Origin of the sequence: Sphaerimonospora thailandensis (assembly GCF_016863115.1) — a bacterium.
GTDB lineage: Bacteria > Actinomycetota > Actinomycetes > Streptosporangiales > Streptosporangiaceae > Sphaerimonospora > Sphaerimonospora cavernae.
This window is the reverse complement of record NZ_BOOG01000025.1, coordinates 1-56,313: the sequence shown is the minus strand read 5'-3', so window position 1 is coordinate 56,313 and position 56,313 is coordinate 1. Positions and strand designations below refer to the sequence as shown.

General features: G+C 70.5%; 52 protein-coding genes, 1 tRNA gene and 1 pseudogene (1 of these 54 only partly in view). 20 read left to right on the top strand and 34 right to left on the bottom strand.

Annotation, left to right across the window (positions count from 1 at the left end; all coding sequences use genetic code 11):
* The 8 genes from Mth01_RS15035 to pgsA all read right to left on the bottom strand — a co-directional run.
* Positions 1–2: a 2-nt sliver of a YebC/PmpR family DNA-binding transcriptional regulator gene (locus tag Mth01_RS15035; RefSeq protein WP_204016470.1), read on the bottom strand. The gene continues 751 nt to the left of window position 1, outside the view; just 2 of its 753 coding nucleotides fall inside the window; the start codon is cut by the window's left edge — 2 of its three bases fall inside, at positions 1–2; its stop codon lies beyond the left edge, outside the window.
* Positions 3–5: 3 nt separating this feature from the next.
* On the bottom strand, positions 6–566 hold the full coding sequence (gene pdxT, locus Mth01_RS15030) for a pyridoxal 5'-phosphate synthase glutaminase subunit PdxT (RefSeq protein WP_275408949.1): 561 nt from the start codon (positions 564–566) through the stop codon (positions 6–8).
* Positions 567–574: 8 nt separating this feature from the next.
* Positions 575–1,507, bottom strand: coding sequence for a pyridoxal 5'-phosphate synthase lyase subunit PdxS (gene pdxS, locus Mth01_RS15025; protein WP_204016469.1), 933 nt, complete (start codon positions 1,505–1,507; stop codon positions 575–577).
* A 157-nt stretch (positions 1,508–1,664) separates the two neighbouring features.
* The gene (locus Mth01_RS15020) at positions 1,665–2,666 is read right to left on the bottom strand and encodes a DUF3048 domain-containing protein (protein ID WP_239089674.1); all 1,002 of its coding nucleotides are present in this window, start codon (positions 2,664–2,666) and stop codon (positions 1,665–1,667) included.
* A 110-nt stretch (positions 2,667–2,776) separates the two neighbouring features.
* A complete protein-coding gene (locus Mth01_RS15015) occupies positions 2,777–3,310 on the bottom strand; it encodes a hypothetical protein (RefSeq protein WP_204016468.1) in 534 nt (177 codons plus the stop codon).
* Positions 3,307–4,437 (bottom strand): glycosyltransferase family 4 protein, encoded by a 1,131-nt coding sequence (locus tag Mth01_RS15010; protein WP_204016467.1) that lies wholly within the window; start codon positions 4,435–4,437, stop codon positions 3,307–3,309. The genes Mth01_RS15015 and Mth01_RS15010 overlap by 4 nt, the downstream gene beginning before the upstream one ends.
* Entirely contained in the window at positions 4,434–5,411 is a 978-nt protein-coding gene (locus Mth01_RS15005) for a phosphatidylinositol mannoside acyltransferase (RefSeq protein ID WP_204016466.1), read from the bottom strand. The genes Mth01_RS15010 and Mth01_RS15005 overlap by 4 nt, the downstream gene beginning before the upstream one ends.
* The gene (gene pgsA, locus Mth01_RS15000) at positions 5,408–6,013 is read right to left on the bottom strand and encodes a phosphatidylinositol phosphate synthase (protein WP_204016465.1); all 606 of its coding nucleotides are present in this window, start codon (positions 6,011–6,013) and stop codon (positions 5,408–5,410) included. Before pgsA ends, Mth01_RS15005 begins: the two co-directional genes overlap by 4 nt.
* A 175-nt stretch (positions 6,014–6,188) precedes the next feature.
* On the opposite strand from pgsA, the gene Mth01_RS14995 reads away from it, so the two are divergent.
* The 3 genes from Mth01_RS14995 (at position 6,189) to Mth01_RS14985 (ending at position 12,401) form a co-directional block, all read left to right on the top strand.
* Positions 6,189–8,342 (top strand): elongation factor G-like protein EF-G2, encoded by a 2,154-nt coding sequence (locus Mth01_RS14995; protein WP_204016464.1) that lies wholly within the window; start codon positions 6,189–6,191, stop codon positions 8,340–8,342.
* 186 nt (positions 8,343–8,528) lie between these two features.
* A complete protein-coding gene (locus Mth01_RS14990; RefSeq protein ID WP_204016463.1) occupies positions 8,529–10,136 on the top strand; it encodes a glycoside hydrolase family 10 protein in 1,608 nt (535 codons plus the stop codon).
* 150 nt (positions 10,137–10,286) lie between these two features.
* Positions 10,287–12,401 carry a hypothetical protein gene (locus tag Mth01_RS14985; protein ID WP_204016462.1) on the top strand — a complete coding sequence of 705 codons (2,115 nt, stop codon included), beginning with the start codon at positions 10,287–10,289 and terminating at the stop codon, positions 12,399–12,401.
* A 26-nt stretch (positions 12,402–12,427) separates the two neighbouring features.
* On the opposite strand, the gene Mth01_RS14980 is transcribed toward Mth01_RS14985, so the two are convergent.
* From Mth01_RS14980 to Mth01_RS14965, 4 genes are all read right to left on the bottom strand, one after another.
* Positions 12,428–13,003: an HIT family protein gene (locus Mth01_RS14980; RefSeq protein ID WP_204016461.1), complete on the bottom strand. Its 576-nt coding sequence runs from the start codon at positions 13,001–13,003 to the stop codon at positions 12,428–12,430.
* Positions 13,004–13,088: 85 nt separating this feature from the next.
* On the bottom strand, positions 13,089–15,065 hold the full coding sequence (gene thrS, locus Mth01_RS14975) for a threonine--tRNA ligase (protein WP_204016460.1): 1,977 nt from the start codon (positions 15,063–15,065) through the stop codon (positions 13,089–13,091).
* 170 nt (positions 15,066–15,235) lie between these two features.
* The gene (locus Mth01_RS14970) at positions 15,236–16,213 is read right to left on the bottom strand and encodes an aldo/keto reductase (protein ID WP_204016459.1); all 978 of its coding nucleotides are present in this window, start codon (positions 16,211–16,213) and stop codon (positions 15,236–15,238) included.
* Between the two features lie 34 nt (positions 16,214–16,247).
* Entirely contained in the window at positions 16,248–16,901 is a 654-nt protein-coding gene (locus Mth01_RS14965; protein WP_204016458.1) for a dienelactone hydrolase family protein, read from the bottom strand.
* A 238-nt stretch (positions 16,902–17,139) separates the two neighbouring features.
* Between Mth01_RS14965 and Mth01_RS14960 the strand changes: the two genes are divergently transcribed.
* Entirely contained in the window at positions 17,140–18,807 is a 1,668-nt protein-coding gene (locus tag Mth01_RS14960) for an FAD-dependent oxidoreductase (RefSeq protein ID WP_204016457.1), read from the top strand.
* A gap of 108 nt (positions 18,808–18,915) precedes the next feature.
* Here Mth01_RS14960 and Mth01_RS14955 read toward each other — a convergent pair whose 3' ends face one another.
* The 3 genes from Mth01_RS14955 to Mth01_RS14945 form a co-directional block, all read right to left on the bottom strand.
* The gene (locus Mth01_RS14955; protein ID WP_204016456.1) at positions 18,916–19,410 is read right to left on the bottom strand and encodes a hypothetical protein; all 495 of its coding nucleotides are present in this window, start codon (positions 19,408–19,410) and stop codon (positions 18,916–18,918) included.
* A 193-nt stretch (positions 19,411–19,603) separates the two neighbouring features.
* The gene (locus Mth01_RS14950; protein WP_204016455.1) at positions 19,604–20,314 is read right to left on the bottom strand and encodes a fasciclin domain-containing protein; all 711 of its coding nucleotides are present in this window, start codon (positions 20,312–20,314) and stop codon (positions 19,604–19,606) included.
* Between the two features lie 129 nt (positions 20,315–20,443).
* On the bottom strand, positions 20,444–21,211 hold the full coding sequence (locus Mth01_RS14945; protein WP_204016454.1) for a hypothetical protein: 768 nt from the start codon (positions 21,209–21,211) through the stop codon (positions 20,444–20,446).
* Positions 21,212–21,415: 204 nt separating this feature from the next.
* Here Mth01_RS14945 and Mth01_RS14940 point away from each other — a divergent pair, with 204 nt between their 5' ends.
* Entirely contained in the window at positions 21,416–22,696 is a 1,281-nt protein-coding gene (locus Mth01_RS14940) for a cytochrome P450 (RefSeq protein WP_204016453.1), read from the top strand.
* A gap of 100 nt (positions 22,697–22,796) precedes the next feature.
* Here the strand turns inward: Mth01_RS14940 and Mth01_RS14935 are convergent, their stop codons facing one another.
* From Mth01_RS14935 to Mth01_RS14910, 6 genes are all read right to left on the bottom strand, one after another.
* On the bottom strand, positions 22,797–24,020 hold the full coding sequence (locus Mth01_RS14935) for an SRPBCC family protein (protein WP_204016452.1): 1,224 nt from the start codon (positions 24,018–24,020) through the stop codon (positions 22,797–22,799).
* Positions 24,021–24,133: 113 nt separating this feature from the next.
* Positions 24,134–24,946 (bottom strand): TetR/AcrR family transcriptional regulator, encoded by an 813-nt coding sequence (locus Mth01_RS14930; protein WP_407695948.1) that lies wholly within the window; start codon positions 24,944–24,946, stop codon positions 24,134–24,136.
* 64 nt (positions 24,947–25,010) lie between these two features.
* Entirely contained in the window at positions 25,011–25,838 is an 828-nt protein-coding gene (locus Mth01_RS14925) for an ABC transporter permease (protein ID WP_204016451.1), read from the bottom strand.
* Entirely contained in the window at positions 25,835–26,845 is a 1,011-nt protein-coding gene (locus Mth01_RS14920) for an ATP-binding cassette domain-containing protein (protein WP_204016450.1), read from the bottom strand. Before Mth01_RS14920 ends, Mth01_RS14925 begins: the two co-directional genes overlap by 4 nt.
* Positions 26,846–26,917: 72 nt before the next feature.
* A complete protein-coding gene (locus Mth01_RS14915; protein ID WP_204016449.1) occupies positions 26,918–28,768 on the bottom strand; it encodes a thiamine pyrophosphate-dependent enzyme in 1,851 nt (616 codons plus the stop codon).
* Positions 28,765–31,710 carry an FAD-binding and (Fe-S)-binding domain-containing protein gene (locus Mth01_RS14910; RefSeq protein WP_204016448.1) on the bottom strand — a complete coding sequence of 982 codons (2,946 nt, stop codon included), beginning with the start codon at positions 31,708–31,710 and terminating at the stop codon, positions 28,765–28,767. Before Mth01_RS14910 ends, Mth01_RS14915 begins: the two co-directional genes overlap by 4 nt.
* Positions 31,711–31,909: 199 nt before the next feature.
* Here Mth01_RS14910 and Mth01_RS14905 point away from each other — a divergent pair, with 199 nt between their 5' ends.
* The gene (locus Mth01_RS14905) at positions 31,910–32,713 is read left to right on the top strand and encodes a class I SAM-dependent methyltransferase (protein ID WP_204016447.1); all 804 of its coding nucleotides are present in this window, start codon (positions 31,910–31,912) and stop codon (positions 32,711–32,713) included.
* A 35-nt stretch (positions 32,714–32,748) separates the two neighbouring features.
* Here the strand turns inward: Mth01_RS14905 and Mth01_RS14900 are convergent, their stop codons facing one another.
* The 3 genes from Mth01_RS14900 to Mth01_RS14890 form a co-directional block, all read right to left on the bottom strand.
* Complete coding sequence (locus Mth01_RS14900; RefSeq protein ID WP_239089673.1) at positions 32,749–33,951, bottom strand: UDP-N-acetylglucosamine--N-acetylmuramyl-(pentapeptide) pyrophosphoryl-undecaprenol N-acetylglucosamine transferase; 1,203 nt, start codon at positions 33,949–33,951, stop codon at positions 32,749–32,751.
* Positions 33,952–34,252: 301 nt separating this feature from the next.
* Positions 34,253–34,711, bottom strand: coding sequence for a DUF5990 family protein (locus Mth01_RS14895; RefSeq protein ID WP_239089672.1), 459 nt, complete (start codon positions 34,709–34,711; stop codon positions 34,253–34,255).
* 26 nt (positions 34,712–34,737) lie between these two features.
* Entirely contained in the window at positions 34,738–36,684 is a 1,947-nt protein-coding gene (locus Mth01_RS14890; RefSeq protein WP_204016445.1) for an HsdM family class I SAM-dependent methyltransferase, read from the bottom strand.
* 235 nt (positions 36,685–36,919) lie between these two features.
* On the opposite strand from Mth01_RS14890, the gene Mth01_RS14885 reads away from it, so the two are divergent.
* Both Mth01_RS14885 and Mth01_RS14880 read left to right on the top strand, forming a co-directional pair.
* Positions 36,920–38,464 carry a PucR family transcriptional regulator gene (locus Mth01_RS14885; RefSeq protein ID WP_204016444.1) on the top strand — a complete coding sequence of 515 codons (1,545 nt, stop codon included), beginning with the start codon at positions 36,920–36,922 and terminating at the stop codon, positions 38,462–38,464.
* 127 nt (positions 38,465–38,591) lie between these two features.
* The gene (locus Mth01_RS14880) at positions 38,592–39,842 is read left to right on the top strand and encodes an NAD(P)/FAD-dependent oxidoreductase (RefSeq protein WP_204016443.1); all 1,251 of its coding nucleotides are present in this window, start codon (positions 38,592–38,594) and stop codon (positions 39,840–39,842) included.
* A gap of 135 nt (positions 39,843–39,977) precedes the next feature.
* On the opposite strand, the gene Mth01_RS14875 is transcribed toward Mth01_RS14880, so the two are convergent.
* The 3 genes from Mth01_RS14875 to Mth01_RS14865 are packed head-to-tail and all read right to left on the bottom strand — an operon-like array spanning position 39,978 to position 41,906.
* Complete coding sequence (locus Mth01_RS14875; protein ID WP_204016442.1) at positions 39,978–40,676, bottom strand: hypothetical protein; 699 nt, start codon at positions 40,674–40,676, stop codon at positions 39,978–39,980.
* A 59-nt stretch (positions 40,677–40,735) separates the two neighbouring features.
* On the bottom strand, positions 40,736–41,137 hold the full coding sequence (locus Mth01_RS14870) for a nucleotide pyrophosphohydrolase (RefSeq protein WP_204016441.1): 402 nt from the start codon (positions 41,135–41,137) through the stop codon (positions 40,736–40,738).
* A complete protein-coding gene (locus Mth01_RS14865) occupies positions 41,031–41,906 on the bottom strand; it encodes a phosphotransferase (protein WP_204016505.1) in 876 nt (291 codons plus the stop codon). Before Mth01_RS14865 ends, Mth01_RS14870 begins: the two co-directional genes overlap by 107 nt.
* A 310-nt stretch (positions 41,907–42,216) precedes the next feature.
* Between Mth01_RS14865 and Mth01_RS14860 the strand changes: the two genes are divergently transcribed.
* Genes Mth01_RS14860 through ptsP form a run of 8 tightly spaced genes read left to right on the top strand, consistent with a single transcriptional unit; the run spans position 42,217 to position 48,858 of the window.
* The gene (locus Mth01_RS14860; protein WP_204016440.1) at positions 42,217–42,978 is read left to right on the top strand and encodes a DeoR/GlpR family DNA-binding transcription regulator; all 762 of its coding nucleotides are present in this window, start codon (positions 42,217–42,219) and stop codon (positions 42,976–42,978) included.
* Positions 42,975–43,919, top strand: coding sequence for a 1-phosphofructokinase (gene pfkB, locus Mth01_RS14855; RefSeq protein ID WP_204016439.1), 945 nt, complete (start codon positions 42,975–42,977; stop codon positions 43,917–43,919). Before Mth01_RS14860 ends, pfkB begins: the two co-directional genes overlap by 4 nt.
* A 49-nt stretch (positions 43,920–43,968) precedes the next feature.
* On the top strand, positions 43,969–45,066 hold the full coding sequence (gene mtlA, locus Mth01_RS14850) for a PTS mannitol transporter subunit IICB (protein WP_204016438.1): 1,098 nt from the start codon (positions 43,969–43,971) through the stop codon (positions 45,064–45,066).
* Between the two features lie 5 nt (positions 45,067–45,071).
* Positions 45,072–45,380 carry a PTS sugar transporter subunit IIB gene (locus Mth01_RS14845; protein ID WP_204016437.1) on the top strand — a complete coding sequence of 103 codons (309 nt, stop codon included), beginning with the start codon at positions 45,072–45,074 and terminating at the stop codon, positions 45,378–45,380.
* Positions 45,373–45,831 (top strand): PTS sugar transporter subunit IIA, encoded by a 459-nt coding sequence (locus Mth01_RS14840; RefSeq protein ID WP_204016436.1) that lies wholly within the window; start codon positions 45,373–45,375, stop codon positions 45,829–45,831. The genes Mth01_RS14845 and Mth01_RS14840 overlap by 8 nt, the downstream gene beginning before the upstream one ends.
* Positions 45,828–46,874 (top strand): zinc-dependent dehydrogenase, encoded by a 1,047-nt coding sequence (locus tag Mth01_RS14835; RefSeq protein WP_204016435.1) that lies wholly within the window; start codon positions 45,828–45,830, stop codon positions 46,872–46,874. Before Mth01_RS14840 ends, Mth01_RS14835 begins: the two co-directional genes overlap by 4 nt.
* Before the next feature lie 45 nt (positions 46,875–46,919).
* The gene (locus tag Mth01_RS14830) at positions 46,920–47,189 is read left to right on the top strand and encodes an HPr family phosphocarrier protein (RefSeq protein ID WP_204016434.1); all 270 of its coding nucleotides are present in this window, start codon (positions 46,920–46,922) and stop codon (positions 47,187–47,189) included.
* Positions 47,190–47,196: 7 nt separating this feature from the next.
* Positions 47,197–48,858: a phosphoenolpyruvate--protein phosphotransferase gene (ptsP, locus tag Mth01_RS14825; protein WP_204016433.1), complete on the top strand. Its 1,662-nt coding sequence runs from the start codon at positions 47,197–47,199 to the stop codon at positions 48,856–48,858.
* Here ptsP and Mth01_RS14820 read toward each other — a convergent pair.
* Together Mth01_RS14820 and Mth01_RS14815 are read right to left on the bottom strand one after the other, a co-directional pair.
* Positions 48,850–50,076 carry a Glu/Leu/Phe/Val dehydrogenase dimerization domain-containing protein gene (locus Mth01_RS14820; protein ID WP_204016432.1) on the bottom strand — a complete coding sequence of 409 codons (1,227 nt, stop codon included), beginning with the start codon at positions 50,074–50,076 and terminating at the stop codon, positions 48,850–48,852. The genes ptsP and Mth01_RS14820 overlap by 9 nt on opposite strands.
* 183 nt (positions 50,077–50,259) lie before the next feature.
* On the bottom strand, positions 50,260–51,555 hold the full coding sequence (locus Mth01_RS14815; protein WP_239089671.1) for a PP2C family protein-serine/threonine phosphatase: 1,296 nt from the start codon (positions 51,553–51,555) through the stop codon (positions 50,260–50,262).
* A 178-nt stretch (positions 51,556–51,733) separates the two neighbouring features.
* On the opposite strand from Mth01_RS14815, the gene Mth01_RS14810 reads away from it, so the two are divergent.
* Together Mth01_RS14810 and Mth01_RS14805 are read left to right on the top strand one after the other, a co-directional pair.
* A complete protein-coding gene (locus Mth01_RS14810) occupies positions 51,734–52,162 on the top strand; it encodes a CBS domain-containing protein (RefSeq protein WP_204016431.1) in 429 nt (142 codons plus the stop codon).
* Positions 52,149–52,523 (top strand): CBS domain-containing protein, encoded by a 375-nt coding sequence (locus Mth01_RS14805; protein WP_204016430.1) that lies wholly within the window; start codon positions 52,149–52,151, stop codon positions 52,521–52,523. The genes Mth01_RS14810 and Mth01_RS14805 overlap by 14 nt, the downstream gene beginning before the upstream one ends.
* A gap of 1 nt (position 52,524) precedes the next feature.
* Here the strand turns inward: Mth01_RS14805 and Mth01_RS14800 are convergent, their stop codons facing one another.
* The 5 genes from Mth01_RS14800 to Mth01_RS14780 form a co-directional block, all read right to left on the bottom strand.
* Complete coding sequence (locus Mth01_RS14800; RefSeq protein WP_204016429.1) at positions 52,525–53,307, bottom strand: TNT domain-containing protein; 783 nt, start codon at positions 53,305–53,307, stop codon at positions 52,525–52,527.
* 61 nt (positions 53,308–53,368) lie between these two features.
* Positions 53,369–53,710: a hypothetical protein gene (locus Mth01_RS14795; RefSeq protein ID WP_204016428.1), complete on the bottom strand. Its 342-nt coding sequence runs from the start codon at positions 53,708–53,710 to the stop codon at positions 53,369–53,371.
* Positions 53,711–53,714: 4 nt separating this feature from the next.
* Positions 53,715–54,503, bottom strand: coding sequence for a DUF6461 domain-containing protein (locus tag Mth01_RS30140; protein ID WP_204016427.1), 789 nt, complete (start codon positions 54,501–54,503; stop codon positions 53,715–53,717).
* A 261-nt stretch (positions 54,504–54,764) separates the two neighbouring features.
* Positions 54,765–54,953, bottom strand: coding sequence for a YccF domain-containing protein (locus tag Mth01_RS14785; protein ID WP_407695947.1), 189 nt, complete (start codon positions 54,951–54,953; stop codon positions 54,765–54,767).
* A 124-nt stretch (positions 54,954–55,077) separates the two neighbouring features.
* Positions 55,078–55,152: transfer RNA gene (locus Mth01_RS14780), tRNA-Val, on the bottom strand.
* 414 nt (positions 55,153–55,566) lie between these two features.
* Between Mth01_RS14780 and Mth01_RS14775 the strand changes: the two genes are divergently transcribed.
* The gene (locus Mth01_RS14775) at positions 55,567–55,983 is read left to right on the top strand and encodes an SsgA family sporulation/cell division regulator (protein WP_204016425.1); all 417 of its coding nucleotides are present in this window, start codon (positions 55,567–55,569) and stop codon (positions 55,981–55,983) included.
* 102 nt (positions 55,984–56,085) lie between these two features.
* Positions 56,086–56,313, top strand: a pseudogene (locus tag Mth01_RS14770) (hypothetical protein); the annotation flags it as partial.

Sequence of the window (56,313 nt, the reverse complement as noted above, 5' to 3'; positions counted from 1 at the left end):
ATCGCCTAGAGCTCCCTCACCATTTCGACAAAGTACGAATGCACCCGCGCGTCGCCGGTCAACTCCGGGTGGAAGGACGTCGCGAGCAGAGGTCCCTGCCGGACCGCGACGATCCTACTCCCCGTCCGGCAGAGCACCTTCACATCCGTACCGACCGACTCGACCCACGGCGCGCGGATGAACACCGCCCGGACCGCCCCGCGCCCGGCGAAGTCGAGGTCGGTCTCGAAGGAGTCGACCTGGCGGCCGAAGGCGTTGCGGCGCACCACCATGTCGATCCCGCCGAGCGTCTGCTGGCCCTCGGTGCCGCCCTCGACGCGGTCGGCCAGCATGATCATCCCGGCGCAGGAGCCGTAGGCGGGCATGCCCTCCTTGATCCGCAGCCGGAGCGGTTCGAGCAGTTCGAACGCGACGGCGAGCTTCCACATCGTGGTGGACTCCCCGCCGGGGATGACCAGGCCGTCGACCTCGTCGAGCTCCTCCTGGCGGCGCACCGCGCTCGCGCGGGCGCCGCAGGCCTCCAGGGCGTGGACGTGCTCGCGCACGTCGCCCTGGAGAGCGAGCACGCCGATCTTCACCAGCCACGCTCGGCGAGGCGGTGCGGGACGGGGATCTCGTCCACGTTGATGCCGACCATGGCCTCGCCCAGGCCGCGCGACACCTTCGCGATCACGTCGGGGTCGTCGTAGAACGTGGTGGCCTTGACGATCGCGGCGGCGCGCTTGGCCGGGTCGCCCGACTTGAAGATGCCCGAGCCGACGAACACGCCCTCGGCGCCGAGCTGCATCATCATGGCGGCGTCGGCCGGGGTGGCGATGCCGCCCGCGGTGAACAGCACCACCGGCAGCTTCCCGGCCTTGGCGACCTCGGCGACCAGTTCGTACGGCGCCTGCAGCTCCTTGGCCGCCACGTACAGCTCATCCTCCGGCAGTGAGGACAGGCGCTTGATCTCGCCCCGGATGGTCCGCATGTGGGTGACGGCGTTGGACACGTCGCCGGTCCCGGCCTCACCCTTGGAGCGGATCATCGCGGCGCCCTCGGTGATGCGGCGCAGCGCCTCGCCGAGGTTGGTGGCCCCGCACACGAACGGGACGGTGAAACGCCACTTGTCGATGTGGTTCGCGTAGTCGGCCGGGGTCAGCACCTCGGACTCGTCGATGTAGTCGACGCCCAGCGACTGCAGCACCTGGGCCTCGACGAAATGTCCGATCCTGGCCTTGGCCATGACGGGGATCGACACGGCGCCGATGATGCCCTCGATCATGTCGGGGTCGCTCATCCGGGAGACCCCGCCCTGGGCGCGGATGTCGGCGGGGACGCGCTCCAGCGCCATGACGGCGACGGCTCCGGCGTCCTCGGCGATCTTGGCCTGATCGGGGGTGACGACGTCCATGATCACCCCGCCCTTGAGCATCTCGGCCATGCCGCGCTTTACGCGCGCGGTGCCGACGGCGGTGGTCTCGTTGGCTTCTGGGGCCTCGTTGACTTCGGGGGCGCTGCTGGACACGGTCCTACCTCACGATGGGGCGACGGATTCCACTCCATGTTAGGTCTTGTCCGTCAGCTGTTACGCCGTCATCCGGATGCTCCACCCCGGCCAATTCGATCACGCTTTTCGTGCGGTCCGTACAACCGCGCCGCCGTACGGGTCGCGGTACGGCAGGTCAGGGTGCGACGGGCTTCTTGCTGGCGAGCACCACCCAGACCTGGCCGCGGGCGAACGGCATCGGGCTGCCGTCGGCCGTCGTGTAGGTCGTGCCCTCCTTCTCCGAGGGCCGCGACCAGCGCACCCGGTATGCCTGGCCGTCCCGCAGCACCACTCCGGTGCCCTTGCCCACGGTGTGGACGAGCGGGGTGTAGCTGCCGGTGAAGTCGTGGAACTGGGAACGCTCGGTCTTGACCCACTGGATGACGACGGTGGGCGCGCCCAGCTGGCCGCCCTCCGCCGCCATGTCCTTCTTGTCGTCCTGCGTGACGAGCCAGCGCTTGTGCTTCTTTGACCAGGCGAAGGTGAACCGGGCGGCCGGGTACCTGACCGACACCTTCTTCTGCGGGGTGCCCCCGGGGGGCGGTTCGTCGGAGAACGTGAAGCCGATGTCGGCGGCCTTGCTCGCCCGCGGCGCGTTCGCCAGCAGCTTCTTCGGCGTCGCGAACAGGTTGTAGGGCGCGTAACGGCCGGGTTCCCGGAAGTATGCCCCGGGCATGCTGCTGTCGGAGGCGTCGAACAGCGGGGCCTCCCGGACGAACGGGATCATCTTGCTCTGCACGCCGGAGTAGGCGAAGGCCGGCTTGCCGAACATCGGGATGATGTGCAGGTCCGAGATGCGGGCGCTGCGTACCGGGCCGACCTTGGCGGGCAGCTTCGAGGAGAAGATCGCCATGAGCCGGGTCAGCCCGCCCTCGACCTGCTCGACATAGACGATGTCGGCGCTGCGCACGCCCATCTGCGGTTTGCCCGCGGAGGTGTTCTCGATCTTCACGGCGAGCACCGGCCGGTGCTGCTCGACGGGTTCGCCGGTGAACGGGTGCTCCGGGGGCGGCGTCGGGGACGGGGACGGCTGGGCCGCCTCCGCCTGCGCCTGATTGCCGGGTGCGTCGTCAGAGGAGCACGCGGCCCCGGTGAGCACCACCGCCGTGGCCAGCGTGAAGCGGATCACTGCCCGCACCGTGAACTCCTCCCGATCACCGGACCGTGTTGATTATCACAGGGGCCATGAGCTTACCGGCGAATCACCACATCTCCCCCATCGGCCGGGTAAAAACGACGGCCGTCGATCTACTCGACGGCCAGGGAGTCGGGCGGGGCGTCGTCGATCTCGAAGAAGCCGGGGTAGTCGGTGTGCCCGGCCAGCCGCAGCGTGCGGGCCAGCCAGCGGCGCTGTGCCGTACGGGTGACCGCGACCGCGTTGTTGTAGAACCGGCGGGAGTAGACCACCTTGGCGACGGCGCTGTCCAGTTCGGTCAGCAGCTCGGCGCCCGTCGAGTGCTCGGCCAGCTTCTCCCGGAACCGCTCCTGGTCGACCACCGCGCGCAGTGTCTTCGACAGGTCGCTCTCGGCGTGCTCCCGCTCGTCCGGCCCTGCCGTACGGGCCTCGTGGGCGGCCGCGGCGAGCACGAGCGAGGTCGCGGGGTCGAGGATGCGCGAGCCGGCGAACTCAAGGCAGACGGCGGCGCGGCGGAGCAGGGCGGCGTCCAGGGCCGCGTGCGCGGTCTCCAGCCGGATGTGCAGGCGGTCCAGCCGCCCGGCACGCCAGGAGATGTAGACACCGGTGAGCACGACGAGCGCGATCACCACGATCAGCGTGGTCACGAGACGTCCTCCTCGACGCCGGCCGCCGCGTGCGTCACGGTCTCGTACACGCGCACGACCTCGCGGGCGACCGTCGACCAGTCGTACCTGCGCACCGCGTGGCGGGCCTCGTCGGAGAGCTTGGCGCGGCGGCCGGGGTCGTCCAGCAGCCTGGCCGCCTCCTTCGCGAGCGCGGCGGCGTCGCCGGTCGCGAACAGCGCCCCGGCCTGGCCGTCGCCGAGGACACGTCGGAAGGCGGGGATGTCACTGGCCAGGATCGGCGCCCCGGCGGACATGGCCTCGGTGAGCACGATGCCGAAGCTCTCCCCGCCCAGGTTGGGCGCGCAGAAGACGTCGACCGAGTGATAGGCGCGCACCTTGTCGGCCTCGCTCACCATGCCGAGCAGCCCGACCCGGTCCCGATAGGCCCTGGGCACCCGGCCGAGCACGTCGTCGGGGTCGCCGGGACCGGCGATCAGCAGGCGGAGGCCGGGCCGCTCCGGCGCGAGCGTCTCGAACGCCTCGAGCAGCACCGCCAGGCCCTTGCGCGGCTCGTCCATCCGGCCGAGGAATCCGATGACGCCGCCGTCGGGACCCCAGCCGGGCAGCGGCTCGCCCTCGGCGTACCTGCTCACGGTCACGCCGTTGGGAATCAGCACGGCGTCGCCGCCGAGGTGCTCCACCAGCGTCTTGCGTGCGGCGTCGGACACCGCGATCCTGGCGGTGATCTTCTCCATCGCGCTCTGCAGCATCGGCGCCGCCACGGACATCGCCCTGGAGCGCTCGTAGGACGCGTGGAAGGTCGCCACGATCGGACCGCGCGCCACCCAGCAGGCCAGCACCCCGAGTGAGGGGACGGCCGGCTCATGCACGTGCAGTACGTCGAACCCGCCCTCCCCGATCCACCTGCGCACCCGGTTCGCCGACAGGAAGCCGAACGCCAGGCGCGCCACCGATCCGTTGTACGGCACCGGCACGGCCCGCCCGGCCGAGGTCACGTAGGGCGGCAGGACGGTGTCGTCGGCGGCGGGGGCGATCACGGACACCCGGTGCCCGTCGGCGATGAGGGCCTCGGCGAGGTCACGGATGTGGGCCTGCACGCCCCCCGGCACCTCCCAGGTGTACGGGCAGACGATGCCGATCCTCATGACGTTCTCTTGTCCAGGTCGTCGAGCCAGAGGCGCTGGAGCATATGCCAGTCCTCCGGGTGTTCGGCGATGCCCTTCTCGAAGGCGGCCGCCATGGTCTGCGTCATCACGGTGACCTTCTCCTGCCTGGTGCCCTCGGCGGGCACCGGGATCTCCTCGTGGATCCGGATGCCCCAGCCGCCGCCCTCGAACCACAGCGTCGCCGGCAGCAGCGCGGCCCCCGTCTGGATCGCCAGCAGCGCCGGGCCGGGGACCATGCGGGTCTTCGCGCCGAAGAACTCGACCTCCACACCGGAGGCGGTGAGGTCGCGCTCGGCGGGCAGGCACACGGGGCGGCCGTCGCGCAAGCGCTTGGCGAGCGTGCCGAACGCCATCGCGCTGCCGCCGCCCCTGGCCGTGAGCGGCAGCACCTCCATGCCCAGCTTCTGCCGGTAGTCGACGAACCGGTCGAACAGCGACTCGGGCTTCAGCCGCTCGGCGACGGTGGTGAACGGGTGGCCCTTGTGCACCAGCCACGCCCCGGCGAGGTCGTAGTTCCCCGTGTGGGGCAGCGCCAGCACGACGCCGCGGCCCTGGCCGAGGTTGTCGAAGATGGCCTCGTCCCCGATGGCGCGGGTGTCCGCCAGGATCCGCTCGCGGTCGTAGCGGGCGGAGCGGAACAGCTCCATCCAGTAGCGGAAGTATGACCGCATCCCCGCACGGGCGAGCGCCCGTACGGCCGGGTCGATGGCGTCGGCGGCGTCGGCGGTTCCGGGAGGGCGCCTGCCGAGCACCCGGGCCAGGTTGGCCTCCAGGCGCAGCACCGACGTGCCGCGTCTGCGCCACAGGAGATCGGCGAGAACCCGGAAGAACCACGCGGCCACCCGCTCCGGCACGTGCCGCACCACGGCCCAGCCCACCGTGAACGCGGCGGCCACGATCCGGTCGCCGAGCGGGATGCGCGGCCGGCCGGGCGGACCTGCCGTACCGATCATCGGACCACCGCCTGTCTGTACACGTGGACCATCCGCTGAACTACCGTGACCCCGCTCGCCGCGGCGAGCAGCCAGAGCCCGGCGGCCAGGATGTACGGCACGCCGAGGCCGGACAGGCCGGCCGCGACCAGGATGACCGCGATCCGTTCCCCGCGCTCGGCGATGCCGACGTTGGCCTCCATCCCGAGGCCCTCGGCCCGGGCCTTGGCGTAGGAGACCAATGCTCCCGCGGCGAGGCAGAACAGCGCGACGGCCGCGAGGACGATCTCCGGCTCATCCTTCAGGACGAAGTACAGGATCAGGCCGGAGAAGATGGCGGCGTCGCCGAGGCGGTCGAGCGTGGAGTCGAGGAAGGCCCCCCACGTGCTCGGCTTGCCCGTCAGGCGGGCCAGCACACCGTCCAGCAGATCGGCGAGGACGAAGAACGTGATGACGAGCGACCCCGCGAAGAGATGACCGGCCGGATAGAAGGCCAGGGCCGAGGCCACCACCCCGAGGGTGCCGATCGCCGTGATCACGTCGGGTGACACGCCGCGGTTGGCGAGGGCTCGCCCCAGCGGGGTCAGGACTCGGGTGACGACGGGGCGCAGGACGTTCAACATCGCTGTTCGATCGTAGGCCATGAACGCGATCGGCAGGTCGGCAAGCACATTCGGCCGGAAAGTCTTGTGATCTGCGCCACATGGGTAAAGGGTGAAGAACAAGCGCCTGCGTGGACACGACGACACCGCGAGGGCGGGCCCCCGGGCGCGTACAGCGACGGATTCGGGAGGCGATATGGCCGAAAGATCAACCGGCGCGACCACAGGAGCCGCGGGCAGGGTACCCGCGGCCGATCGGCCGGACATGGTGCGCAATGTCGTGCTGGTCGGCCATTCCGGCGCCGGCAAGACGACCCTGATCGAGGCGCTGCTCGCGGAGACGGGCGTCATCCAGCGCATCGGCCGGGTCGAGGACGGGACCACGGTGTGCGACTTCGATGAAGTGGAGGTGCGTCAGCAACGCTCCGTCAACCTCTGCGCCGCCCCGACCATGCACAACAACATAAAGATCAACTTTCTGGACACGCCCGGTTACGCGGACTTCGTCGGAGACCTGCGGGCCGGGCTGCGCGCCGCCGACGCCGCGCTGTTCGTCATCTCGGCGGTGGAGGGCGTCGACGGGCTGACGCGAATGCTCTGGGAGGAGTGCGCCCTCGTGGACATGCCACGCGCCGTGGTCGTCACCAAGATCGACCACCAGCGGGCCAACTTCGACGAGGTCCTCACGAGCTGCCAGGACGCGTTCGGCGACGGCGTCGCGCCGCTCTACCTGCCCGTGAACGGCACCGGCCTGCTCGGGCTGCTGTCTCAGCGGTTCTTCGACCACGCTGGCGGCACGTGCGTGGAGCGGGACCCGGATCCGGGACAGCGCGAGATCATCGAGCAGTACCGCGGCGATCTGATCGAGGGGATCATCCAGGAGAGCGAGGACGAGTCCCTGATGGACCGTTACCTCTCCGGCGAGGAGATCGACAGCAAGGTCCTGATCGACGACCTGGAGAAGGCCGTGGCCCGGGGCAGCTTCCACCCGGTCCTGGCCGCCGCGCCGGGGGTCGGCATGCGCGAGATCCTCGAGATCGTCACGCAGGGCTTCCCGTCGCCGCTGGAGCACCCGCTGCCCGCCGTCACCACGATCGACGGCAGGCCGGTCGCGACGCTGAGCGCCGACCCGGACGGCCCGCTGGTGGCGGAGATCGTCAAGACCACGAGCGATCCGTACGTGGGGCGGATCAGCCTGGTCCGCGTCTTCTCCGGCACCCTCACGCCCGACATGACCGTGCACGTGTCCGGCCACGGGCTGGCCGAGCGCGGACATGAGGACCACGACCTCGATGAGCGCGTCGGCGTGCTCAGCTCACCCCTGGGCAAGACCCAGCGTCCGGTGGCCAAGTGCGTGGCCGGCGACATCTGCGCCGTGGCCAAGCTCTCCCGCGCCGAGACCGGCGACACGCTGTCCGAAAAGGATCAGCCGCTGCTCATGACGGCCTGGACGATGCCGGAGCCGCTGCTGCCGGTGGCGATCCAGGCGAAGTCGAAGGCCGACGAGGACAAGCTCAGCCAGGCCCTGGCCCGCCTGGTCGCCGAGGACCCGACGCTGCGGCTGGAGAACAACGCCGAGACCCACCAGCTCGTGCTGTGGTGCATGGGCGAGGCCCACGCCGACGTCCTGCTCGACCGGCTGGCCAAGCGGCACGGCGTCGAGGTGGAGAAGGTGGACCTGCGGGTGCCGCTGCGCGAGACGTTCGGCGGCAGGGCCCAGGCCATGGGGCGCAACGTCAAGCAGACCGGCGGCCACGGGCAGTACGCCATCTGCCACATCGAGGTGGAGCCGCTGCCCTCGGGCTCCGGGCTGGAGTTCGTCGACAAGATCGTCGGCGGGGTCGTCCCACGCCAGTTCATCCCGTCGGTGGAGAAGGGCGTGCGGGCGCAGATGGAGCGCGGGGTCCTCGCCGGGTATCCGGTCGTGGACATCCGGGTGACGCTCTACGACGGCAAGGCCCACTCGGTCGACTCCTCCGACATGGCCTTCCAGATCGCCGGGCAGCTCGCACTGAAGGAGGCCGCCGCCAGGGTCCAGGCTCTGCTGCTCGAACCGGTCGACGAGGTCTCGGTCCTGGTCTCCGACGAGTTCGTCGGCGCCGTCATGTCCGACCTGTCGTCGCGCCGCGGCAGGGTGCTCGGGACCGAGCCGGTGGGCTCCGCGTCCTCCGGCGGCGGCGCCAACGGGCGGACGCTCGTACGGGCCGAGGTGCCCGAGCTGGAGATCACCAGGTATGCGATCGACCTGCGGTCGATGTCGCATGGGACGGGTAGCTTCACCAGGTCGTTCCTGCGCTACGAGCCGCTGCCCGCGCACCTCGCGGAGAAGGTCGCGGCGGCCTCGCAATGAGGACGTCCCCGGGCGCCGGGGTTTCGATCGTCCGACGCCCGGGCAGTCCCAGCGCGTGAGTCCTGTCACACCAGCCCCGGTAGGCGCAGGTCGAAGGTGGCGGATTTCCGTTGCTGACCGAACCCGGCATTTACCAATGCGACACTTGGTGTCCGGAAATGTCGGCATTTCGGGGAGGGTCGCCACATGACCGATCGGGGCTACCTGCGCCCGTTGATCGCCACCACCGCCGTCGCGTTGCTCACCGGCGGCGCCGCGTACACCTTCGGACCGGTGGCCGGGGCCGCGACAGGCAATGGGGCGGGCAAAGGCGCGGGCACGGCGGCGCCGGAGCGCCTGTCGGCCGCCCAGTCCTGCGCCACCAGCGTCCGCTTTCCCAAACGGCAGCTGCGGGGCGTGTGGATCGCCACAGTGCGCAATCTCGACTGGCCCTCCCGTCCGGGGCTGAGCCCCCATCGGCAGCGCGCCGAATACCTCAAGATCCTCGACAACGCGGTCAAGCGGCGGCTCAACGCGGTGTTCGTCCAGGTCCGGCCCGCATCGGACGCGCTCTACCGCTCCTCGCTCGAGCCCTGGTCGCAGTGGCTGACCGGCACGGCGGGCAAGGATCCGGGGTGGGACCCGCTGCCGTTCCTGGTGGACGAGGCGCACAAGCGGGGGTTGGAGTTCCACGCCTGGTTCAACCCGTACCGGGCCGCGGAGTCGGCCACTTCCAAGCTGCCGCCCGGCCACCCGGCCCGGGTCCACCCCGACTGGACCGTCAAGCACGAGGGCGGCCTCTACTACAATCCCGGCCTCCCCCAGGTCAGGGACTGGGTGACCCGCGTCGTGACCGACGTGGTGCGACGCTACGACGTGGACGGCGTCCACTTCGACGACTACTTCTACCCCTATCCCGGAAAGGGCACGAGGTTCGCCGACCATGCCGCGTTCAAGAAGTACGGCGACGGCATGAAGCAGGCCGACTGGCGGCGCGACAACGTGAACAAGCTGGTGGCCCAGGTGTCGGACGCCGTGCACGAGGCCAAGCCGTACGTGAAGTTCGGCATCAGCCCGTTCGGGATCTGGCGCAACAAGAAGGAGGATCCCAGCGGTTCGAACACCACGGGCATGTCCGCCTACGACAGCATCTACGCGGACGCGAAGGCGTGGATCAAGGCGCGCAGCGTGGACTACGTCATGCCCCAGCTCTACTGGCCGAGAGGGTTCTCCGCCGCCGCCTACGAGGTGCTCGTGCCCTGGTGGGCGAACGCGGTGAAGGGCACCGGCGTGGACCTCTACATCGGCCAGGCGCTCTACCGCGTGGGCAGCACCGACACCCCGGCATGGAAGAAGGCGGGCGAACTGCCCGCCCATCTCACCCTGAACCGGAAATATCCAGAGGTCGGGGGCGATGTCTACTTCAGCGCCAAATACCTCATCGCCAACCCCCTGTCCGTCCTCGACCGCATCGTCGCCGGGCACTACAGCAGACCGGCGCTGCTCCCCCTCCCCGAGCGGTTCAAGACGAAGCGGCCCGCGCCCCCTCAGGGGGTGAAGAACGTGAACGGGAGGCTCGAGTGGCGGGCCCAGCCGGACGCCCGCGCGTATGCCGTCTACCGTGTGCCCGACCGCAAGGCCGGCAAGGCGGCCGCCGCCAAGAACAGTGCCTGCCTCACGGCCGACGCCCGCAACCTGGTGGCGATCGTCCCGGCGAGTGATTCCCCGTCCTACGCCGCCGGCGGCTCCGGCGCCTACTACGTGACCACCCTCGACCGCCTCACCAACGAAAGCCCCGCGACCCTCGCCCGGTGATCCGGCGGAAAGAATTCCGCAAGATCACCTGTGCACCGTCCCTCGGCTCCGGTACTTTGGTCGCAAGTTTTCTCAAGATCGCAGATTCTCGGAATCGCATCTTTAGAAGATCGCGAATGTGCGAGACCAACGGCGGGTTGGGGGTCTTCGGTGAGGCGTACGGTCCTCGGCGCGATGCGCGGTGTGATCCTCGGCGTCGTGATCGGCCTGCTGTACGGCTCGCTGATCCCGGCGCTTCCCGCCGCCGCGGCCCACAGCCTGGAGCGGGTGACGCTCATCGGGATCCCCGGACTGATGTGGAGTGACCTCAACCCCGCCGACACACCCAACCTGTGGCGGCTGGCCGGGCAGAGCGCGACCGGCTCGCTGTCCGTGAAGACCGTGGGCCGGGTCACCTGCCCGTACGACGGCTGGCTCACGGTCTCCGCCGGGGTCCGGTCCGCCGTCGGCCGCGGTTGCGGCCTGCCGCCCGCGCCGCTGCGGCAGGGCGAGGGGGCCGTGGTCGCCGACGTGCCCCGGCTGCGGGAGGCTCAGGACCGGAAGTACGTGGGCACCCTCGGGGAGGCCGCCCACGCCGGGCGGCAGTGCACGACGGCGGTGGGTCCCGGGGCGGCGCTCGCCCTGGCCGACCGGCAGGGCCGGGTGGACGTCTACGCCGACAGCCCGGCCGACGTGACCGACTGGACCCGGTGCAAAATCACCGCGGTCGCCATCGACGATCTCGTCACGCCGTACCTTCGGGAAGGCAGGCTCGGCACGGCGCCCGAGCCGCTGACGCCCCGGGCCCGCCGGGCGGCGGTCCGCGCCGCGGACGCCCGGCTCACCGCGATCCTGCCCCGGCTCGGCGACGGCCTGGTCCTGGTCGCCGGGCTCGCCGACCACGGTTCGGTCCCCCATCTCAGAGTGGCCATGCTGCACGGTCAGGGCACGGCCGGATCGTTGGGCGCGCGCTCCACCCACCGGACCAACATGATCATCGTGCCGGACCTCACCGCCACCATCCTCACCTGGGCAGTCGGCGCCGTTCCCTCGACGGTGGTCGGAGTGCCGGTCGAGACCCACGCCATGGGGGGCGGCGAGGTCGCCGCGCGGGTGGCCGAACTCAGGATCGCCGACGTGGCCGGGCAGACCATCCGCGACACGACCGGAGTCTTCTTCACCTCGCTGGCCGTGCTCCAGGTGCTGTTCTATGTCGTCGCGTTCCTGTTGCTGCGCCGCCGCGAGCGGCTCCCCCTGGTCCGGGGCGCCGCGATCGCGCTCGCGTCGATCCCCGTCTCCACCTACCTCGTGAACCTCCTCCCGTGGGCCGGTACGGCACAGCCGACGATCGCGCTGGTCGCGGGCGTCCTCGTGACGGCGGCCGGGCTCACGACCGTGGCCCTGTCCGGGCCATGGCGGAGAAGCGTCCTGGGGCCACCCTCCGTGATCGCGGCCGTCACGGCGGCGGTGCTGCTCGGCGATCTGCTGACCGGCACGCCGCTGCAGCTCAACAGCCTGATGGGCTACACGGGAGTGGTCGGCGCCCGTTACCACGGCCTCGGCAACATTCCGTTCGCGCTGCTGGCCACCGCCGTCCTGCTCGTCACGACGGCGATCGCCGATCTGCTGGCCCGCACCGGCCGGAAGGCCCTCGGTGTCGCCCTGGTGGCCACCCTCGGCGGGTTCGCGATGCTGCTCGACGGCTGGCCCGGGGTGGGCAGCGACTTCGGCGGGGTCATCGCCTTCCTGCCGGGCATCGCGGTCGCGACGCTCCTCGTCGCGGGCAAGCGCGTGTCGGTCGTCAAGCTGGGGATCTTCTGCGCCGCCGGCGGGGTGCTCGTCATGAGCATCGCCTACCTGGACTATCTACGCCCCGCCGACAGGCAGACCCATCTGGGTCGCTTCGTCGGGCAGGTGGCCGACGGCACGTTCCTACCGGTGATCTCACGCAAGCTCACGGCGATGCTGAGCACCCTGATCAGCCCCAACCTGATGCCGGTGGTGATCGCGGCCCTGGCCTTCCTGGTGTTCGCGCTGCTCCGGCCGGGCGCGGCCAGCGCGGGGATCCTGCCCGTGGCGTTCGAGCGGGCGCCCATGCTCAAGGCCGGTCTGCTCGGGGCACTGGTCAGCGGACTGGTCGGCATGCTCGTCAACGACTCGGGAGCGGCCGTGCTGTCCATGGCGCTGGCCCTGGCCGTACCGCTGGTGCTGAGCGCGGGAATCCGCGCGGTGCAAATCGACGAGCAACCCGCCGCCCCTGCCATGGCGCCGAGCTCGCAGCCCTGAGGCCGCCGGCCGGGTGAGCAGACCGCTCAGCTGGGCCAGGCGTCGGCGATGAGGTCGCGGGTGTCGCGCAGGAGTTGGGGCAGGACCCGGGTGTGCCCGACCACCGGCATGAAGTTGGTGTCACCGCCCCACCGGGGGACGACGTGCTGGTGCAGGTGGGCGGCGATGCCCGCGCCCGCGACGCCGCCCAGGTTCATCCCGACGTTGAACCCCTGCGCGCCGCTCGCCTTGCGCAGCGCCAGCGTCGCCCGTTTGGTGAACTCCGCCAGCTCGGCGGTCTCGGCCTCGTCCAGATCGGCGTAGTCGGCGACATGGCGGTAGGGACAGACCATCAGGTGACCGGAGTTGTACGGATAGAGGTTGAGCAGGGCGAACACGGCGGAGCCACGGGCGAGGATCAGACCGTCCTCGTCGGGAAGCTTCGGGATCTCGCAGAACGGACAGCCGTCATCCTTACCCGACCCCGTGGGCTTGTTCTCCCCCTTGATGTAGGCCATGCGATGGGGGGTCCACAGCCGCTGGAAGTTGTCGGGCGCCCCCGCACCGGCCTGCTCGATCGGCTCTGAGTCCACGCTCGCCCTCTCCTCCGTTCCCTGGTGCATGCCGCTGCCGCTGGCAGCAGCATATGACCCGCGATCTGGAGCGCTGCCCCCGGTACGGCCGGGCCGTACCGGGAGAGGACGGGCGTCAGACCTGGACGCGGCGGTCGATGGCGTCGACGATCTCGGCGATCGCCTGGTCGATCGGGACGCCGTTCTTCTGCTCGCCGCTGCGGTAGCGGAAGGACACCGCGCCCGCCGCCACGTCGTCGTCACCGGCCAGCAGCATGAACGGCACCTTGGCCTTCTGCGCGTTACGGATCTTCTTCTGCATCCGGTCGTCGGAGACGTCCACCTCGACCCGCACGCCGCGCTCGCGCAGCCGCTTGGCGACGTCCTGCAGGTACGGCGCGTGCGCGTCGGTGATCGGGATGCCGACGACCTGCACGGGGGCGAGCCACGGAGGGAACGCGCCGGCGTAGTGCTCGACCAGGACGCCGAAGAACCGCTCGATCGACCCGAACAGCGCCCGGTGGATCATGACGGGCTGCTGACGGCCTCCCTCGGACGACTGGTACTCGAGCTCGAACAGCTGCGGCAGGTTGAAGTCGAGCTGGATGGTCGACATCTGCCAGGTCCGGCCGATGGCGTCCCGGGCCTGGACTGAGATCTTGGGGCCGTAGAAGGCCGCGCCGCCCGGGTCGAGCACCAGGTCCAGCTTCTCGGACTCGGCGACCTCGCGCAGGGTCGCCGTGGCCTCCTCCCACGCCTCGTCGGAGCCGACGAACTTCTCCGGGTCCTTGGTGGACAGCTCCAGGTAGAAGTCGTCGAGGCCGTAGTCGCGCAGCAGGTCGAGCACGAACCGCAGCAGCGACGTGAGCTCGTCGCGCATCTGCTCACGGGTGCAGTAGATGTGCGCGTCGTCCTGGGTGAGGCCGCGCACCCGGGTCAGGCCGTGCACCACCCCGGACTTCTCGTACCGGTAGACCGTGCCGAACTCGAACAGCCGCAGCGGCAGCTCGCGGTAGGACCGCCCGCGCGCCCTGAAGATCAGGTTGTGCATCGGGCAGTTCATCGGCTTCAGGTAGTAGCGGGCGCCCTCCAGCTCCATGGGCGGGAACATGCCGTCGGCGTACCAGTCGAGGTGGCCGGAGATCTTGTAGAGGTTCTCCTTGGTGATGTGCGGGGTGTTGACGAACGAGTAGCCCGCCTCCTCGTGCCTGCGGCGCGAGTAGTCCTCCATCACCCGCCGGATGATGCCGCCCTTGGGGTGGAAGACCGGCAGGCCGGAGCCCAGCTCGTCGGGGAAGGAGAACAGGTCGAGCTCGGCGCCGAGCTTGCGGTGGTCGCGCTTCTCGGCCTCCGCCAGCAGGTGCAGGTACTCGTCCTGCTTCTCGCGCGACTCCCAGGCGGTGCCGTAGATCCGCTGGAGCTGCGGGTTCTTCTCGCTGCCCCGCCAGTAGGCCCCGCCCGAGCGCATCAGCTTGAACGCCGGGATGACCCTGGTGCTCGGCAGGTGCGGCCCGCGGCACAGGTCCTTCCAGCACAGCTCGCCGGACTTGGGGTCGAGGTTGTCGTAGATGGTGAGCTGCCCGGCGCCCACCTCCACGTTCGCGCCCTCGGCCGACTCGGCCGCGCCGCCCTTCAGCCCGATCAGCTCCAGCTTGTACGGCTCGGCCGCCAGCTCCTCGCGGGCGTCCTCGTCGCTCACCGGCCGCCGGCTGAAGGTCTGACCCTGCTTGACGATCTCGCGCATCCGCTTCTCGACGCGCTTGAGGTCGTCGGGGGTGAACGGCTCGGCGACGTCGAAGTCGTAGTAGAAGCCGTTCTCCACGGGCGGGCCGATGCCGAGCCTGGCCTCGGGGAAGATCTCCTGTACGGCCTGGGCCATCACGTGAGCGGTCGAGTGACGCAGGATCGCCCGGCCGTCGGGGCTGTCGATGGCGATCGGTTCGACGATGTCGCCGTCGCCGACCTCGGCGGCCAGGTCACGCGGCTCGCCGTTGATCCTCGCGGCGACGACGGACCTGCCGTCGGCGTCGAGCGCCTCCCCGGCCGTCGTGCCCGCCGCCACCACACGCTCGGCTCCGGCGAGGGTGATGCGTATTTCGAGGGCGGCAGACACGGTGGCTCCTTCGGCTGGCGTTCGTGCGCGTTCGCGCGGAAACGAGTTCGCGGACATCCCGCCCGGACCGGCCTCCGGAAGATCCAGCGCCGGCGGGACTCCAGGCTTCGATGCTACCGGTGCCGCCGCCCCGATTTCGCGCGCAAATCCTCCGTGATCCCCCCGCCTGCTCACCAACGGTGATGCACCTGGGGCCGGATCAGCTCGTCGTACACCCGGCGGACCGTGGCGTGCGTCTCGGCCGGCAGGGGCGGCAGATCGGCGGCCGCGGCGTTCGCCCGGGCCTGCTCGGGGTTGCGGGCGCCCGGGATCACCACGCTCACCCCCGGCTGGTCGATGATCCAGCGCAGCGCGAACTGGGCCATGGTCATGCCCCGGGGAACCAGCCCCCGGATGCGGTCGACCGCCTGCAGGCCCACGCCGTACTCCACCCCGGAGAAGGTCTCGCCGACGTCGAAGGCCTCGCCCTGCCGGTTGAAGTTGCGATGGTCGTTCTCCGCGAAGACCGTCTGCGGGCCGTACCGTCCCGACAGCAGACCGCTGGCCAGCGGGACCCGGGCGATGATGCCGACGCCGGCCTTCTCGGCCGCCGGGAGCACCTCGTCGAGCGGCTTGAGCCGGAACGCGTTGAGGATGATCTGCACGGCGGCCACGTTCGGCCGGGCGATCGCGGTGAGCGCCTCTCCGACGCTCTCCACGCTGACGCCGTAGGCCGCGATCGCGCCCTCGGCCACCAGCGTGTCGAGGCCGTCGAACACCGCGTCGTCGTCGAACACCGCGCTGGGCGGGCAGTGGAGCTGGACCAGGTCGAGCGTGTCGACGCCCAGGTTGGCGCGGGAGCGGTCGGTCCAGGCGCGGAAGTTGCCCAGAGTGTAGGCCTCGGGCGTCTGGAGCATCCGCCGCCCCATCTTGGTGGCCACGGTCAGTCCGGGCCGCTCCCCGAGCAGCCTGCCGATGATCTTCTCGCTGCGGCCGTCCCCGTACACGTCGGCCGTGTCGATGAAGTCGACCCCCGCGTCGACGGCCGCGTGGAGGGTGGCCAGCGCGTCCGCCTCGCTGACCTCGCCCCAGTCCGCCCCGAGCTGCCAGGCCCCCAGCCCGACGACGCCCACCTGCCTGCCCGTCCTGCCCAACACCCGCTGTTCCATGACGATTGATCCTAATGTGGGCTGATAGGGACGGTCATCCGGCCAGATGGCGGGCGAACCAGTCACGGGCGAGACCCGCGACCGACTCGAGCGTCCCCGGCTCCTCGAACAGGTGCGAGGCACCCGGGACGATCTCCAGGCGGGTCTCCGCGGTGAGCCGGCCCATCGCCTCCATGTTGAGCTCGATGACGATCGGGTCGCGTTCGCCGACGATCAGCAGCGTCGGCTGCCTGACCGAGGCGAGGGCGTCCCCGGCCATGTCGGGCCGGCCGCCCCGGGAGACGACGGCGCGCACCGTGGCCGGGCGGGCCGCCGCCGCCACCAGGGCGGCCGCCGCGCCCGTGCTCGCGCCGAACAGCCCGATGCCGAGGCCCCGGGTCGGCACGTCCTCCGGCACCCGGTCGGCCAGCGCCGCCACCCGCCCGGCCAGCAGGCCGATGTCGAACCGCAGGTGGCCGGTATGGGCGTCGGCGCGCTCCTCCTCGACCGTGAGCAGATCCGCCAGGACGGTCGCCAGCCCGGCGCGCTGCAGCTCACGGGCCACGTAGCGGTTTCGGGGGCTGTGCCGCCCGCTTCCGCTGCCGTGCGCGAACAGCACGACCCCCTGCGCCGGCCGCGGCACCACGACGTCGGCGTCGAGCACGACGCCCCCGGCCGGGATCCGGACGCTCACCTCGACAGCGTTCATGCTCTCCCCCTTGCCGTCACCCCTCGGCAGGTCAGAACGCCTTACCCCGTCCAGACGGCGACAAACTCGCGGCGGCCTCCCGGTCGATCATGCCGGAACCTCAGAAAGCCTTGGCATCCATTTAGATCAACCGGACAAAAGAGGACGATAGGGACCATCAAGGATGGGCAGAGGTCCTCAAAGAGTCAACGGTCGAACAGGCTTCCGAGAGCGGCCGTGCGGACGGGCAAGGTGAATCATGCACTGGCCAGAGGAGCTGACGGAGACCCCGGATCTACACGGGGCCTATCCACGGCTGAGCCGGGCCCAGATCGAGCGCCTGGGGGCGGGCGGTGCGCGGCGGCCGATGAGCCGCGACGATGTGCTGTTCGCCGAGGGTGCGCTGTCCGACGCCCTCTTCGTGGTGCTCGACGGCAGGGTGGCGATGGTCGAGGAGTACGGCACGGCCGACCATGTCGCCGCCGTCCACGGCCCGGGGCGGTTCCTCGGCGAGATGAACATGCTGACCGGCCTGGTCGGACATCAGACGGCGGTATGCGCCGAGCCCGGCGAGGTGCTCGCCGTGCCGGTGGACGAACTGCGTCGCGTGATCGGGCGAGATTCCGAGGTGGGGGATCTGATCCTGCGCGCGTTCGTCATCCGCCGGTCGATGCTCACCGGGCTCGGCACCGGCCTGCGGATCGTCGGTTCCCGGTTCTCCGCCGACACCCGACGCCTGCGCGAGTTCGCCGTACGCAACCGCCTGCCGCACAAGTGGATCGACCTGGAGGAGGACTGGGAGGCCGAGTGCTTCCTGCGCGCGATGGGTGTCGCCCCGGAGGAGACGCCGGTCGTGATCCTGCGGTGCGAGACGGTGCTGCGCAACCCGAGCAACGCCGAACTGGCCGGGGCCGTCAGCCTGCCGGCCCCGCGGACCTGGGAGACGGTGTGCGACCTGCTCATCGTCGGAGCGGGCCCGGCGGGCCTGGCCGCCGCGGTGTACGGCGCGGCCGACGGCCTGTCGACGATCGTGGTCGACGCGGCCGCGATCGGCGGCCAGGCCCGCACCTCGCCCCGGATCGAAAGCCACCTCGGATTCCCGTACGGAATCTCCGGGGAGGAACTGGCCGATCGGGCGGTGACCCAGGCGACCGGGCTCGGCGTCCGCTTCCGCCTCCCGGCGGAGGCCGCCGCGCTCGACGGAAGCTGCGGAGACCACGTCGTCACCACACGGGACGGCGCGATGATCCACGCTCGTGCGCTGCTCGTCGCCACCGGAATCCGCTACCACAGACTGCATCTGCCGGACATGGAGAGGTTCGAGCGCACGAGCGTCTACTACGCGGCGACCATGTTCGAGGCCCGTGAGTGCCGGCGGGATCCGATAGTGGTCGTGGGAGGAGGCGACTCCGCCGGACAGGCCGCCCTGTTCCTCGCCGCGCACGCGGCGTGGGTCCGCCTGCTGGCCAGGGAGGGCGACCTGCGGGTGAACATGTCCCGCTACCTGGCCGTCGAGGTCGAGCGCGACCCGCGCATCCAGGTCATGCTGAACACCGAGGTCCGGGAGCTGTCCGGTGGCGAGAGACTGGAGTCGGTCGTGGCCGAGGACAACGTCACCGGGGAGCGCCGCACGGTCGAGGCACGCGCGTTGTTCGTCCTCATCGGCGCCGAGCCGCACACCCGGTGGCTGTCCGGCGAGATCTCCCTCGACCGCCGCGGATATGTCCTCACCGGCGCGCGTGCCCTGCGCTCCCAGCCGGCGGAGGGCCTCAGCCCCGGCCGGCCGTTCCCGCTGGAGACCAGCAGACCCGGTGTGTTCGCGGCCGGTGACGTGCGCAGCGGCTCCGTCAAGCGGGTCGTCTCGGCAGCCGGAGAGGGCGCGATGGCGGCGCGCCTGGTCAACGAGCACCTCCGTTCGGCGACCTGAGCCGCGCCGGCGCCGACCCGCATGCTCCGCATGACGGCGCCGACCCACATGCTCCGCATGACGAGGGGCGAGCCGATGACCGGCTCGCCCCTCTCACCGCGCGTTCGCTCAGTCGTCGTCCGACGACCACTGGCCGGAGCCGAACTCACGCATCTGGCGGCCGGGCAGCTGCTGGACGAGGTCCTTGCCGGACATCTTGCTGACCACCGGAGAATTGGCCTGTGGGTGGAGGAAGATGTCCTGCGGCTCCTGCTGGCCGGCGGTCTGGACGACCGGCCCCTCGCTTCCCTGCTGACCCGCCGGACCGGCCTGGGCTGTCTGGCCTGTCTGGGCGGCGGGTGCCGCCTGCCCGGCGGGGCCCTGCGCGGCCGGGGCGGGCTCCTGCAGGCCGCCGGTCACGAGGGACCCGATCTTCCCGTTCTTGTCCTTCAGCAGCTTTTCCACTGCCGTGCTGGCGACGAGCTCCGGCTGGTCCGCGTTCTGCATCGCGAAGGACGCGACCTGCTTACCAGGCGAGGCGTCGGTGACGGGGTGCTGGTCGGCGGGAGTGCCGACCGGCCCGGAAAGCAGGGCAGCCGCGATTATTGCAGTGCAGATAGGCATGAGATTTCCCCCGAAATGGTGGACGGTACATTCATGACGGTAAGCGCCTCATGTCGGGCGATCACGGACCCGATGCCCAGTGTCCGGTCAAAGAAGGGAATCGCCCACTTCACTTGCCTTCGAACAACGCGACGAGGGGCGGCCCATCACCTGCGGCTCACCCCTCGTAGCATCTCTGGATGCCGGCCCTGTATTACTTCGGCATCAGCACGCTGTCGATCATGTAGACGGTGGCGTTGCGTGTGACCACGTCGCCGCACACCACGTTCGCGTCGTTGATCTTGAAGCTCTGTCCCGAACCGGTGGTGGTGAGCTCCCCTCCCTGCACAGTCTTCAGCTTGCCGCTCCGCAGGTCGGCCGGCGTCTTGCGTCCCTTGACCACGTGATAGGCCACGAGAGCGCTGAGCGCCTGCTTGTTCCCCATGAGACGGTCGAGTTTCTTCTTCGGGACTTTGGTGAAGGCTTCGTTGGTGGGCGCGAACAGCGTGAAGTCCTTGCCCTTGTTGAGCGTGCGGGCCAGGCCCGCGGTCCGCATCACTCCGGAAAGCGTCGAAAGCGACGGGATGCCGGAGATGGCCTTGCCGACCGGCTCGCCGGCCACGGAGGCCGGCACCTCAGAGCAGGCGGCGCCGAACGGCGAGGCCGAGGCGGAAGCGGACGGGGACGGGGACGCCGAAGCGGTGGCCGACCCTGTGGCCGACCCTGTGGCCGACTCGGTGGCCGACTCGGTGGCTGAGGCACTCGCCTCGTCGCCGGGCGTGCCGGTCGCCATGTCCGTAGCCGTCTCGTTGGCCGCGGCCGGCGCCGCGGCGTCGCTCTCGCCTCCGCTGCCGTCACTACCGCAGGCCGTGGTCAGCGTAAGCACCGCGGCCAGGGCGGCAAAGGCGAGAAGTCGCGTCTTCATCGAATCTCCCTGTGGTGGGGTGGCGCCCGCGGGCCGCGGGTGGCAGGTGCAAGGGTGCGGAGAGGAACCGGACGCCCGCCCCCCGCGGTCCGCGGAACTCACCCGCCGATCAGTCGACCGGCGGACGGATCAACGCGTTGCCCGCGCCCGGTTGTCTGCGCCCTTGTACGAGGGCCACGACTTCGCCACCTGATGCCCCTTGATCTCAGGCATGGCGAACGACTTCTTCGACGAGTCGAGCGTCGGGTTGAGCACGAGGTCGTACGCCTTCGGAGCGCGCCCGCTCCGACCCCACTCCGGGGGGAAGGTGAACTTCCCGGGGAAGAAGTCGTCGTCGGACTTCTTGTTGGCGGCCACCTGCGGACCCTCGGCGGACGTGGGAGCGGCGTTGGAGTTGTTGGCGGGCGGCTGGAACATGAAAGCGGGCCCGTCGTCGTCCGCGTCCTCCTGCTGCTGCGGCGCCTGCTGCGGCGCCTGCTGCTGGTCTCCGGACTGCTGCGGGGCCTGCTGCGGCTGCATCCCGGCCTCCTGCAGCCACGGCGGCTGCATCGGCTGGAACATCGCGGGCTGCATCATGCCGCCCGGCTGCTGCATCATGCCCGGCTGCATCATGCCACCGGGCTGCTGCGTCATGCCCGGCTGCTGCGTCATACCGGGCTGCTGCGGTTCGCCGGGCAGTTGCACCGTGCCCGGCTGCTGCATCGCGTTCTGGGGCTGCTGCTGCGCCCCGGCCTGCTGCAGCCACGGCGGCTGCATCCCGAACTGCGGTGCTCCGTACATCTGGCTGCTGTAGGGGTCGTTGTTGGTGTAGGCGCCCGGGCCGGCGTCCTGCGGCGTGGTGGCGGCCGCCGGGCCCGCGAGCAGGGTAGCGGCGAGTATGGCAGTGCAGATTGGCATGAGACTCCCCCGATGTCGTGGAAGGTACGAGCTAGACGCTAAGCGGCCGACCATGGATGATCACGCGTCCGACGCTCAATGTCGGGTCAAACCTGGGGATCAGCCCCTTCATCCCGCAAAGATCTACAAACCACGGCCTGCCACCTGGTTCGCACGCGCCCGATGCGCCGTTTCCTCCCGGTACCGGGCGGGCACCCCCGACGTATGCGACTGCTCGACAACACGCTGCCGCTCCTGCTGAACGGGTATGCCTGGCTGCCGGGCCTGCGCCGCCGTGCCGGGTCGGACATCGTCCACACCAGGGTGCTCGGGCAGCGGGCGGTGGGCCTGTGCGGGCCGGACGCCGCGCGATTCTTCTATGACGAGGAGCACGTGGCGCGTCGGACGGCCCTGCCCGGCCCGATCAAGAGCACGCTGTTCGGCCACGGCGCCGTGCACACGCTCGACGGCCCGGCACACCGGCTGCGCAAGGCGATGTTCATGTCGCTCATGACCGAGGACACGATCGGGAGCCTCACCGATCACACGCTCGCCGCGTGGGACGAGACGGTCTCCTCATGGCCGGCCGGACGGGACGTGGTGCTCTTCGACGAGGCGTCCCGGCTGCTGACCCGTGCCGTGTGCCGGTGGGCGGGCGTCCCCCTGTCCGACGCCGACGTGCCGGCCGCGGCATCGGACCTGGTCGCGATGGTCGACGGATTCGGTTCGGCGGGGCGGCGGCACTGGCGGGCGCGACTGGCCCGGCGACGGCGCGAGGCGTGGCTGGCCGCACTGATAACGGATGCGCGCCGAGGCGCCCTCACCGCGCCGTCCGGCTCGGCGATCGACGTGGTGGCGCATCACGAGGACGTCGACGGCAGGCGGCTCGAACCCCGCGTGGCCGCGGTCGACCTGCTCAATGTCCTGCGTCCCACCGTGGCCATCTGCTGGTTCGCCACCTTCATGGCCCACGCGCTGCATCGGTGGCCCGAGCATCGTGCCCGGCTGACCGGCGCGGCCGACAGCGGGGCGAAGGCCTTCCCCGACGCGTTCTCCGAGGCGTTCGTCGACGAGGTCCGCCGCTTCTACCCGTTCACGCCGTTCGTCGGCGGCCGGGCCGTGCGTGACCTGTCCTGGCGCGGGGAGCCGATCCCGGCGGGGGCGCTCGTGCTGCTCGACGTCTACGGGCAGAACCACGACTCACGGCTCTGGGCCGAGCCGTACCGCTTCGATCCCGACCGGTTCGTGGGCCGTCGGATCGGCGCGTTCGATCTCATCCCGCAGGGCGGCGGCGACGCGAACACCGGCCATCGCTGCCCCGGCGAGGCGATCGTCATCACCCTGATGCGGGTCCTCGCACACCGCCTGGCCGGGCTGGACTACCGAGTTCCCGAGCAGGATCTGACGATCTCCCTGCGGCGGGTGCCCGCGCGGATGGCGAGCGGGTTCGTCCTCAGGCCCGAGCGCGTCCGGGTCAGTCCGGCAACTGGATCTCGATCGGTATGACGATCGGCGGCCGGTCCGGGAGCCCGGGCACAGACCACGCCGCCTGACCGTGGACGTCGGCGGCACCCGGCTTCGAGCACGCCGGGCACCGCCGGACGCGTCATGACCTGCGGTCTTCGCCCGAGACGGCGCCGGCCAGCGGTTTACCCGTCTCGATGAGCGACTTCAACCGCATCAGGTCCTGCTGCAGTTTTCGCGCCGGGTCGGCCCCCAGCAGCGTCGCCATCGCGTGCCCGACCGCGCCGACCACCGGGTTGTAGGCGAGCCGGACCTCGATCCGGCAATGGTCGGCCCCCTCGGGCGTGAGCCGAAGTGTGCCCGTGTGGGCGATGAGCCTGCCCTCGGTGGTCCGCCAGGAGATCTCCCGCCCCTCCTCGCGGCTGGTCTCGGCCGCCTCGAAGCCGATGGGCACCCCGGCCGGTCCCGAGATCACCCAGTGCGATCGCCGCCCGTCGTCGGATCGCCGTACCTCCAGCACATCGGGCATGCACTTGGCGAAGACGCTGTAATCGCTCAGCAGCGGCCACACGTCCTCGGCCGGCGCGGCCACCGAGATCGCGTCCTCGATGTCGACGGCACGCCGGCCCGCGCCGATCCCGCTGAGCCGCTTCAGCGGAAGGTTCGTCGCGGCACGCGCGCCCAGGACCGCACAGCCGGCCCGCACCATCCAGGCGAACGGCCCAGGCAGCCGCCCGGACATCGCCCAGGTCGCCGCCGCGGCGGCCCCCGCGAGGAACCTCGCGGTCGGCGACCAGCACTGCTGGAAGATCTCGGGTACGCGCTCCCTCGGCCGGCCGCCCCCTTGCAGCTGGATCACCCCCTCGGCGTCGTGATGGGCGGTCCAGCTCGCCTCGACGTCTTTGACGCCGGGAATCCGCGCCACCGCCCGGCGGGCCCGGCGGTCCTCCCGTTCCAGCACGTGGCCGGCGAGAGTCACGCGACCACCCGCGACGTGGACCTCCACCGCGTGCGGGTGGCTGACGTGCCGGCCCAGCTCCGCGCGCACGCGTTCGGACAGCACCCGGTCGTCGACGTTCCTTCCCACGAAGCGATAGCGGATCTCCGCGACCGCGCCCCGGCTGCGATTGGTGAAGTCGCGGGCGAGGACGCCGAGCCAGCCTCTGGATCGATGCACCCCGTGCACGGCCTTGTCGCGCACCCGGGCCCGGCGGGTCCGGCCGAGATTCGGGTCGAGCAGATACTCCGTCAGTGCCCCGGCGCAGGCGCCCAGCCCGGCCGCGCCCGCGGTGCGCGACAGTGACGCCCCGCGTTCGATCACGGTGACCTGTCCGTCATGTCGCCCATGTCCTGGACGATCAGCCATGCGCATGGTAACCACCCCCCATGCGCACGGGCCTACCCAGTGACCGGCGGACGATTCCGCCCGATTCCGGTCGAGGCCGTGCTCCCGCCGGCCGCAGGGGCCGGTCGGCGGGGTCAGTCGCGGGAGCGGACGAACGCCTCGATGCCGTCAAGCACCCGCCGCAGGCCGAACTCGAAAGTCCGCTCGGGGTCGAAGGCGGCCTTGTACGCTTCCCCGGCGGCCTCCCCCACCCGGGCCGCCGTCGGATAGCGCCGGGGATCGAGCACCTTCGCCAGGAACGGCGCGTGGGCCCACCACCACTGCTCGTCGGTCAGCCCGGTCTGCTTCTCGGCCTGTGCCGCCTCGATCGCGCCGCGAGCGGCGCCGTGGACGTACCCGTTGATCAGGGTGACCAGCAGGTCCATCTCGATCTCGTCGAGGCCCATGCCGTCGACCGCGCGCAGCTCGAAGTCGTACTTGGCCATCACGTTGGGGCCCAGCGGCGGGCGGCTCGTCGTCGCGACCTGCAGCAGCCAGGGGTGCCTTCGGCACAGCGCCAGGTTCTCCCTGGCGATCAGTTCCACTCTGGCCCGCCATCCCCCGGGCACCTCCTCCGGCATCGGCAACTCGCCGTACACCGTGTCGACCATCACGTCGATCAGTTCCGCCTTGCCCGGGATGTACGTGTACAGCGACATCGTGCCGACACCGAGTTGTTCGGCCACCTTCCGCATGGACAGCGCGGCCAACCCCTCGGCGTCGGCGACCTCGATCGCCGCCCGTACGATCCGGTCGACGCCCAGGTCGGGCTTGCCCTTCCGGCTCGGCCGCTCGCCCGTCCGCCACAGGATCGCCAGGCTACGCGCCGGGTCCCCGGTGCCGCCGTACTCCGTCATCTCGTTCCCCGGCCCCTTGTCGTGCGCCTTGTACGCGGTACCGTACGCCATCCGGCACCTGGGTCCGGTTCTCCCCCGGCGGAGGACTCAACGGACTGGGCTCAACGGATTGGGCTCAACGGCGGAGGCTGCGCCATTTGGCGACCGACAGAGGGAAGAAGATCAGCAGCAGGGCGACCGGCCAGACGACGGCCATCGGCAGGGCGTGCTCGACGATCCAGGAGTCGCCGACGGCGCCGGGATTGCCGAACAGCCGGCGTGTCGCCGTGACGGTCGATGAGATCGGGTTCCAGTCGGCGATCGCGCCGAGCCAGCCCGGCATGGTGGCGGTCGCTACGAACGCGCTGGACAGGAACCCGACGGGGAACTCCAGCGTCTGCACGCCGGTGATCGCCTCGGCGCCCGAGAGGGCCAGGCCGAGGTACACGCCGATCCAGACGAGAGCCAGCCGCAGCAGGAGGATCAGGCCGAGTGCGGCAAGGAACTCTCCGGTCGAGCCGTACGGCCGCCAGCCGACCGCCAACGCCGTCACGACCATCACAGCCAGCGTGAGCACCGACAGCAGCATGTCCGCGACGGCACGACCGGCCAGCATCGCGGCGGCGGACATCGGCATCGAGCGGAACCGATCCGTTATCCCCCTCTCGACGTCGGCGGTCACCGCCTGGGTGGTGGCCGCGATGCCGAACAGCATGGTCATCGCGAACATGCCGGGCATCAGGAAGTCGCGGTAGTCCCCGCCGCCGGGCACCCGCATCGCGCCGCCGAGCAGGTAGACGAACATCAAGACGATGAGGACGTTGAAGGCGAGCGAGAAGATCACCGGCCCGGGGTTGCGTACCCAGTGCGAGACGCCGCGGACGGTGAGGGTCCAGCTGTCCGCCAGGGCCCAGCGCAGGCTGCCGGGGGAACCGGACGACGGTGTGGGGGCGACGAGCGTCACGCGTTGACTTCCCTTCCCTGGTGTTCGGGTTCGGTCGTACGACGGCCGGTGAGGTGCAGGAACACCTCGTCGAGTGTGGGCCGGCGCAGGCTGAGATCATCGATGTCGATGCCCGCCTGGTCGAGCACCCGCACGGTCTCTCGCAGTGCATCGGTTCCGTGCGCCACCTGGACGCCCACCCGGCCGGCATCGGGGTCGACGACCGGCTCGGTGACGCCGACCCGCGCGATCGCCTGGGCCGCCGTCCCGACCTGGGTCCGGTCATGCACGACGAACTCGATCCGGTCGCCACCGATCCGCGACTTGAGCTCGCCCGGCGTGCCCTCGGCGATGACCCTGCCGTGGTCCATCACGTTGATCTGCGTGGCCAGTTGGTCGGCCTCGTCGAGGTACTGCGTGGTCAGCAGCACCGTGGTGCCCTGGCCGGCCAGGGCGCGGACGGCCTGCCACACCTCGCCCCGGCCGCGTGGGTCGAGGCCGACGGTCGGCTCGTCGAGGAAGAGCACCTCGGGAGACAGGATCATGCCGACGGCGAGATCGAGCCTGCGGCGCATCCCGCCGGAGTACGCCTTGACCGGTTTCGATCCGGTGTCGGCCAGGCCGAACCGCGCCAGCAGTTCGTCCGCCCTGGTTGTGGCCGCCCGCTTGCCCAGATGGTGCAGCCGCCCGAACATGACGAGGTTCTGCCGCCCGCCGAGCACCTCGTCCACCGCGGCGTGCTGCCCCACAAGGCCGATGCGCCGCCGGACCTCGGTGGCCTGCTCGGCGACGTCGAAACCCCCTACCAGGGCCCGGCCGCCGTCGAGGCTCAGCAGTGTCGACAGGATGCGTACCGACGTCGTCTTTCCAGCGCCGTTCGGGCCCAGCAGCCCGCATACCGTCCCCTTCGGGATGGTGAGGTCGAAGCCGTCCAGGGCCGGTTTGCCATCTTTGCCGTCTCTTCCGTCCTTGCCGCCGTAACGCTTGCGAAGGCCCTCCGCGATCACCGCGAGATCACCTGAACTCACCGCGTACGCCCTTTCCCTCGATTGAGGGTACACCGTACCGTACGCCGTACGGAAAAGACGAACGCGCGGGCGTCACTCCTCGGTGCGGTCGCGCAGCTTCTCGACGACCTCGGCGGCGGCGCGGCCGATGGGGCCGGGGATCACGTGGCCCGGGCTGGCCTCGAAGCTCGCCTCGTCGAGCAGGTCCTTGACCATCTGCAGAGCGATGCGGTTGCGGTTGGGCGTGCCCTGCCGCAGCGCGTCGAACAGCTTGCGCACCTGGTCGCTCTTCACCTTCGCCGGCAGCGGCGGTTCGTGCTGGTCGACGACGCACTCGACGATCACGGGCCCGTCCCACGACAGCGCCTCGCGCATCTGACCGGCGCAGGTGCGTGGATCCTCGATGCGCGCCCCGCGGGCGCCACAGGCCTCGGCGAACTTCACGAAGTCCATCGGCGCGAGGTCCACGCCGTACTCGGGGTTGCCGAGGAACACCATCTGCTCCCACTTGATCAGGCCCAGCGTGTTGTTCTTGATGACCACGACCTTGATCGGCAGGTTGTGCTGCACCGCGGTGAGGAAGTCGCCGAGCTGCATCGTCATCGACCCGTCTCCGGTGAAGACCACGACCTGCCGCCCCGGATAGGCCGCCTGCGCCCCGATCGCGTACGGCAGGCCGGCGGCCATCGAGCAGTTGGTCCCAGAGAAGGAGAACAGCTGGCCGCGCCGGGTCCTGATCTGCCGGGCGACCCAGGTCGTGACGGTCCCCGAGTCGCCGCAGACGATCGCGTCGTCCGCCAGCGCGTCGTTCAGCGCCCAGGCGGGGACCTGCGGCTTCATCGGCAGGTCGGTACGCGTACCGCGCGCCTCCATCAGCGCCCACCACTCGCGCATGCCCTCCTGTGCCTTCGCCAGGAACGCGCGGTCGTCGTTGCGCGGCAGCATCGGCAGCAGCGCGGCGAGCGTCGCCCGGGCGTCACCGGCCAGCGGGACGTCCACCGGGTGGCGCAGGCCGAGCCGTTCGGGCCGGTCGTCGATCTGCACGCAGACCGCCTGCCCCGGCGAGGGGTAGTACTCGATGTACGGCATGGTGGAGCCGACGATCAGCAGCGCGTCGCACTCCTCCAGCGCCTCCTCGCTGGGGCGGCTGCCCACCAGGCCGATCGGCCCGGTGGTGTAGGGGCTGTCGTCGGGTACGCAGTCCTTGCCGAGCTGGGCTTTCACGATGGGCGCGGCGAGCCGCTCGGCGACCGCCTCCAGCTCCTCCCCGGCTCCGCGCGCGCCCGCCCCGGCGAGGATGACGATCCGGGTCCGCCCGGCGAAGACCTGCGCCGCCTCCTCCAGGTCCTCCCCGCACGGCACCCGGATCGGCGGCCGGTGCGCCGTGGAGGTGTGGCCCTCGACGTTGCGTCGGAAGCGGGTGCCCGAGCCGGCCGCTGCGGCCTGGTAGTCGATCGGGAACGACAGGTGGGCCGGTCCGCGCTGGGTGAGCGCGGTGCGGACGGCGTAGTCGGTGACGTTGATCACGTGGGCCGGGCCCATGATCCGCTGGTTGTAGAGCGCGACGTCGTTGAACAGGTAGTCGGTGTTGACGTCCTGCAGGTAGCTGGTCCCGACGAGGTCGTGGTAGGTCATGCCGCTGATGGCCAGGATCGGCGCCTGCTCGGTCCGCGCGTCCAGCAGGCCGTTGAGCAGGTGCGCGGCGCCCGGCCCCGAGGTGGCGAAGCACACGCCGAGCCGCCCGGTGAACTTGGCGTACCCCACGGCCGCCATGGCGGCGACCTCCTCGTGCCGGACATGGACGTACCTGAGGTCGTCGTGCCGCTTGTGCAGCGCGTCGACGAACCCGTTGATGCCGTCGCCGGGCAACCCGAAGACCGTGTCCACGCCCCACGCGATGAGCCGGTCGACCAGGACGTCCGAGGCGGTGCGCTCTTGGCTCATGTCGGATCCTTCCGCTGCTCACGTATCGCCAGCGCGAGCACCTCGGCGAGGTGCAGCGCGGTCCGGCCGGTCCCGTCCGCGATCTGGCCGCGGCAGCTGAAGCCGTCCGCGATGATCAGTGTGTCCGGCGGGCACTCCCGCACCGCGGGCAGCAGCACCCGTTCCCCGGCGGCCATGGAGACCCGGTGCCGCTCCCCCGCCTCGTAGCCGAAGCTGCCGGCCATGCCGCAGCAGCCGGCGTCGGGGATCTCCAGGTCCAGCCCAACCGCGCGCAGCAGCCGCCGATCGGCGTCGAATCCCATGACCGCGTGGTGGTGGCAGTGCGGCTGGACGAGCGCGGCGCGGCGCAGCCGGGGCACCGGCCAGTCGGGTGCGTGCCCGGTCAGGAACTCCGACAGTGTGAAGCTCTGCGCGTGCAGCCGCCGCGCGTCGAGGTCGCGCGGCAGCAGGTTGGTCAGCTCGTCGCGGAAGACGGCCAGGCAGCTCGGCTCGAGCCCGACCAGCGGGATCCCCGCCTCCAGGTACGGGCGCAGCCCGTCCAGGACGCGCCGCAGGTAGCGCCGGGCGAGCCGCAGCATGCCGTAGTCGTACAGCGGCCTGCCGCAGCACAGTGCCCCATCGGGGATCAGGACCCGGAACCCGGCCGCCTCCAGCACCTTGACGGCCGCGACCGCGATCCCCGGCTCGAAGTGGTTGACGAACGTGTCCGGCCACAGCAGCACCGGCGGGCCCGCGGTGTCCGGCCCCCGCCGGGCCCGGGCCGCGAACATCCTGGTGAAGGTCCGCCGGGCGAAGCGCGGCACATCGCGTTCCGGGGCCACCCCGGCGGCGAGCTTGACGAGGCGGTGCAGCCCCGGCGCGTGGGTGACGGCGTTGACCGGCCCCGGCACGCGCGAGGCCAGCCGCGCCCACACGTCGATCAGTCCGAGCGCGTACGCCTGCCGGGGCCTGAGGCGTCCGGCGTAGTAGTGGTGCAGGAACTCGGCCTTGTAGGTGGCGATGTCGACCCTGACCGGGCAGTCACCCCGGCAGCCCTTGCAGGCCAGGCAGAGATCGAGCGACTCCTTGACCTCGTCGCTGCGCCACCGGTCCCTGATCGGCCCGGTGGCCTCGCACATCTCCTGCAGCAGCCGGGCCCGGCCCCGGGTGGAGTGCTTCTCCTCCCTGGTCACCATGAAGCTCGGGCACATGAAGCCGCCGCCGGTGCGGCGGCAGGTTCCGACGCCGAAGCAGCGGCCGGCCGCCTCGGTGAAGCTGCCCCCGTCCTGGGGGAAGGCGAACACCGTGGCCGGCTGCTCCGGACGGTAGGCCGTGCCCTCCCGCAGGTGCGCGTCCAGCGGGTACGGATCGATCAGCTTGTGCGGGTTCAGCCGGCCCTCGGGGTCCCACAGCCGTTTGAACTCCTCGAACGCGCGCATCAGCTCCGGCGGGAACATCCGGGGCCACAGCTCGGCCCGGCCGTGCCCGTCGCCGTGCTCCCCCGACAGCGACCCGCCGTACGAGACGACCAGGTCGGCGGCCTCCTCCATGAACCGCCGGTACTTCCGTACGCCTTCGGCGGTGCGCAGGTCGAAGTCGATGCGGCAGTGGACGCACCCGTCGCCCCAGTGGCCGTAGAACACCCCGTCGTAGCCGTACCGGTCCAGCAGGTGGACGAAGTCGCGCAGGTACGGCCCGAGCCGTTCCGGGGCGACCGCGGCGTCCTCCCAGTTCGGCCAGCCGCCATGGCCGCCCAGGCCGACCGGCATCCGGGATGTGCCTGCCGAGTTGCTCCGGATCTCCCAGACGGCGGCCGCCTCGTCGGGATCGTCGTAGAACCGATGGCTCGGGGGTGCGTGGCCGTTCGGGTACGACCGGACACCCAGCGTGGCCAGGGCGCGGATCAGCGCCCGCGCGGCCGCGTCGGCCTCGCGTCTGGTGCGCCCGCCGAACTCCATGAGCAGCCACGCCTCGCCGGGCGGCAGCAGCCGCGCGTCCCGCGCGGCGGGAAAGCGCTTGGCCCGCAGGTTGTCGACGACGTGGCGGCTGGTGAACTCCAGTCCGATGGCGCCGAACCCCAGCAGCCACGGCACGTCGTACCCGGAGGACGGAATGTCGGGGTAGCCGAGCACGACGAGCGACCGGTGCGGCGGGGACTCCACCAGGCGGCAGGTCGCCTCCAGCGTCAACGCCAGCGTGCTCTCCGAGCCGACCAGGGCGCGGGCGACGTTGAAGCCGTTCTCGGGCAGCAGCGCGTCCAGGTTGTAGCCGGACACCCGGCGCGGGATGTCCGGCATCCCGTCCCTGATCACCTGCGCGTAGGCGTCGCGGATGCGCCGCAGCCCGGCATAGATCGCCCCGCGGCGGCCGCCGGCCATGATGATGCGCTCCAGCTCCGCCTCGCCGGTGGGGCCGACCCGCATCCGGGTGCCGTCGTAGGTGACGATCTCCAGTTCTTCAATGTTGTCGACCGTCTTGCCCGCCATGGCCGAGTGGGTGCCGCAGGAGTTGTTGCCGATCATCCCGCCAAGCGTCGCGTGATCGTGCGTGGCCGGGTCCGGCCCGAAGGTCAGGCCGTACGGCTCGGCCGCGTCGCGCAGCGCGTCGCAGATGACGCCGGGCTGGACGCGTGCCGTGCGACGCTCCGGATCGAGGCCGACGATGGCGTCCATGTGCCGGGTGAAGTCGAAGACCACGGCGCCGTTGACGCTCTGCCCGGCGAGCGAGGTGCCGCAGCCGCGGCCGAGCACGGGCGCCCCGAACCGGCGGCACACCGCCAGCGCGGCCTCGACGTCGCCCGCATCGCGTGGCAGCACCACGCCGACGGGCACCTGGCGGAAGATCGACGCTTCGTGCGCGTACATCGCGCGATCGCCGGGACCGAACCGCACCTCGCCGGCGACGGCACGCCCGAGCGCCGCGCGCAGTTCCTCCGCGTACGGCGGCTGCGGCGGATTCCTCATATCGGCGTATCCCGTCATCTCTCAGAAGGGATCCCCCGGCCGGGACAAAGGCACGGCGGAAACGCGCGCATGAGACGGCAAAGCCGAACGGAACAATCACCGTAGGCATGAGACGAGCCGTGGCAGGAGCCTTCGGATATGGGGAGTTCACCAGACGACACGCCGATCCACTGTCACCGGCACCGCAAAGGAGCTTGCGATGAACACGTTCACCGGAACCACCCCCTACTACCGGCGGTATCGGCCCGGAATCCCGCCCGAGGCGGCCGAACTGCTGGCCAGTCGGGTGAACCACCTGGCCCCACCGCGCAGGCTGCTGGACCTGGGAAGTGGAACCGGCCAGGTCCCCGCCGCGCTGTGGGAGGCGTTCACCGAGGTCGACGTGGTCGAGCCGGACGAGGGAATGATCACTCAGGCGGGCGCGGCCCTGCGGCCCCTGCTTCCCGGCACGACGACGCTGCGCCTGCATCACCGGCGTGCGGAGGACTTCGCCCCGCCCTATGCGGGTTGGATGGCCGACCTGGTGACGATCTGCCGGGCGTTTCACTGGATGGACCAGCCCGCGGTGCTGAAGGCCCTGGACGGCTACGTGTCCGCCGACGGCGCAGTGGCCGTCATGGGCGACGGCAGCCTGTGGACCGCCCGCACCACCTGGACGGACGCGTTGCGCGCGCTGATCCAGGAGTTCCTCGGTGAGCAGCGCCGCGCCGGCAGCGGGCAGACCTACGCCCACCACGACAAGCCGTACGCGCAGGTGCTGGCCGAGTCGGCGTTCTGCCAGGTGGAGGAGACGCGCATCCCGGTGCGGCGCATCTGGACTCCCGAGCAGGTAATCGGGTACCTGTACTCGACCTCCTTCGCCGCGCGTCCCCTGTTCGGCGACCGGATCGAGGAGTTCGAGGCCGCAGCCACAGACCTGCTCACCACGCACGCCGGCACCGGGGCGCTGGTGGAGGACGCCGACTTTCAGATAGTCCTCGCCTGCCGACCCGCCGCGAACTGAGCGTGGTCATCATGAGCCGGTGCCGAGCGGCACACTCAGTGAGATCCGTCGGTGGGGGAGGCGACCGACAGGACGACATCGACGAGCCGGTCGGCCGCATCGGGCCGGCCATGCGCCATGGCCCGCTTCGCGATGTCGGCGCGGTACGCCGGGTCGGCGAGCAGCGGAGCCACGGCCTGCCGCAGGCCATCAGGTGACACATTGCCCAGCAGAGCAACCGCCGCACCGGCCTCGTGCAGATGGCGAGCGTTGTGCTCCTGTTCCCCGCCCGCGGAGCTGGCGAGCGGAATGAGCACAGCCGCCTTGCCCAGCGCGGTCAGCTCGGCGATCGTCCCCGCGCCGCTCCGCGAGATCACCACATCGGCCAGCGCGAGAACGTCGGGCAGCTCCGGGCCGACGAAACCAGTGAGCAGATAGCGGGCCGCGAGCTCGGCGGGCAGCTGACCGGCGTCCCGGCGCAGGCCCTCCAGGTTCGCCGCCCCGCATTGGTGGATGACGTTCGCGTGAGACAGCAGCCACGGCAGGATGCCGTACATCAGGGTGTTGATCTGCTGCGACCCCTGGGCCCCGCCGGTGACGTAGACGGTCGGCAGGGAGCGATCGAAGCCGTGCAGGCCGAGCGCCTCCACCGCCCGCTCCGGCCGCCCCGACAGCGCCTCGGGCCGTACGGGATTGCCCGTGACGACGGCACCCGCACGAACCGACTCCGGCAGAAGAGACAGGGTCGACTCGGACGACACGGCAAAGCGCGTCGCGGCACGAGCGAGCATCCGGTTGGCCAGACCCAGACGGACCGTCTGCTCATGGACCACCAGAGGACGGCGGCGCATCCGGGCCGCCAGGCCCACCGGAACGGCGACGTAGCCGCCCGTGGCCAGCACCACATCGGGCCGGAACCCGGAGACGATCGAACGGGCCTGGATGACGCCGAGCAGGGCGCGGCCCATGTCCTTGATGTTTGAGACGATCTCCAGCGGATTGCGGGAGCGGCGTACCTTACCGGTGGCGACCGTGGCGAACTCGATCCCCTCAGCCGCCGCGACGCGCGCCTCCAGACCGTCCGCCGTTCCGACCCACAAGACCTCCAGAGCCCTGCCGGTGGCCGCAAGCCTGCCCTGCAGGGTGCGTACCGCTGTCAGGGCGGGGTAGGTGTGGCCGCCCGTCCCGCCCCCGGTCACGATCAGACGGAAGGGCCGCTTCGGATCCGGCAGGAGACGGTCGGCGGCGTCACCGGTCACGAGGAGAACTCCCGATTTTGCTGTGCGGGGCAACTCAACCGCCGCCTGGGATAGCAGAACATTGCGGACGATAGCAGTCGGGGTGCACTCCAGCGGTCTTCTTCGACCGACGCAGCATGCTCTTCGAGCCTACTCTGATGGCTATGGGTCAGACGCAGCCTGCGCCGGGCGGGGGATCCCCCAAACCCGTCTCGGTATCCGTGCACGAGGGCACCAACGCCGCGCTGCGCGGCGCCCATCGTGCCCCAACGGACGTTCTACGCCCCTGACGCGGTGTTAATGCCGGTTCTTGATGGCGAGGTCAAATCGCGGGAGCCGACCATTCGATGAGGGGAGGGCGGACCGCCGCGCACAACGGCTGTCCGCGGGAGTCGGTCAGGCCCAGGCGTCCCACCAGCAGCCCGGCCTTCACAGCGGCGTCCAGCACATCCGGCGGGACGGCGTCGAACCACAGCTTCGCCCGCCGGAACATCGAGAACGTCCCGGCGTCGTCCACCATCCCCCACGACAGGTACACGAACCGGCCGCCCGGTCTGCCCTGCACGTACGGTCCGCGGAGATCCCACCCGCTCTCTTTCACCATGGCGGTGGCCTCCAGTTCCCACACCACCTCCGGCGCATCCCCTCGATACAGCCCGAGAAGCTCATGCGGGCGAGCCCGCCGTTGCACCCCGACATGGATGTTGCGGTACCCCGGGAACCCCGGTGCCTGAGCGCAGTCCCGGCCCGGCAAGTGGGACGCCTCAATGCGAATCAGCACAGCCCCATCTTCCCGTGCACGCGGGCTCATTCGGGGTGGAGCGTGCCGTCGAGCAGGCCCTCGAACCCGATCCGCAGGAGATCGTCGCTGGCCGTCCTGAGCTCGCGGACCGCGTCCTCGTAGGCGAGCAGCCGCCGGAAGGCCTCGCCGTACTCCCGCTGCTCCTCGATCGGCAGCCGGGGCAGCCGCGCCCTGCGGGGATCCATCCGGACCGAGGAGCCGAGCCGCACGCTCGTCTCGCCGGTGACGCGCAGGCAGCCGGCGAGATAGTACGGATCGAGCCGGTCGGGGTCCACGCGGAACAGCAGCAGCCGGGGGCCGAGCACCACGGGAGGGCCGGCCACGACCCGTGCCGCGGTGTTCTCACCGGGGATGAGCGGGGCGACGACGTCCCCCTCCCGGGTGAACACCAGTCCGGGCTCGTCGCAGGTGCGCCCGCTTGGTGCGCGGCCGCGCACGAGGTCCTTGACGGTCAGCACGGGCAGGTCGCCGGTCTCCTCCGCCAGCTTGAGCGGGCCCTGGCCGATGCTCACCACCCCCGCCCTGGACAGCTCGCCGATGCTCGTCAGCGGCAGCTCGCGCCGTACCGGCAGCGGGGTCAGCTTCGGGACCTCCAGCCGGGAGATCGCCTCCCGGGCGCGCTCGCGTACCCCGGTGAACGGCTCCGCCCGGGTCTGCCGGCTCACCCGGTGTGCGGGGGTGAGCGCCACCTCCTCGTCGAGCAGGTCGATGATCCGCACCACGCGGCTCGCCTCCGGAAGATCCGGCGGCCCGGTTTCCGCACGGCTCGTGTACGCCTGCCAGGCGGCCTCCACGACGGCGAGGTCGTCTCCGGCGTTGACCATGAGCACGTCGGAGGCGGGTGGGTCGCCGGCCTCGGGCCGCCGCAGCACCCACAGGTCGGGTGCACCGCTGGAGGCGGGGGCGGCGCCGGCCGACAGGGTCACGATGGCGCGTAGCGCCCCGGCTCTGAGCAGGTTGCCGCGGACCCGGCGGCCGGATCTGCGGCTGGCCGCGACGCCCGGCATCATGATGACGACGAGCCCGCCGGGGCGGACATGGGACAGGCAGTGCTGCACCCAGGCCAGCTCCGACTCGCCGCGCGGCGGCAGGCCGTACTCCCATCGGGGGTCGCTGGTCAGCTCCTCGTATCCCCAGCCCCGGTCGTTGAACGGCGGATTGCAGATGACCGCGTCGACCAGCTCGTCCGGGAACGCGTCGGCCCGCAGCGAGTCGCCGTCGCGGACGGCCGCTTCGACGCCGTGCAGCAGCAGCCTGACCGCCGTCAGGCGGGCCGCCGTACCGTTGACGTCCTGGCCGAGCGCGCGTGCGGCGCCCGAGGCGAGCAGAAGGGTGCCGATGCCACAGCTGGGATCGAGCACGGTCTTCCCGGCGGTCGCGGCCAGCCGGGCCATCAGGGCGCCCACGGGTTCGGGGGTGGCGAGCAGCCGCCGGGCGTGAACGTCGATGTAGCGGGCGCAGATCGCGTCGAACGCGGCGGCCGGTCCCTCCTCGGCGCCCACCTCGGCGATGGCCCGGATCAGCGACGGGTCGACACCGAGCTCGTGCGGCAGCTCGCCGGGCGGTTCGGGCACCACGGCCGCGACCGAGCCGGGCAGCCGCGACAGCATCTCGTCGTCGGTGAGACGGGCCAGCTCGCGCCAGGCGGCGGGATCACGTTTCAGGTAGAGCAGGAATGTCCCGGTGTAGACGACCACATCCCCCAGGCGCAGATCGTCGCCGACGGCCCGCAGCCGCTGCCAGACCCGTTCCAGGGGCGCCACCTCGACGTACCTGTTGTGCTTGCGCAGCCACTGCTCGATCTCCGCGAGGGAGAAGGACGGACTGCTCGCGGTCCCGCCGACCGGCCGAGGGAAGTCGTCGAACCGCTTGCGCCAGTTGCTCACCGCGGCCCGGCCGACGTCCGCGATCCGGGCGATGTCCGCGGCGTTCACCATGACGTCGTCACGCATCAGCGGCCATCCTCGTCGCGGGCACCGGGGAAACCTCTCATGGTCACCAGCATGCCAGGTCATGGGCCAGGTATGCGCAACAGGAGAAAGGGGATCTGACGGCGGTTCACGCGCCGAGGCGTTGTCGACCCCGCTGCCAGGCATTCGTCACGCACTAGCATGAGGCGAAACGCTCACAGAGCCCACTGTGAGGGCCAATGCCCTCGGCATCGAGACAGGTGGGGCACCGCTAATCATGCTGAAGCTTGACCGGCTGGTGAACGTCCTCGGCGGCTACGGGGCCCGGCTGTGCTGCGCCCCCGCCTCCCGCGACGTGGCGCTGCGCAGCGTGGTCGTGCACGACCCGACCGACCCGCGCGCCGCGACCGGTGACGTGTTCCTGTCGGTCGGTGTGGACTCCGCGGCCGAAGCCGTACGGCTCGCCCGGTCGGCGCGCGCCGCCGCGGTGCTGGTACGCGGGACCCCGCCCCTGGAGGAGCAGGCCCTGGCACAGGCGCGCGACAGCGGGATCGCGGTGCTGCTCGTGGAACCCGCGGTGTCCTGGAGCCAGCTCTTCGGCGTGGTGTACGGCCTCGTGCTCGAAGGCCGGGAGACCGACGCCGGGCGGGGACCGACCGATCTGTTCGCCTTCGCCGACTCGCTCGCCGCCGAGATCGGCTCCCCGGTGACGATCGAGGACCAGATGTCGCGGGTCCTGGCGTACTCCCGGGCCCAGCAGTCGGCCGACCCGGTGCGCCTGGAGACCATCCTGGGCCGCCGGATTCCGGACGCCATGCACCATCTGCTGGAGCGCAAGGGCGTCTTCGCGCACCTGCGCGCCTCCGACGAGCCGCTGTTCGTCGAGCCCTCGCCGGAGCACGGACTACGCGGCCGCATGGTGGTCGCCGTACGCGCCGGGCGCGAGCTGCTGGGATCGATCTGGGTCGAATGCGAGCGCCCGCTGTCCCCTGAGCATCAGACCGTGCTGAGCGACGGAGCCCGGGCGGTCGCGCTGCACCTGCTGCGCTCCCGGGTCAGCGCCGACCTGGAACGGCAGGTCGAGTCCGACCTCGTCATCCAGTTGCTGGAGGGGACGGCCGACGCCCTCGCTGTGATCAGCCGGCTCGGCCTGCCCGGAGGGCAGTTCCGGGTGATCGCGCTGCAGGCGCACGTCGCCGACGAGCGGCACGCCGCGATCCTGCTCGCCTACGAACGCGCGACCACCGGCTTCGGCTGGTCGCGACCGGGGCGCAGCGCGCTGTTCGGCAACACCCTCTACACCGTGCTGCCCTGCGCCGCCGACGCCACGCCGGCGCATGAGTGGCTCACCTCGATCACGGGCGTCCTGCCCCGGCAGGTCACCGTGTACGCCGGCATCGGCGGGGCGGCCGAGCCGGCCCAGTTGCCCGCAAGCAGGCAGGAGGCCGACGAGAGCCTCGCCCTGCGCGCCTCACGGCCCGGCAGGGCCGCTGCCGTCGTCTATGACGAGTCCTGGGACGAGATCCTGATGCAGCGCCTGCGGGCGGCGGCCGCCGCCGGACGCGCCCCCGCGCGCGGGCCGGTCGCCGACCTCACCCGGTACGACACCGAGCGCGGCACGCGCTACATCGCGACGTTGCGGGCCTGGCTGGAGGCGCAGGGGGACCTGGCCGCCGCCGCCGATCGCCTCGGCGTCCACCCCAACACCGTGCGCTACCGGCTCAGGAAGATGGCCGAGATCACCAACCTGCGGCTCGACGTGCCGGAGAAGCGGCTGGCCATGATCATCGCGCTGGCCGTGCACCGGGACAGCCGCCCCTGAGCCGGTGCTCGACGGCGTTGTCCGCGCGGGACAAAGGCCGTGGTCGCACTTGTCCGACGCGGACAGCACATCGCCCTCTCGCAGCAGCGATCCTCGGTGAAAGGCGGAAAATGGTATAGCGGAGGCGATGGGTATGGACCGTGAGCCGCGTACAGCGGTAGTGATCGGCGCCGGTGTGGTCGGGCTGTCCACCGCGTGGTTCCTGCAGGAGCGCGGCGTGGACGTCACCGTGGTCGACCGCGGCGGTGTGGCCGCGGCCGCATCCTGGGGCAACGCCGGGTGGCTCTCCCCGGGGCTGGCCATCCCGCTGAACGAGCCCGGCGTCCTGCGTTACGGCCTGAGCTCCCTGCTCAACCCGAACGCCCCGCTGCACGTGCCGGCCACCCCCGACCCGGGCCTGCTGGCGTTCCTCACCAAGTTCGCCCTGAACTGCAGCTGGAAGTCCTGGGGCCGTGCCGTACGGGCGAACATCCCGCTCAACGACGAGTGCCTGGAGGCCTTCGACGTGCTCACGTCGAACGGCGTCGAGGCGCCCACGATCGACGCGCCGATCATGGCCGCGTTCGAGACCGAGCGCCAGGCCGTGGGCCTGCTGCACGAGCTGCGGCGGATCAACGAGTCGGGACTGAAGATCGAGTACACCGCGTTCAAGGGTGACGAACTCGGCGCGCTGCTGCCGCAGATCTCCCCGCGGGTGCGGGCCGGCATCCGGCTGGAGGGGCAGCGCTACATCGACCCCGGAGAGTTCACGCACGCGCTGGGCCGCGCCGTCGCCGCCCGCGGCGCCGAGATCCGCTCCGGCTTCGATGTCGCCGACGTGCGTACCGGGAGCGGCGGGCTGACCGTGGTGTCGAGCACCGGCGACTCGGTCGCCGCCGACGCCGTCGTCCTGGCCACGGGCGCCTGGCTGAACCGGCTCAGCAAGGCGTGGGGCGTTCGGGTGCCGGTGCGCGCCGGGCGCGGCTACTCCTTCACCGTGCCCACCGCGGAGCCCGTGCGCGGGCCGATCTACCTGCCGGCCGTGCGCGTCGCCTGCACGCCGTACCAGGGCAAGCTCCGGGTCGCGGGAACGATGGAGTTCCGCGGGCCCGACCACCCGCTGGTGCAGCGGCGGATCGACGCGATCGTCAAGTCGGCCAGGCCGCTGCTGTCCGGAGTCGACTGGGACGCGATGACCGACCTGTGGGTCGGCCCCCGGCCCGTCACCCCCGACGGCATGCCCCTCATCGGCGCCACCGACGTCCCGGGGATCTTCGTCGCCGGCGGGCACGGCATGTGGGGCATCACCCAGGGGCCGATCACCGGGCGGATGCTCGCCGAGCAGATCACCACGGGCAAGGTGCCCACCGCCCTGCGGGACTTCAACCCCACCCGCTGACGTCACGGCCGCCCGCCCTGCCCCCCATGTGCCGGGGGCGGGGCAGGGCACATGGGCGGCCACGGGTCAGGTTTAGGTGAGATCCAGCGAGTCACGGTCAGGACTCCAGGAAACAACGCGCGAATCACCTGACGATTAGACGACCACGGAGTGCTCGGCGCTGGACGTCGAACCGTCCAGAATTTCCTGGAGCCTCGTCGTGGCGATCTCGGCGGCGGTTCTGGTGAGATCCGCATCGAACTTGCCATAGAAGCCGTTGTGCTCCAGAGTGATCATGGTGTTCTTCACTCTGATGATCACGATGTCGACCGCCATGCTCGGATCCGGATTCACGGACGGGATCACATTGCGGAACCTGATCCCGTATGCTCCATCGCCGAGCTTGCCGACCGACAGCTTTCTGATCGTCTGTTTGATCTCCTTGGTGCCGGCATTGACGTGGCCGCAGTCACGGACCATGACCTTCGCGGCCCGCTCGAGTGCGGAGATCTGGGCGGAGGTGCCGCTCACAACGTACTCGTTGACCCCCTCCGGCGCCTCCTCCCTCGCCAGCCAGGTCGCGACCTTGCTCCGGGTGAGCGGCTTCACCCCCTTCATCGCCTTGACACACGCCTTCGTGTGAGCGAGCCGTGGGCTCAGGAGCTCCCTGTTCCGGATCGTGTTGTGCTCGAAGTCATCACCGAGATCCTCCGGCTGAAGCAGGGCGGACCGGAGTTGGGCCGGAGTGGGCGGCTTGGGGGGACTTCCGGCCAGAGCGGGAGAAGCAGAGACGAGGAGCGCGGCGCCTAACAGACCGGTCAGACCCGCGGCGAGCACGGAACGCTTTATGATCATTCGGGCACTCTAATCCAGCGAGGTCCGCGATGACACCCGATCGGCGGCTTAGTTCGATATCACGGCATATAGCCGACGCGCCCGGACGGAGCCGTGTCTTCATCTGCGCAGGAGGGCAGCGGCGGGGCCTTTCTGGCTGAGCCGCGATACAGCTCCGGGGGATAGCGGCGCTCGCTCTCGTCCAGCTTGACGTGCGCCGCGGCGATCAGGTCCACGCCGAGCACGTCGGCCAGCCGTACCAGATAGCCGGTGACGTCCCCCAACTCGGCCCGCACTCGCGCCATGGTGTCCGGGTCCGGGTTCTCAGCCTCGGCGGGGGTGAGCCACTGAAACTCCGCCACCAGCTCCCCCACCTCACCGGCCAGGGCCATCACCAGATTCTTCGGAGTGTGGAACTGCTCCCACTCCCTGGCCTGCGCGAACCCGCGCAGCCGTACGGCCAGCTCCGCCAGCTCGGACATCCTGTCCTCCCCAATGAAGGAGCGCCGCCTCGAAGACGGCAGGCCGCTCCTCCAGGTAGGCGATGTCGTCGCGGTAGAGCCGGTCGTGGCCTTCCTCGATATGGCACCGGAACGCCGCCTCGCCCGCGGCGGCCCGGGTGTGCATGAAGTCGACCAGGGCGGTGAGCCGGGCGGTGATGGTGTCCACCAGGGCGCTCCGCCCCGCGGCGTCCAACCCGTAGCGGTCGCAGAACACCCGGGCGCGGGCCGCCTGCTCCTCAGCCGTGCCGAAGCCCGATCCGTTTCCCGGAGCCGTCGTCGGCGCCCAGCGGTAGACCGCATAGGCCACATCCCAGAGCCGAGGACCGGGAGCGGCGGTGTCGAAGTCGATGATGCCGACGACCCTGGTGCCGTCCAGCACGCAGTTGTACGGAGCGTAGTCGTTGTGCAGGATCACCTCGGCCGGTGCCGGCGCCGGCATCATCCACCCGGTCTCGTGCCCCGTCACATAGCCGACCGTGGCGTCATGGTAGGCGGCGAGCAACTCGGCCGCGCTCTCCAGAGCCTCGGAGGAGGCGACCTCCGTGGTCAGCGGGTACTCGCCCACCTGCCCGGGGATGAAGTCGAGGATCTCCATGCCGTCGTCGGTGACGCCGTACAGCCGTGGGGCTCCGCCGAAGCCCTGCCGTTCGAGATGGCGCAGCAGGCCGTGCACCGCCGGGCTCCACGGCCCGGTCGGACGGTGCACGGTCGAGCCGACCCGCCGCACCTCGTTGACCCCGCCCCTCATCACTTCCACACACTCACACTAGATCCTGTCCCGCGATCACACGCTCCACCCCCTCCAAGCCCGTGATCTTGTGAATACTCGCACGTCGAGCCTTGACCAGGCATTTCACGTTCGCGACCTTGCAGTTTCTCGCAGATATGCGCTCTGAGCTATCTGCAAGATCACCGATGGGAATCGCGCAGGTCAGGATGGTTGTTTGCAAGAAAGTGCAAGATCACGAGACGGGGTTGGGCCGCCACCCGTTGACTTCCAACAAAGATGCGTATAAACAAAGGAGAAACAACACGATAGACGGTGGTGAACCAACATCATGTACGCGGAGGAGCGGCAGCAGGAGATCCTGGGCCGCGCGCGCGCCGCAGGACGGGTGGATGTGGTGAAGCTGGCGGAGGAGTTCGCCGTGACCACGGAGACCATCCGCCGCGACCTGACCGTCCTGGAGCGGGCCGGCGTGCTGCGACGCGTACACGGCGGCGCCATCCCGGTCGAGCGGCTCGGCTTCGAACCCGCCCTCGCCGCCAGGGACGAGGTCATGACCGAGGAGAAGGAGCGCATCGCCAAGGCGGCCCTGGCCGAACTGCCGGAAGACGGCGCGATCGTCATCGACGCGGGCTCGACGACCGGCCGTCTGGCCCGGGCACTGCCCGGCGACCGTGAGCTCACCGTCATCGTCAACGCGCCGCCGCTCGCGACGATGCTCGCGACCAGGGCCAACCTCACTGTGATCATGCTGGGTGGGCGGGTGCGCGGCCGCACTCTCGCCACGGTCGATGACTGGGCGCTGCGCCCGCTGGAGGATCTGCACGTCGACGTCGCGTTCATGGGCACCAACGGGTGCTCGGTGGGCAAGGGGCTGACGACCCCCGACCCGGCCGAGGCCGCGATCAAGCGTGCGATGATCGGCGCGGCCGAGCGCAGCGTGGTGCTGGCCGACCACACCAAGTTCTCCGGTGTGTACCTCGCCAGGTTCGCCGCGCTCACCGAGATCGACATGATCGTCACCGACTCCGGGCTGGACCCCGCGGTCGCGGCCGACATCGCCGCCGCCGGGCCGGAGGTGGTACGCGCATGATCCTCACTCTCACCCTCAACCCCAGCCTGGATCGCACGATCGAGATCGCCGCGCTGGACCGCGGCGCCGTCATCCGCGCCGCGGCGGCACGCCTCGACCCCGGCGGGAAGGGCGTCAACGTGTCCCGCGCGCTGCTCGCCAACCGGGTCGAGTCCTGCGCGGTCGTCCCGTACGGCGGCCACGAGGGCCGGCAGCTCGTGGACCTGCTGTCCCGCGAGGGCATCGACATGATCACAGTCCCCATCGCCGGGGCGACCCGGTCCAACGTCACGCTGGCCGAGCCCGACGGCACGGTCACGAAGATCAACGAGCCGGGCACCGCGATGTCGGCAGCCGAGTTGGAGGCCGTGGCCGAGGCCATCCTCGACACCGCGCACGCGGCCGACTGGGTGGTCGCCTCCGGCAGCCTGCCGCCGGGGGTGCCCGTCGACGTGTACGCCGGGCTCTGCCGCAGATTCGCCGACGCGGGCATGAACGTGGCCGTGGACACCAGCGGCCCGGCGCTACCGATCGCCACGGCCGCCGGCCCCGCGCTGATCAAGCCCAACCGCGAGGAGCTCGCGGAGGCGACGGGGATGGCGCTCACCTGTCTGGGCGACGTGATCGAGGCGGCCGAGAAGCTGCGCGCGCTGGGCGCGGCGACGGTGCTGGCCAGCATCGGCCCGGACGGCGCGGTGCTCGTGCAGGACGGCGGGACCTGGTACGGCGAATGCCCGGTGGCCGAGCCGCGCAGCACGGTCGGCGCGGGCGACGCGATGCTGGCCGGTTTCCTCGCGGCCGGAGCCAGGGGTGAGGCGGCCCTGGTCGAGGCGCTGGCCTGGGGGACCGCCGCCGTCGCACTGCCCGGCAGCCGGATGCCGGACCCCAAGGACATCCGGCGCGACCTGGTAGGCGTCGGCAGGCCCGATCCAGAACGCCCGCTGAGATCCGCGGACCGGTGACGAGGAACCGAAGCGGAACCCCCCACCCCCTTCGGAAGGAGCACAACCCATGGCCAACTACACCCCCACGGTCTACGGCACCGGAGTCAAGGCCACCATTCAGCGCATCGGCGGCCACCTCGCCGGGATGATCATGCCGAACATCGGCGCGTTCATCGCCTGGGGTCTGATCACCGCGCTGTTCATCCCCACCGGCTGGCTGCCCAACGAGTCCCTCGCCGAACTCGTCGGCCCGATGATCACCGTCCTGCTGCCGGTGCTGATCGGCTACACCGGCGGCCGGATGGTCCACGGTCAGCGCGGCGCGGTGGTCGGCGCGGTCGCCACCATGGGCGTGATCGTCGGCTCCGACATCCCCATGTTCCTCGGCGCGATGATCATCGGACCGCTCGCCGCCTTCGTGATCAAGCTCGTCGACGGGTTCACCCAGCAGCGGACCAGGGCCGGCTTCGAGATGCTGGTGGACAACTTCAGCGCCGGGATCGTCGGCGGCGCGATGGCCGTCCTCGGCGCGTGGGGCATCGGGCCGGTCGTGAAAGTGGTCACCGAGGCCGCCGGCGACGCGGTCGGCTGGCTGATCAACCACAGCCTGCTTCCGCTGGCCTCGGTGCTGATCGAGCCGGCCAAGGTGCTGTTCCTCAACAACGCGATCAACCACGGCGTGCTCGGTCCGCTCGGCGTCGCGGAGGCGGTCAAGGACGGCAAGTCGATCCTGTTCATGCTGGAGTCCAACCCCGGCCCCGGCCTCGGCCTCCTCCTGGCCTACCTGTTCTTCGGCCCCCGCTCGCTGCGTCCCTCCGCCCCCGCCGCCATGATCATCCATTTCCTCGGCGGCATCCACGAGATCTACTTCCCGTACGTGCTGATGAAGCCGCGGCTCATTCTCGCGGCGATGGCCGGTGGCGCGGCCGGCATCTTCACCTTCATGATCACCGGCGCCGGACTGGTCGCCACCCCGTCGCCCGGCAGCATCTTCGCCTACTTCGCGGTCACCCCCAAGGGCGGCTGGTTCGGCATGCTGGCCGGCGTCCTCGTCGCCACGGCCGTCTCTTTCGCCGTCGCCTCCGCACTGCTGGGCTTCGGCCGGGCGGCGGGCAAGGAGCAACCCGAAGCCGACATCACCACGTCCGCCACCCAGGAGGCCTGACCGACATGGCCGGCATCGAGAGCAAGGACATCCGCAAGATCATCGTGGCCTGCGACGCCGGAATGGGCAGCAGCGTGATGCTGGCCAGCCAGTTGCGCAAGCAGCTCAAGGGGCTGGGGATCGAGGTCGAGCACACCCCGGTCAACTCCATCCCCTCCGACGCCGACGTCGTGGTATGCCACGCCGGACTCGCCGACCGAGCGAGGCAGACCGCCCCCGGCACCGTGCTCATCCCCATCAGGATCTTCATCGGCGACCCGGCGGTCACCGCGCTCGTCGCCACGATCAAGAACGGCGGGACCGTGAATGCCTGAGGCGGCACCGCTCCCGCTCGACCCCCGCGCCGTCCGGCTCACCGCCTCGGCGGTGGGCCGCGACGACGCGATCCGCCAGTGCGGCCGGGCCCTCGTCGCGGTCGGCGCCGTCGCCGAGCCGTACGTCGACACGATGATCGAGCGTGAGCGCTCGATCTCCACCTATGTCGGGGAGGGCGTCGCGATCCCGCACGGCACCCTCGCCGGCAAGGACGCGGTCCACCACGACGCGATCTGCGTCCTGCGCTTTCCCGACGGCGTCGACTGGGACGGCGAGAAGGTCACCGTGTGCGTCGGCATCGCCGCCCGCGGGGACGGCCACGTACGGCTGCTCGCCGAGCTGGCCCAGATCCTGCTCGACCCGGAACGCGTCCACGCCCTGCGGGAGGCCACCCGGGTGGAGGACGTCGTCCGCCTGCTGCACCCGACACAAGAGGAGACCGCCGGATGAAGGTCGCCCGGTTCCACGCCCCCGGAGACATCCGCATCGAGGACGCGCCCGAACCCGTGGCGGGCCCCGGCGAGGTCAAGATCCGCGTACGGAACTGCTCCACCTGCGGCACCGACGCCAAGATCCTCAAGCATGGGCACCACCACATCAGGCCGCCCCGGGTGATGGGCCACGAGATCGCCGGGGAGGTCGTCGAGACCGACGTGCCGACCTGGTCGCCCGGTGACCGGGTCCAGGTCATCGCGGCCATCCCGTGCGGGACCTGCGCGGAGTGCCGCCGCGGCCGGATGACGGTCTGCCCGGCGCAGGAGTCGATGGGCTACCACTACGACGGCGGCTTCGCCGAATACATGGTCGTCCCGGCCAAGGTCCTGGCCGTCGGCGGCCTCAACCGCATTCCGGACGGGGTCGGCTTCGCCGAGGCATCGGTCGCCGAGCCGCTCGCCTGCGTCCTCAACGGGCAGGAACTGGCCCGGGTCGGCACCGGCGACGACGTCCTGGTCATCGGCTCCGGCCCGATCGGCTGCCTGCACGTACGGCTGGCCCGCTCACGCGGGGCGGCCCGGGTGTTCCTGGCCGACATCAACGCCGACCGGCTGGCGCTGGCCGCCGAACGGGTACGGCCGGACGCCACCGTGCATGGCGACAACACTGTACACGGCGCCGACATCACCGAACAGGTGCTCAAACTGACCGAGGGCCGCGGCACCGACGTAGTGATCACCGCCGCTGCCTCGAAGGCAGCCCAGGAACAGGCGCTGCGGATCGCGGCCCGCCAGGGACGGATCAGCTTCTTCGGGGGGCTGCCCAAGGACGACCCGATCATCGCCTGCGACTCCAATCTCGTGCACTACCGGGAGTTGACCATCGTCGGGGCGAACGGCTCGAGCCCGGCGCACAACGCCCGCGCCCTCGAACTGATCGCCGACGGGTCCGTGCCGGTCGCCGACCTGATCACACACCGGCTCCCGCTCGCCGAGGTCCTCGACGGCATCGACATCGTCAGCCGCGGCGCCGCCATCAAAGTCACCGTCGAACCCTGACCCCCCATCGCCCCCCCGCACTCCCCCACAGAAAGGTCCACGACCATGCCGGAGAGGACAGTGGTCATCGCCTCCCGCACGGGCCTGCACGCCCGGCCCGCGAAGATCTTCGTTGAGGCCGCGGCACGTCAGACGACACCGGTACGCATCCGGGTCGGCGACGGCGAACCCGTCCCGGCGAACAGCATCCTGGCCGTGCTGGCCCTCGGCGCCACGCAGGGCACGCGGGTCACCCTCGACGCGGACGGCCCCGGCGCCGACGCCGCGCTCGACGCCCTCGCCGATCTCCTCTCCCGCGACCTCGACGCAGGATGAGATCCCGATGAGCGAGCGCCGTACGCTGCGCGGGCTCGGCGTCAGCCCCGGTTCCACGGCGGGCCCGGTGCGCCGGATGGCGGGCCTGATCAGGCTTCCCGATCCCACCGTCGTCCCGCCGGACGACCGCGCCGCGGAACTCGAGAAGGCCGAACACGCGCTGCGGGAGACCTCCGACACCCTCACCGCGCTCGCCGCGAAAGCGGCCGAGCCCACCGCCCGGGAGATCCTGGAAGCGCAGTCGCTGATCGCCGCCGACCCCGGCCTGCGCGACTCGGTCGAGGAGAACACCGGCGCCGGGATGGACGCGGCCCACGCCATCGCCGCCGCCTGCGCCCACCACCGCCGGGCGCTGCTCGCGGCGGGCGGCTACTTCGCCGAACGCGCCGCCGACCTCGACGACATCGGAAACCGCGCGGTCGCCGCCGCGCTCGGCCTGCCCATGCCGGGCGTGCCCGACCCGGGACACCCCTTCGTGCTGGTGGCCGAGGACCTCTCCCCCGCCGACACCGCCACGCTCGACCCGGAGGCGGTGCTCGCACTGGTCACGGAGAAGGGCGGGCCGACCAGCCACACCGCCATCCTCGCCCGCGCCCGGGGACTGCCCGCCGTGGTCGCCTGCCCCGGCGCGGCCATGCTCGACGACGGCGAGGCCGTCGCCGTGGACGGCGCACTCGGCGAAATCCGCACGGGCGTCGGCCAGGACGAGGCCGCCGCGATCCGACAGCGCGCGGCCCGTGAGCGCGACCGCCTGCGGGCGAGCGGCGGACCGGGCCGCACCGCCGACGGCCACCCGGTGAAGCTGCTGCTCAACATCGGCTCCGCCGCCGATCTGGAGTCCGGTTTCTCCGCTGAGGGCGTCGGACTGTTCCGTACCGAGTTCCTCTTCCTCGACCGGCGCGAGGCACCCGGCCTGGACGAGCAGATCGCCGCCTACGAGGCGGTCTTCCGGGCCCTCCCCGGCGGCCGGGTGATCGTACGCACCCTGGACGCCGGCACAGACAAGCCACTGCCGTTCCTCAACCTGCCCGAGGAGATCAACCCCGCGCTCGGCATCCGCGGACTGCGGGTCGACCGCCTGCGCCCCGGTGTGCTCGACACCCAACTCGACGCGATCGTCGCGGCCGCCCGCTCCACCGGCGTACGACCATGGGTGATGGCCCCCATGGTGACCACGGCGGCCGAAGCGGCCGCCTTCGCCCGCAAGGCCGGGGCCAGAGGGATCACCGACGTCGGCGCGATGGTCGAGGTGCCGGCGGCCGCGCTCCAGGCGTCCCGCCTGCTGGCCGAGCTCGGCTTCCTCAGCATCGGCACCAACGACCTCAGCCAGTACACCTGCGCGGCGGACCGTCAGCACGGTGACCTGGCCGACCTGCTCGACCCGTGGCAGCCCGCGCTGCTGCGGCTGGTCGCCGAGTGCGCCGCGGCCGGCGAGCGGGCGGGCAAACCCGTCGGAGTGTGCGGAGAGGCCGCGGCCGACCCGCTCCTGGCCGTCGTCCTGGTCGGCCTCGGCGTGACGAGCCTGTCCATGTCGGCGCCCAGCATCCCCGCCGTACGGGAATCCCTGGCCCGGCACACGCTCGAGGAGTGCCGGGCGGCGGCCGGAGCGGCCCTGGAGGCCGGCGATCCGGCCGAGGCGCGACGTTCTGCGCGGAGCGGGTCAGACTAGCTGATCGAGGGCGATCTCGAACGCGGTGCTCGCCACGCCCGTGCGCGCCGGAGAACTCTCATGGCAGCGCCTGAGGGCGGACTCGATCGTGGCCGAGATGTCGCTGAAGATCGCCTGGTCGGTGATCTCGACGCCGTCCCGCATGAGGAGGGCGAAGGTACGGGCCATGCCGGAGTTGGCGATGAAGTCCGGTACGACGGCGACGCTCTTGTCGGCGTGCTCGTACGTCTGCCCGTAGAAGATCTCGGGATCGGCGAACGGCACGTTGGCGCCGCAGGCGATGACCTCGAGCCCCCGCGTCGTCATACGGTCCACCTGGTCCCGGGTGACCAGGCGGGAGGCCGCGCAGGGCAGGAAGACCTCGGCTCCGACGTCCCAGATGGCCTCGTCGATCTCGGCGTACGGCACCAGGCCGTCGGCGCGCAGCGTGTTGCCGTCCTTGGCGAGGAACAGTTCGCGGATCTCGTCGAAGCCGTACCCTGCCGGGTTGACGATGCCGCCGTCACGGTCGATCACGCCGACCACCCGCGCGCCCGACTGGGCGGCGTAATAGGCGGCAGCGGAGCCGACGTTGCCCCAGCCCTGCACGATGACCCGCTTACCGGCGATGTCCCCGCCGTAGACGGCGTAGTAGTGCCGCACCGACTGCGCGACGCCCCACCCGGTGATCAGGTCCGCGACCGAGTGGCGGCCGGCCGGATCCGGGGTGAGGCGCGGGTCCGCCACGACCTTGGCCACGCCCAGCCGGAGCTGTCCGACCCGCCCCACGAGCTCTCGGTCCCTCGCGTCGAAGTGACCCCTGACCACACCCTCCTGCGGATGCCACAGCCCGAGGCTCTCGGTGATGGGCACGACCTCCTGCATCTCGTCCACGTTGAGGTCGCCGCCGGTGCCGTAGTAGGTCTTCAGCAGCGGAGTGACCGCCGTGTACCAGCGGCGCAGGACGTCGTTCTTGCGGGGGTCGCGCGGGTCGAAGTCGATGCCGGACTTGGCGCCGCCGATCCGCGGCCCGGACACGGTGAACTTGATCTCCATCGTCTTGGCCAGCGACACGACCTCATCGCGGTCGAGCCCGGGGCGCATCCGGGTCCCGCCGCCCGCGGCGCCGCCCCGCAACGAGTTGATCACCACCCATCCCCTGGCGGGCGTCTCAGCATCGTGCCATTCGAAAACGATCTCAGGGGCCTTGTTCTCGAACTGGGTGAGCAGGTGCTTCATGTCCTGTTCCTGTTTCTCCTGTGCCTGCCCATCCCGAGAGGGGGAGGGACGGGATCTTGCGCATATTGTGATCCGATGCGCGAAGAGCTGCGCAAGAGAACGCTGACCAGCTACACGATGTGCTGGGTTTGCCCGACATTCCGGGCATTCTGCTATACATTTCGCCCAGTACGCTCCGCGCTATCACGCCGGCGGATGGGCGGCCAGCAGCGCGACGTCGTCGTCGAAGGCGCCGCCGGGGTGGGCCAGCAGGGCGTCGCACATCCGCGCCAGCGGATCGGCGGCGTGGGCGGTGGCGATGGCGGCGATCTGGTCCATCCCCTGGCTCAGGGGGCGATCGCGGTGTTCGACCAGGCCGTCGGTGTACAGCAGCACGGCGGCGCCGCACGGCAGCCGAGCGTGGTTGTCGGGCCTGGGCAGGTCCGGATCGACACCCAGCGGGACGCCGGTCTCGGCGTACAGATAGCGGGCCGGCTCGCCCGGGACGGCCAGCAGGGGCGGCAGGTGCCCGGCGCTGGCCCAGCTCAGGCGTCCGCCGGACCCGGTGGCCGATTCCAGGCGGGCGACGGCGACGGTGGCCATCGGCCCCCCGTACATCCGGTCCAGGACCCGGTCCAGGTGGCGCAGGATCCCACTGGGCGAGTCCGGCTCGTCGAACGCGATGACGCGGAGCATGTTGCTGATCTGGCTCATCACGATGGCGGCCCGCACGTCGTGGCCCATGACGTCCCCGATCACCAGGCAGGGCACCCCGTCGGGCAGGCGGAACACGTCGTACCAGTCACCCCCGATGCACGGCGCCCTGCTGGATGGCTGGAACCGGGCCTGCAGTTCCCAGCCCTCCAGGTGCGGCATCTCGGGCAGCAGTTGACGCTGGAAGTCCTCGGTGGCCCGGCACGTCCGCCGGTAGAGGCGCGCGTTCTCGATCGCCACGCCCGCCGCGCCGGCCAGCGCCGTCACCACCTCCTGATCCGCGTCCGTGAACGGGCCGCCCACCTTCTCGGCCAGGTAGATGTTCCCGTAGGTCGCCTGACGGACCCGGATCGGCACCCCCAGCAGGGTGGTCATCGCGGGATGCCCTTCAGGGACGCCGGACGCACGGGGATGGGCCGGCAGGTCGTCCACGCGCAGTGGCCGCGGATCGCGTACCAGCTCACCCAGCAGTCCGCTGCCGTGGGGCAGTTCATCACCCCGCGCAGCGAAGTGATCATGACAGAACCCCGAGCTGATCATCGCGGTGAACTGCCCCGTCTCGCTCAGTACGCCCAGGGCGCCGTAGCGGGCATGCACCAGATCCCGGGCGGCGTCCACGATCCTGTGCAGGACCGGCTCGAGTTCCAGCTCCGCACTGATCGCCAGCACCGCGTCGAGCAGCCCCCGCAGCATGTCGTACTGGCGTTCGAGTTGTCGCAATCCGGCCTGGATACGATCCAGCTCTCCATCTGGCTGATCGAACAGATGCCCGGCCTGTGATGCCATGCGCCCCTCCTTTCCCACTGATCAGGCCGATGCCGCCCCGCTCAGTGTGATCATGGAGATCACCCCCGTAATCCGCCTTCTGAGCGGAATGTTTCACCTGCCGCTCTGTCGGGAATCCTGTCCCGTTCAGTTACCCCGAAACTCCCCCACCGGGTGCTGAGGGGTGAGGAGGTGCGCGATGTTGGTCCGCGAGGTGATGACGGCGCCGGTGGTGACGGTGCCGCGCACGTGGACGGCGACACAGGCCGTCCGCCTGCTCTGCGAAAAGGACATCACGGCCGCGCCGGTGGTCGACGAGAGCGGCCGGATGATCGGGATCGTCAGCGAGATGGATCTGCTGCGCGGCGAACTCGAGGCGGACCCCCGGGCCTATCTCCACTTCGCGGCCGCATCGGACGCGCGGCCGGCCCTGGAGGTCGAAGAGGTGATGACCCCGAACGTCAAGACCGTCCGGGAGGACACCGACGTGCTGGAACTCGTCGAACTCCTGGTCACAATGGGGATGAAGAGCGTTCCGGTCGTGCGGGGCGACGAGCTGGTGGGCATCGTGAGCCGGCGCGACCTGATGAGAATGCTGGCAGCAGGGGGGGACGATGCGGATCAGTAACGTCTACCGTCCGATGATCTTCGGATGCCAGGCCGACGAGCGCCTGCCCCAGGTGGCGCGGCGGATGACGGAGAGAAACGTCGGGGCACTTGCCGTGCTCGAGGGCGAGCAGGTCACTGGAGTGATCACCGAGCGCGACCTGGCGGAGGCGATGGCCACCTGCCGGGACCCCGTCACCGTGACGGCCGCCGCGTTCGCCTCGACGGAGCTGCGTACGGCGCGGCTCGACGAGGACACCCGCGACGTCGCCCGCCGGATGCTGGAGGCCGGAGTACGGCACATGCCGGTGGACGAGGACGGACGCCTGGTGGGCATGGTGTCGATGCGTGACCTGCTCGCCGTGGAGACCTGGGCGTCCTAGCTCAGGACAGGCGCGCGAGGTAGCCGTTGTCGGCCAGCCAGCCGACCGACACCTCTCCCTGGTCGTTCGCCGGCGCGCCGGGGATGTACTTGGCGAGCGTGTGCAGTTGCAGTCCCTCACCGGGCTGCTGGAACGCCGGAGCGATCGGGCCCGCGTCGACCCGGAACGCACGGATCACTTTGTAGGCGTGGTAGTTGCACTTGTGCGCGAGATCACCGCTGAACGTGTTGAGGTTGCTCGGCGGCAGCGCCCGCTGCGCGTACGGCGTGCCGAGCGGCGAGAGAAACGCCCCCGACTCGCCGCCGAACCGGTCGACCTTGTACCCCACCGGGAGGAGCTTCGTGTACACGATCGGCTTGGCGTTGCCGAACCCTTCGGGGTGCGCGAAGCCGAAATCCGGCGGGTAGTTGTAGAAATCGGTCTTCTCATTGAAATAGCGGTCGAGGAATTCCGTCGGGGGCAGTCCACCGTACAGGGTGTAACCCCGCACGATCTCGCCCAGTGGGCCCCTGGTCGGGAGGAGTTCCGGCCCCAGAGACTTGTTTCCCAGCACGTACGGCGGACCGCATACGTCCGTCTTGGACTCCCGGTCGCCGGGGGGCGGCGTGGGCTTCCGGTTATTCGCCGCCTTCGACGAGAGCGTCACTTCCTGGTCGAGCCCGGCCGGGCTCGCGCCGGGGGTGTCGTCGTCGGAGGCCAGGGCCAGAGCCGGAGCGGCGGTGAAGGCCGCGGCCGCGAGGGCGAGCGCAGCCACCAGCGGTGACCGTCGAAGGAAATTGCGCACGAATTCTCCCGAAAAGGGTGCACAAGGTGTGCGATCGGACAGATTCGCATCAATCGGTAAATCAGCGGAGGAAGTTACCTGCCGATGATCTGAGATGCGATTGATCCGTGCGTACCCGGCCGACTTTAAAACGCATCACCGGCCATTGTCCAGCGCAGCGAAAAACACCCGAAGCACAGTCGGAAAGAAAGCGAGAAATGCCGATAACGGGCAATGAAAGGCGTATCACGGAGAGTGGAGAGATCCCGCAATTCACCCGAAGCCGGCCGCCGCCCTGGGCAATATGACGGAAGACCGGCCCGTTGAGCAACGGCCCGGCCTTCTGGGGCAACACGAACGTGATGGGCGATACCAAACCGAAGCGGCGGTAGGCGGCGCGGCCCTGCTCTCCAGCGCTTTTCATGTCGTCAGTGGGGGTTCGCGGCGCCGAGCACGGGACGCTCGGCATGCTTGGGCGTGACCATGACGCCGGAGATTCGGCTGGCGAGCGCGAGGGCGGCCGGGATGGGGTTGTCGATCCAGTCATCGGCGTCTGGATCGATGCCGAGCTCGCGAAGATGCTGGTTGAGCCGATCCGGTTCGGTGCCCCACCGGGTTCCGGGACAGCTCGGATCGAGGCCGGTGACGAGTTCACCGTCGAAGGCGTAGGCGAAGTCGTGCCTGGCGGCATAGTCATGTCGCATCACCGCTACGGTCTCGCCGCCTTCGCGGGACAGCTCACCCATGACGTCGCGCTCCACGCTGCGCCAGCCGCAGTCCTCGATCAGGATGCTCCAGTCCCCGGCCTGTTTCACCGTGACAATGTCGGCACTGTGCGGATCGCTGTACTCCTCCGGGCCGATCAGGCGGATGTTCTCGGGGGCGGCACCCAGGCGACGCAGTGCCTCGTGCTCGCCGACTCCCCTGACGAAGGTGATCGTGTAGATCGGTCCCAGCGGGCCCTCGTCCTGCCATGCGTAGTCCTCCGGCGATGCGCCGGGCGTGCGGGCCGTGGCCCGTACCAGTTCGATCTTCCCGGCCTGCTCATACGCTTCCGGGTTGGCCGCGAAGAAGGCGTCGACGAGCTCATACGCGACCCGGCCACGATCGCTGACCTGGTGTCCGTTGGCCCGCGCCCACTCCCGGATCGCCAAGCTGATGTCACGCCCGTAGGCGAGCCGGGTGACGCGGAGTGGAGTGAAGTCGTCATCGGACATGATCGGAAACTACCGATGTTCTCAACGCCTGGCAACGGATCGATCTCCAACGGCGGGATCACGGCTCTCGGGCCATGTCCTTCACCGCGTAGATTTCCAGCTGTTGTCCCGGAGGTGTAGGTCAGGAACGCGATCTCGTCGGGACCCAGCCGTCGGTGGCGCTGCGTCCCTGTACTACACGAGGAACTTCCAGCAGGTCGGTCGTTCCCGGGAACGGGACGCGCTCGATCCCGAGAAGACCCACTTGTCGTCTCGGGTCACTTATCCATGGTTTACGGGAACGATGTCCTTGCCCAGCGGCATCAGCGAGATCGGGATCATTTTGAGGTTCGCGATCCCCAGCGGGATGCCGATGATCGAGATGAACAGCGGGATCGCGGTGGCGATGTGCCCGATCGCCAACCAGATCCCGGCGAAGATCAGCCAGATGACATTAAGGACGGCGTTCACAGGGCTCACTGTCCCACCCGGCCGGACTCAGCAGGTAGTGGAGGCTCCGGGGGTCAGATCGGGGTCAGACGATCGAAAAGCCGGATCCTCGCTCTTAGGATCCGGCCGTTGACCTGGGAAAATATGGTGGGCGATACTGGGATCGAACCAGTGACCTCTTCGGTGTGAACGAAGCGCTCTCCCGCTGAGCTAATCGCCCGGGACGACCGGCGCCTTGCGGTGCCGACGGGGAAAACCATACCGCACCATCGGGGGTGCTGGCGAAAGGACGCCCGTCGCGGAGGAGGTTCCCCGGACCGCCCCCGGCGTGACGGTCTGGTGGCATAGCATCGTGATGCTCCATGCTCGACCGATACGCACCACCTACCCGTAACGACGGCGCAAGGAAGGCCACATCGACGCGCAAACCAGAGGTAAGTATGTGCCTGTCAGCGATGTATGAGCAGGTAGATGACCGAATGTCAAGCTGTGATGTGCGTTACAGAAGGGCCTGGAGGCGGAATCTTTCCTACGGGTCTCATCGTTCGCCTCGTAGCACGAGCAGCGGACGGAGCCCGTCCGAGCAGCGAAAGCCCCCGCCAGGGGACCCGACGACGAAGAGGTTTGGCTGACGATGAACAGCACCACCGTCTCTGCCGAGCTGGGCCTTCGGCTTGTGGTCCCCGACCGTACGACCGTCCCGCTGCTCGCCGGGCTGAGCTACACCGCGGACGACCCGTACGCCATCCGGATGGCGTTCCATGTGGGGAACGACGAACCGGTCGAGTGGATCTTCGCTCGCGAGTTGCTGACGGTGGGCATCGTGCGTCGTGTGGGAGACGGGGACGTCGAGGTCTGGCCGGCCCGCTCCGACCGGGAGCGATCGCTGCACATCAGCCTCACCTCCCCCTTCGGGCAGGCCCTGTTCGAGGTGCCCCTCGCCCCGCTGACCGAGTTCCTGCACCGCACTTATGAGCTGGTCCCGGCCGGCCGCGAGACCGACTTCATGGATCTCGACGAGGAGCTCGGCAACATGCTCTGGAGCTCCTAGTCCCGGCGCTAGCTTCCAAACCGTTACGAAACTTGCCCGCATCGGCCTCTCGCGCCGCATAGCCTCCGAAGTGGATCATCTCTTCCCTCCGGAGGGTGCGCGATGAGTCGACCGAAGCCGCTGATCGCGCTGGCCGGGCTCCTCCTCATGACCGCCGCCTGCACCACGGCCCAGCCTTCATCCCAGCCTTCATCGCAACCCCCGTCCCAGCAATCGGCCCCACCCTCGACGGACGAGATCAAGCACAGCGCGAACATGAAGCTTGTCGCCAACGTGCCGCTCGATCCGCCGTTCGACGGGCCGAACGCGTGGGGCACCGATCTGGTGGCC

Bases quoted from the DNA above. Each gene is read 5' to 3' on its own strand.
- Mth01_RS14965 (WP_204016458.1), bottom strand. From the start codon at position 16,901: ATGAACGCTGTCGAGGTGAGCGTCCGGATCCCGGCCGGGGGCGTCGTG.
- pgsA (WP_204016465.1), bottom strand. From the start codon at position 6,013: ATGTTGAACGTCCTGCGCCCCGTCGTCACCCGAGTCCTGACCCCGCTG.
- Mth01_RS14815 (WP_239089671.1), bottom strand. From the start codon at position 51,555: ATGGCATCACAGGCCGGGCATCTGTTCGATCAGCCAGATGGAGAGCTG.
- Mth01_RS14915 (WP_204016449.1), bottom strand. From the start codon at position 28,768: ATGAGCCAAGAGCGCACCGCCTCGGACGTCCTGGTCGACCGGCTCATC.
- Mth01_RS14795 (WP_204016428.1), bottom strand. From the start codon at position 53,710: ATGAAAAGCGCTGGAGAGCAGGGCCGCGCCGCCTACCGCCGCTTCGGT.
- Mth01_RS14890 (WP_204016445.1), bottom strand. From the start codon at position 36,684: ATGCGTGACGACGTCATGGTGAACGCCGCGGACATCGCCCGGATCGCG.
- Mth01_RS14945 (WP_204016454.1), bottom strand. From the start codon at position 21,211: ATGCCAATCTGCACTGCCATACTCGCCGCTACCCTGCTCGCGGGCCCG.
- Mth01_RS14860 (WP_204016440.1), top strand. From the start codon at position 42,217: ATGTACGCGGAGGAGCGGCAGCAGGAGATCCTGGGCCGCGCGCGCGCC.
- Mth01_RS14990 (WP_204016463.1), top strand. From the start codon at position 8,529: ATGACCGATCGGGGCTACCTGCGCCCGTTGATCGCCACCACCGCCGTC.
- Mth01_RS14955 (WP_204016456.1), bottom strand. From the start codon at position 19,410: ATGCCTATCTGCACTGCAATAATCGCGGCTGCCCTGCTTTCCGGGCCG.
- Mth01_RS14935 (WP_204016452.1), bottom strand. From the start codon at position 24,020: ATGGCTGATCGTCCAGGACATGGGCGACATGACGGACAGGTCACCGTG.
- Mth01_RS14805 (WP_204016430.1), top strand. From the start codon at position 52,149: ATGCGGATCAGTAACGTCTACCGTCCGATGATCTTCGGATGCCAGGCC.
- Mth01_RS14980 (WP_204016461.1), bottom strand. From the start codon at position 13,003: ATGCACCAGGGAACGGAGGAGAGGGCGAGCGTGGACTCAGAGCCGATC.
- Mth01_RS14970 (WP_204016459.1), bottom strand. From the start codon at position 16,213: ATGGAACAGCGGGTGTTGGGCAGGACGGGCAGGCAGGTGGGCGTCGTC.
- mtlA (WP_204016438.1), top strand. From the start codon at position 43,969: ATGGCCAACTACACCCCCACGGTCTACGGCACCGGAGTCAAGGCCACC.
- Mth01_RS14950 (WP_204016455.1), bottom strand. From the start codon at position 20,314: ATGAAGACGCGACTTCTCGCCTTTGCCGCCCTGGCCGCGGTGCTTACG.
- Mth01_RS14905 (WP_204016447.1), top strand. From the start codon at position 31,910: ATGAACACGTTCACCGGAACCACCCCCTACTACCGGCGGTATCGGCCC.
- Mth01_RS14910 (WP_204016448.1), bottom strand. From the start codon at position 31,710: ATGAGGAATCCGCCGCAGCCGCCGTACGCGGAGGAACTGCGCGCGGCG.
- Mth01_RS14995 (WP_204016464.1), top strand. From the start codon at position 6,189: ATGGCCGAAAGATCAACCGGCGCGACCACAGGAGCCGCGGGCAGGGTA.
- Mth01_RS14840 (WP_204016436.1), top strand. From the start codon at position 45,373: ATGCCTGAGGCGGCACCGCTCCCGCTCGACCCCCGCGCCGTCCGGCTC.
- Mth01_RS14880 (WP_204016443.1), top strand. From the start codon at position 38,592: ATGGGTATGGACCGTGAGCCGCGTACAGCGGTAGTGATCGGCGCCGGT.
- Mth01_RS14960 (WP_204016457.1), top strand. From the start codon at position 17,140: ATGCACTGGCCAGAGGAGCTGACGGAGACCCCGGATCTACACGGGGCC.
- Mth01_RS14930 (WP_407695948.1), bottom strand. From the start codon at position 24,946: ATGGCGTACGGTACCGCGTACAAGGCGCACGACAAGGGGCCGGGGAAC.
- Mth01_RS14810 (WP_204016431.1), top strand. From the start codon at position 51,734: ATGTTGGTCCGCGAGGTGATGACGGCGCCGGTGGTGACGGTGCCGCGC.
- Mth01_RS14885 (WP_204016444.1), top strand. From the start codon at position 36,920: ATGCTGAAGCTTGACCGGCTGGTGAACGTCCTCGGCGGCTACGGGGCC.
- Mth01_RS14865 (WP_204016505.1), bottom strand. From the start codon at position 41,906: ATGAGGGGCGGGGTCAACGAGGTGCGGCGGGTCGGCTCGACCGTGCAC.
- ptsP (WP_204016433.1), top strand. From the start codon at position 47,197: ATGAGCGAGCGCCGTACGCTGCGCGGGCTCGGCGTCAGCCCCGGTTCC.
- Mth01_RS14775 (WP_204016425.1), top strand. From the start codon at position 55,567: ATGAACAGCACCACCGTCTCTGCCGAGCTGGGCCTTCGGCTTGTGGTC.
- Mth01_RS15005 (WP_204016466.1), bottom strand. From the start codon at position 5,411: ATGATCGGTACGGCAGGTCCGCCCGGCCGGCCGCGCATCCCGCTCGGC.
- Mth01_RS14870 (WP_204016441.1), bottom strand. From the start codon at position 41,137: ATGTCCGAGCTGGCGGAGCTGGCCGTACGGCTGCGCGGGTTCGCGCAG.
- Mth01_RS14845 (WP_204016437.1), top strand. From the start codon at position 45,072: ATGGCCGGCATCGAGAGCAAGGACATCCGCAAGATCATCGTGGCCTGC.
- Mth01_RS15010 (WP_204016467.1), bottom strand. From the start codon at position 4,437: ATGAGGATCGGCATCGTCTGCCCGTACACCTGGGAGGTGCCGGGGGGC.
- Mth01_RS30140 (WP_204016427.1), bottom strand. From the start codon at position 54,503: ATGTCCGATGACGACTTCACTCCACTCCGCGTCACCCGGCTCGCCTAC.
- pfkB (WP_204016439.1), top strand. From the start codon at position 42,975: ATGATCCTCACTCTCACCCTCAACCCCAGCCTGGATCGCACGATCGAG.
- Mth01_RS14820 (WP_204016432.1), bottom strand. From the start codon at position 50,076: ATGAAGCACCTGCTCACCCAGTTCGAGAACAAGGCCCCTGAGATCGTT.
- Mth01_RS14830 (WP_204016434.1), top strand. From the start codon at position 46,920: ATGCCGGAGAGGACAGTGGTCATCGCCTCCCGCACGGGCCTGCACGCC.
- Mth01_RS14940 (WP_204016453.1), top strand. From the start codon at position 21,416: ATGCGACTGCTCGACAACACGCTGCCGCTCCTGCTGAACGGGTATGCC.
- Mth01_RS14875 (WP_204016442.1), bottom strand. From the start codon at position 40,676: ATGATCATAAAGCGTTCCGTGCTCGCCGCGGGTCTGACCGGTCTGTTA.
- Mth01_RS14835 (WP_204016435.1), top strand. From the start codon at position 45,828: ATGAAGGTCGCCCGGTTCCACGCCCCCGGAGACATCCGCATCGAGGAC.